Source organism: Arthrobacter sp. ISL-30, assembly GCF_018613855.1.
Classification (GTDB): Bacteria; Actinomycetota; Actinomycetes; order Actinomycetales; family Micrococcaceae; genus Arthrobacter.
Window position 1 is genome coordinate 115,344 of the sequence record NZ_JAGGPK010000003.1, and the last position, 57,213, is coordinate 172,556.

Consider the following 57,213-nt stretch of genomic DNA (forward strand, 5'->3'; position numbering starts at 1 on the left):
TTGGCGGAGTGCGTACTGCACCGATCCGGACTGCTGCCCCATGCCGGGCAGGCCTGCGGCCGAGATCAGCGACAGTCGCCTGAACGCCGAGATGGTTTATCGCGGTAGCAGCATTGGAGAATCTCCCGGCCTGCCTGGCGCATTTACGGCAGTCAACCGGCCCGTGAACTCCTGCCTGGTTCTCGAGGCCGAGGAAAAGTACTTGGAGCAACTGCTGCCGTGGTGGCGGAACGGGGGCTGTTTCGACATGGTCCTGAAGGCGTGGCAGGAAATTCTCGCGTCGTCGGGCTCCCTGTCCATCCCCCCGGAGGCCCAGGGATTCCTGCGGGCCACGCTACGCATCCCTTCCTGGCGGGATGCGGTAGTGGTCATGGCTGCTGCGGGTATTGGAACGGCACGAGCCGGAGCGGATTCATGTGGCCTCCTCGCCGACGGCGGACAGTGTCCCCTGCGCCCGCCTGCCGCCCTGATGTCGTCCGACCCCCTGCGTGGAGAGGGAGGGACTGATGTGGAACAACAAGGTGGGTCGGACGGGCAGGTTCAGGGTTACGGAGAAGTCCTGCTGGGCCTTGAGCCACCGCTGCCCGACTGGTCCGCTATGGAAGCCCTGGAAAATGCGCTGACAGTGCTCTGCAACTCCGGCGGCGGGGAAGCGGGGGCAGCCTCGCTGACTGTCAGGGGATGGATCGAGTGGTGCCGTGGCAGGGGATCTTTCGCCGGTGCCCTGTATCGGGAAGCCCAGTCCGTGCATCCCGGGTATCGCCTGGCCGAGTTGTTGACGGAGCTGCTTCACAGGGGGACGATCTGCGGCTGGGCGCAACGCCGGGAGGCGGCCTGGCGACGTTTCGGTGAGAGAGCGGCGTAAGGAGTCCGATTCCCGGTGTCATGCACAGGCGTTCAGGACCCCCGCCGGGCAAAAACGTGCGACAATGGATGCCGAGACCCGGTTGGGTCCGTGTAATCATGTGTCAGGAATGCTCCCAGCGGGGAACATTCCGGTGCCGCCGGCAGTTCGATTAATAGACTCTGCAGCGGCGATCGCACGTGATGTTGATCGCGGACTTGACAGGGTCATAGTGGTGTTGCCCGCATGGTGATTCCACAGACCGCCGCTAGAAAGGTTTTCTGTGACCCCGTCTTCCGCTGAGAAGGAACCCGCCGTCCAGGCTGAATTGTCCGCCGAAGAAAAGAAGAAGGCGGCTACGTCTGGCAAGCGCCCGGCCACAAGCGCAGCCAAGGCGGCAGGCGATACTGCCGCAGGCAGCGGCCCGGCACCCAAGCGCCGTGGGCCTAAGCCCGGCGCCAAAGCAGCCGCGGAGGCTGCTGGCAAGAGCAACGCCGACGACGACGTCGACGAGGCTGAAGTAGAAGAGGACGAAGACTTCGATGCTGCCGTCCCTGATGAAGCTGAGCTGACCGAGGACGTTGAAGAGCCGGAAGAGTCGGACACCAAGGCTGCCCCCGCGGCCACCGGCTCCGGATTCGTATACTCCGACGCCGACGATGATGACGCTCCCGTGCAGCAGGTTATGTCTGCCGGCGCCACGGCCGATCCCGTCAAGGACTACTTGAAGCAGATCGGTAAGGTCGCCCTGCTGAATGCCGAGCAGGAAGTGGACCTTGCGCTCCGGATTGAAGCAGGGCTGTTCGCCGAAGAGAAGATCGCCGCTGACGACGGTTCGATGGATCCGAAGCTCAAGCGTGAACTCGAATTCATCATTCACGACGGCAAGCGTGCCAAGAACCACCTGCTTGAGGCGAACCTCCGCCTGGTCGTGTCCCTCGCCAAGCGCTACACCGGCCGCGGCATGCTGTTCCTGGACCTCATCCAGGAAGGCAACCTGGGGCTCATCCGTGCAGTCGAGAAGTTCGACTACACCAAGGGCTTCAAGTTCTCGACCTACGCCACGTGGTGGATCCGCCAGGCCATTACCCGCGCCATGGCCGACCAGGCCCGTACGATCCGCATTCCGGTGCACATGGTGGAAGTCATCAACAAGCTCGCCCGGGTACAGCGCCAGATGCTGCAGGACCTTGGTCGCGAGCCCACCCCCGAGGAGCTGGCGCTCGAGCTGGACATGACCCCCGAGAAGGTCGTGGAAGTGCAGAAGTACGGCCGCGAGCCGATCTCGCTGCACACCCCGCTCGGTGAAGACGGTGACTCCGAGTTCGGTGACCTCATTGAGGACTCCGAAGCCGTTGTTCCTGCGGATGCCGTGAGCTTCACGCTCCTCCAGGAACAGCTCCACTCCGTCCTGGACACGCTGTCCGAACGCGAGGCTGGAGTTGTGGCCATGCGTTTTGGCCTGACCGACGGCCAGCCGAAGACTTTAGACGAAATCGGCAAGGTCTACGGTGTCACGCGCGAGCGTATCCGCCAGATCGAATCCAAGACCATGTCCAAGCTTCGCCACCCGTCCCGCTCGCAGGTTCTGCGGGACTACCTGGACTAGCACTGGACCGGGTCCGTCCTGGACCAGCACGGGCGTCCTAGCGTCCGGACTGGTGCAGGACGGCACGAAAGAGCGGGGCCCCTTCCTTCCGGAAGGGGCCCCGCTCTTTAGGTCATGTTCAGTTTTGGGCACTGTTCAGTTGTTCTCTTCAGTCGACCTGAAGACTAGTCGACGGGAACGGGCGCAGTCTCGCGCAGCCGGTCCGTCTCATCATGCCATGCCGACGTAAGCGGCTTGAGCGTTGCTTCAACTGCACGGGCGTGATGGGCGCAGAAGAGCAGTTCCCCACCGGAGGATTCCAGTACAACGCGGACATATGCCTGTGCCCCGCAACGATCGCACCGGTCAATTGAGGTGAGTGTGCGGTCTGCCACTGCTGTTGTCATGTCAGCCTCCTTTGTAGATCTGTATGTCCATATAACCAGCATTGGTATCAAAACCATCGCAAGGATGGGGCAAGTTCGCTGTCCGCGTATCCGCAAGAATGGATCAAGATCTGCCGTGCGTGTCACGGAACCATAACGAGTGGCCTCGCCCACAGCTGTTGCAAAGTGTGGCAGGCAGGCTTCCGATGCCGTGCCGACTAGGCTAGGAAGAGCGCAAACCAGCGCCAGCAGTCCCCGTCACTGAAGGAGTTCGCAACCCGTGGCACCCAGTTCTGAATACACCGCCCGGCACCTCTCTGTCCTGGAGGGTCTCGAGGCGGTCCGGAAACGCCCGGGTATGTACATCGGCTCCACGGACTCGCGCGGCCTCATGCACTGCCTCTGGGAGATCATCGACAACTCCGTGGATGAGGCGCTGGCCGGTTTCGGGCACGACATCAAGATCATCCTGCACGCCGACAATTCCGTGGAAATCCACGACGACGGCCGCGGCATCCCTGTCGACGTTGAACCGAAGACGGGCCTTACCGGCGTCGAGGTTGTCTTCACCAAGCTGCATGCCGGCGGCAAATTCGGCGGAGGCTCCTACACTGCTTCCGGCGGCCTTCACGGCGTCGGTGCGTCAGTCGTCAACGCCCTTTCTGCGCGCCTTGACGTCCAGGTGGACCGCGGCGGCAAGACGTACCAGATGTCCTTCCGTCGCGGTGAGCCGGGACGCTTCAAGGATTCAGGATCGAAACCGTCTCCGACGGCCACCTTTGAACCGTTCATTGAAGATTCAGTACTGGACGTCGTCGGCAAGGCCAAGCGCGGAGTGACGGGGACCCGGATCCGCTACTGGGCGGACCGGCAGATCTTCACCCCGGACGCCCGATTCTCCTATGACGAACTAGCCTCCCGCGCACGACAGACATCATTCCTGGTTCCCGGACTACGCATCACAGTCCGGGACGAACGAAAGCTGGCTGGTACTCCCGGCGAGCACGGACCGCATGAGGAAGTCTTCCACCACGACGGCGGGATCTCCGAGTTCGTGGAGTTCCTTGGCGCCGACCCCGCGGTTACCGACGTTTGGCGACTGCATGGATCCGGGAAGTTCAAGGAGACAGTGCCTGTCCTTGACGAGAACGGCCACAGCAAAATTGCCGACGTCGAGCGGGACTGCGAAGTGGACGTGGCCCTGCGCTGGGGCATCGGCTATGAGACGACCATGCGCAGCTTCGTCAACATCATCGCTACGCCGAAGGGCGGTACCCATCAGGCCGGGTTTGAGCAGGCCTTGGTGAAGACGTTCCGCAAGGCGGTCGAGACGAACGCCCGCAAGCTCAAGGCAGGCAACGACAAAATTGATAAGGATGACATCCTTGCGGGCCTCACGGCAGTCCTGACGGTTCGGCTCGCCGAGCCGCAGTTTGAGGGCCAGACCAAGGAAATCCTGGGCACCTCGGCCGTCCGTGCCATCGTGGCCCGGGTGGTGGAGAAGGAGATCACAGCCCGCCTGAACTCCTCCAACCGCAATGACAAGGCACAATCGGCGCTGCTGCTGGAGAAGATCGTCAACGAGATGAAATCACGCATCTCGGCGAGGGTCCATAAGGAGACGCAGCGGCGCAAGAATGCCCTGGAAACCTCATCCATGCCGTCCAAGCTGGCGGACTGCCGCACGGACGAGGTCGGCCGCTCCGAGTTGTTCATTGTTGAAGGGGACTCCGCGTTGGGGACGGCTAAGCTGGCCCGTTCGTCGGACTTCCAGGCGCTGCTGCCAATCCGGGGCAAGATCCTCAATGTCCAGAAGGCCTCGGTGGGCGACATGCTTTCCAACGCCGAATGCGCCGCCCTGATCCAGGTGGTGGGTGCGGGGTCGGGCCGCAGCTTCGCGGTGGACGCGGCTCGCTACGGCAAGGTGATCCTCATGACCGACGCCGACGTCGACGGTGCCCACATCCGTACCCTGCTCCTGACGCTGTTCTTCCGCTACATGCGCCCCATGGTGGAAGAGGGCCGCGTTTTCGCTGCCGTCCCGCCACTGCACCGGGTCGAAGTCATCAATCCGGGCCAGAAGGCCAACGAGATGATTTACACCTACTCCGAATCCGAACTGCATGTCCTGCTCGCGAAGCTGGCCCGGGAGGGCAGGCGGTACAAGGAGCCGATCCAACGCTATAAGGGACTTGGCGAGATGGACGCGCAGCAGTTGGCGGAGACAACCATGGACCCACGGCATCGGACCCTTCGCCGCGTGACGATTGAGAGTGCCCAGCGCGCCGAAGAAATCTTCGATTTGCTTATGGGCTCCGATGTCGCACCCCGGAAGGACTTCATCATCGCCGGGGCCTCCACGCTGGACCGCGAACGCATCGACGCCTGAGTCCTAGCCCAGCAGTCCTGACCCGGGAATCCTAGCCCAAAAGCCCAGGCACGATCAGCAGGGCGGTCGGAACCGCCAGCAGCAACCCGGAGAGGATAAGAACCAGGGCACGCAGGGGCCGGGGGAGCGGTGGCTTTGGCGACAGGAGTCGGCTGACGCGCGACGCCGTCGTTCGTGCCGAAGCTGCACCTGCAGCCCCTCCGAACGCCGCATTATCTTCGTCCGGCGCCGCCTGCAACGCACCCGCGAGCTCGCCCGCCTGTCCAGGGGCACGGGATTGTTCCGGCACGGCAGCAGCCGGGGAGCCGCTGGCCACGATGGCAATCGCCTTGATCAGGGTTCCCCTGCTTTCGCTGCGCAGGGCAACGTCGTCGGCCAGCATCTCGATGAGGGAGTTCACGGCAACCTGGGCAAGTCGCGTGGTGGGAAACCACGGCAGCGCCTGCCGCCAGGCAGCGAAGGCCCAGAGAAGGAGGTCGTGGCGCTGGGTGAGGTGGGCATTTTCGTGGATGAGCACGGCCCGCAGCTCATCCGGTTCGAGCGCCGCCATCAGGCCGTCGGACAGCACTGTTACGGACCTGGCTCCGCCGGGGAGGCAATAGGCCACCGGGGAATCATGGTTGATGACAAGCGTTCCAGGACGTCCGGAGGAGGGGGAAGCCAGGAGCGACAGGAGCTCGCGGTGGCGCCGGCGCTGCCGTTCGATCTTGACGTAGGTCAGCAGCAGGGTAAAAACCAGGTGGGCCGTCAGGAGCGCCGCGGCCGAAAGGGCGAACAGGTGCCAGAAGCCCAGCGCAGTGGTGGGTGCGTTGTACAGAACCATGTCCGCCAGCCCGCGCAAGCCCGCAATGAGGTTGTCCCCGAGGGGTTCAAGCCCGTAGACCAGCATGGCACCGATCATGGAAAGCCCACCTGCCAGGGCGATCGCCTGCCACAGCACCATGGCTGTAAAAGGGGCGCGTGCCGGCCATTCCGCCCTTGAGAGGAGGATGGGGACCGGCCACGCCAGCACCAATGCCAGGACCGCCAGCAGGTAAGAGGTCCAGAACATGGTGGCTTAGTTTTGGCCGAGCAGTTTGCGCAGTGTTGCGGCTTCGCTTTCGGTGACGGACCCAATGAAGCGTGCCAGGACGGCTTCCCGGTCGGGGGCGGATACCAGGACCTCGTGCATGAGTTCAGCGGTGTGGTCGGCGCGGCTGGAGACTGCCTGGTAACGGTGCGGTCGTGTTCCGCGCTCCCGTTCGACCAGGCCCTTCTTCTCCAAGCGCGACAAAACAGTCAAAACGGTCGTGACAGCGAGGTCCTTGCCTTGATGCCCGGGTTCGCCGTCTCCCGATGCGGAGTCCTGCGCCAGAAGGTCGCGGAGGGTGTTGGCTGTTGCGGCTTCCCGGCCCGCCCACAGCAGGTCCATAACCGCCCGTTCCAGTTCCCCAAGACTTGCCATGTACTCGTCCCTACCTTCTTACTGCCATCGGCCGTTACGGCCGGGAATGCGATGATCCAACGTTCCACCATCAATCTACCGCTTTTAGCCGTTGCATTCTACGTCAGGTAGAACATGTGTCGTGAACCACCCTTTCCCGCGCCCTGCCAGCACTGGAAGAGTGGGACTTGGCATTGCGGGAGATTGTTCTACGGTTTGTAGAAGAAAAGATTTCTACGTATCGTAGAAGTTGACGCCGCACCGCGGGCAGCCGGACAAAGGACAGCCATGGACGCCTTGGAAATCGCACGTTGGCAATTCGGAATTACCACCGTGTACCACTTCATGATGGTGCCCCTCACCATCGGCCTGGGCCTGGTGGTGGCCGTGATCCAGACGCTCTGGTACCGGACGGGCAAGGCCGAGTACCTGCGGATGACCAAGTTCTGGGGAAAGCTCTTCCTCATCAACTTCATCATGGGCGTGGCTACCGGTATCGTCCAGGAATTCCAGTTCGGCATGGCCTGGAGCGAATACAGCCGCTTCGTTGGAGACGTCTTCGGTGCTCCGCTGGCCCTCGAAGCGCTCCTTGCGTTCTTCGTTGAGTCAACGTTCCTGGGACTGTGGATCTTCGGCTGGAAGCAGCTCAAGGCCGGTATCCACCTTGCCTGCCTCTGGGTGGCCGTGATCGGCTCGGTATTCTCCGCCTACTTCATCATTGTTGCCAACAGCTGGATGCAGCACCCGGTGGGCGTTGAGATGGTCAATGGCCGGCCTGTCATGACGGATGCCTGGGCGGTCTTTACGAACAACACTGCCCTCGTGGCCGTGCCGCACACCCTCTTCGGCGCCCTGGGTGTGGCCGGGGCCTTCCTGCTCGGCATTGCTTGGTACCACCTCTGGCGGCGGCGCCACGACGGCATCGACACCGTGACGGGAGCGGGCCGTTTGATTCCCGGCGAGGCTCCGGACGTTCCCGGCCGGGACCGGGGCGACTATACGGTCTGGATCCGTTCCCTGCGCATCGGCGCCGTGGTGGCCATGATTTCCTTCGCCGGTACGGCCCTCACAGGCGACCTTCAGGGGAAGCTCATGTTCGAGCAGCAGCCCATGAAGATGGCGGCGGCCGAGGCAGCCTGCCACGACGGCACCGGCTTCTCTGTCCTCAGCGTCGGAAACCTTGGCTCCACGAGCTGCGACGATATCGTCGCCGTGATCGAAGTCCCCGGCATCCTGTCCTTCCTCGCCAAGGGCGACTTCACCACTGAAGTCAAAGGCGTCAATAGCCTGCTTGGCGAGTACAAGGAAAAATACGGCACGAACCTGCCGGACAACCCGCTCTACGGTGAGCGCGCCGGGCAGGAAATCCAGTATGTGCCGGTCATGGAAGTCACATACTGGGGCTTCCGAATGATGATCGGCTTCGGCGGAATCGCCGCTTTCGCAGCACTGCTGGCCCTCTGGGTCACCCGTAAGGGCGCTGTTCCACAGTCGCCGTGGCTCATGCGCCTGGCCGTCTTCGGCATCCTGGCACCTTTCGGCGCCAATGCCGCCGGCTGGATCTTCACCGAAATGGGCCGACAGCCCTTCGTAGTTGCTCCCAACCCGGATCCCTCCGGAATCGACCAGGTCTTCATGTTCACCGCGGCCGCAGTATCACCCGGAGTATCGGCTGCCGAGCTGATGTCGTCCCTGGTGGTGCTCACGGCGATCTACGCCGTCCTGCTGGTGGTGGAAGTTCGCCTCCTGGTGAAGTACGTGCGCGGAGGCGTTGCTTCAGCAATGCCCGAGCTGGCCCACACTGCGAAGAAATCCGATACCGACGACACCCAGGGCCCGGGCAAGTCCGGCGATGACGTCCTGGCATTCGCCTACTAGGAAGAGCAAGGAAAATCCTCATGGAACTGTTGCCCACCATATGGTTCGTGGCCATCGCAGTGCTTTGGACAGGCTACCTCTTCCTCGAAGGCTTCGATCTCGGCATCGGCATGCTGATGAAGCTCTTTGCCCGAAACGACACAGACCGGCGCGTCCTGCTGAACACCATCGGCCCCGTCTGGGACGGCAACGAAGTCTGGCTGCTTACCGCCGCAGGCGCCACCTTCGCCGCGTTCCCGCTCTGGTACGCGTCCCTTTTCTCCGCCCTCTACCTGCCGCTGCTGGTGGTGCTGGTCGCACTGATTTTCCGGGCCGTTGCCTTCGAGTACCGCGGGAAAGTGGACTCCGAGCGCTGGCGCACATCGTGGGACTGGGCCATCGCCATCGGTTCGTTCACAGCTGCCTTCGGGATCGGGGCCGCCCTCGCCCTCACGACTACCGGCCTTCCGCTGGACTCAAACGGTGACCGCACTGGAGGTGCATTCGCCTGGTTCAACGGCTACGCCGTCCTCGGCGGGCTGGCTGTTGTGGCCTTCGCCTTCGTACAAGCCCTGGCGTTTCTCGCGTTGAAGACCGACGGCGAAATCCGTCACCGGGCCCGGGCCTGGTTCCTCGTGGCCGCGCCGGTCGCGCTGCTGCCCCTGATTGCCTGGTCCGTCGCAGTACAGTTGCTCCACGGCGAGACCTGGACCTGGCTGCTGGTCGCTGTTGGAGCGGTTGCCGTCGTCCTCGCCCTGCGGTTCGGGCGGGCTGGTGCCGAGGGCAGGTCCTTCGCCTTCCTTGGCGTCTTCCTGGTGGCGATGACAGGCTCGATCTTTGGCGCTGCCTTCCCCGTGGTCATTCCTTCTACCGTGGACCCTGCCTTCAACCTGACCATTTCGAATGCCTCCTCCTCCGACTACACACTTGGGTTGATGAGCATCGTTGCCGCAGTCGGCCTGCCCCTGGTGATTGCCTACCAGGCCTGGACCTACTGGGTCTTCCGCCGCAGGGTCAGTGCCTCGCACATTCCTCCCGTGCACAGCTTCCTTCCGGCCTTCGTTTCAAAGACCCCCGCATCCAACGAGCCTGTATCCAACGAGCCTGTATCCAACGAGCCTGTATCCAACCAAACCGCACCCGGCAGCTAAGCGATGAAACCTGAGTTCCCCGCGGGACCGGCCACACGGTCCGCGCTCTACCTGCTGGGCCTGCTGGCCGCACTAAAGGCACTCGCGCTGGTGCTCATGGGGCAGGCGGTCGCCAGTTTGTTGGTGGGACTGGTTGCCGGGAATCCCTTGCAGGAGGCAGGGCTTCTTTGGGGTGTCGCCGGAGCCCTGCTGCGCTCCGGTGCAGTCTGGGGCCAGGGGGTCGCCTCCCGCCGCGCGGCACTTGGCGTGAAAGAGGAATTGCGTGCCCGGATCCTTGAGCGGTCCCTCTCATCAGGTAACGCCGCGGCGTCCGGACGCGCTGACGGCACCGGCGATCCACACCAGGCCGGGCGCCTAAGCGACGGCGGCCTCGCGGTCCTGGCGACGCGTGGCCTGGATTCACTGGACAACTACTACACCCAATTCCTTCCTGCCCTGGTCAACTGCGCAGCCATTCCACTGCTGGTAGGTGTCCGGATCCTGTTCGCGGACTGGGTCAGTGCCGCCGTCGTGGTCCTCACCGTCCCCCTTGTTCCGCTGTTTATGGTGCTTATCGGCCGCTACACAGAGGATCGTGTCCGGGAGGCCCAGTCGGCGCTTGCCCGTTTGTCGGGGCACATCCTCGAACTCGCCAAGGGCCTGCCGGTGTTGGTGGGCCTGGGCCGGGCCAGCGCCCAGCGGCGGGCGCTGGAAGACATTTCCGAAGAGTACCGCCTGCGGACGATGGGAACCCTGCGCACCGCCTTCATGTCGGCACTGGCGCTGGAGCTAATCGCGACCATCTCCGTGGCAGTGGTTGCCGTTTTTATCGGCGTTCGGCTTGTAGCGGGCGAGATGCCGTTGGAGGCCGGCCTTCTCGCGCTTATCCTCGCCCCTGAGTGCTACCTTCCACTGCGCGAGCTCGGCACGGCCCATCATGCCAGCGACGACGGACGCGTGGCCCTTGCCGCCGCAAACGAAGTCGTCGAGTCGCCTGCCGGAAACCCCCTTGCCCCGGACACGGCAAGCGGTTCCCTCACTGTGACAAACCTGACGGTCCGTTACCAGGGCCGATCCCGGAACGCCGTAGGCCCCCTGACTTTCCAGGCGCGTACGGGCGCAGTCACCGCCCTTGACGGACCGAGTGGAACGGGTAAGAGCACGGTTCTCGCGGTGCTGGCCGGCAACCTGGCGGACGACTGCGGGGCGGACGACGGCGGCACGGTCGTCCGCGGGACCGTGTCCGGGTTCCATCGGGAGGATATCGCTTGGGTGCCGCAGCACCCTGTCATCCTTGAGCAAACTGTCCGGGCCGAAATCCGGTTGTACCTTGGGCGGGCAGGGTCCGCCGTCGACTCCGCCGATACCGAGGCACTCGTGTCGAAGTGCCTCCAGGATGCGGCTGCAGCGCATCTCGCCGACAGGCACCCTGCCGAGCTTAGCCCGGGGGAGCTACGGCGGGTGGCCCTCGCGCGGGGCCTGGCAAGGGTCGCCTCCGGGGCGAGTATCCTGCTGCTGGATGAGCCTACTGCCCACTTGGATCGGGAAGCGGCCGAGGCCGTGCATCGCGCCATCAGCGGACTAAGGGGCCGTGCGACGATCCTCCTCGTCGCCCATGACCGGCAAACCCGGGAACTGGCCGACGTGGTCGTTGACCTGTCATCCGGACGGTCCCATCCACCGACTGCCAGTCCAGGAAGCGTCAGTCCAGGAAGCGCGATTATGCCGATTGCGCTGGGAACAGCAGAGTCGGGTAGGCCTGCATCGGGAACCGTTGCATCGGCGGAAGCACAAGCCGTGCCATCCGCGCGTCGCTCCTTCCGCGGCCTTCCAGGCCTGCTGGGGCGGCTCCTGGCCCCGACGGCCGGCCGCTTCGCGGCGGCAGGACTCGTCGGGACACTGGCGGCAGCCTTTGCCGTCGCCCTTGCAGGACTGTCCGGCTGGCTCATCATTCGTGCCAGCGAGCAGCCGCCGATCCTGTACCTCCTCGGCGCGATCGTCGGCGTCAGGTTCTTCGGCATCGGCCGTGCCGTCCTGCGCTACTGCGAGCGGCTCCTGCTGCACGACGCCGTGTTTGCAGCCCTCACGAAGCTGCGCGGTTCGCTGTGGGAGGCCTTGAGCCGCCGGGCGCTGTCCCTCAGGCGGCTCCTTCAGGGCGGCAACGTGCTCGGCTCCGTGATCGACGACGTCGACACTGTTCGCGACCTGCTGCCGAGGGTGGTCCTGCCACCGGTGACCGCAGTTCTGCTTGCGGCAGCTGCGACGGGAACCGTAGCGATGGTCCTTCCGGCGGCAGTTCCCGCCACAGCTGCAGCCGCGGTCCTCTCCCTCGTAGCTGCTCCCGCCGCGGCACTCCTGGCGGACAAGATGTCCGCCAGGAGTGAGCAGCGACTGCGTTCCGTAGTCCTGAGCCAAGTGGCCGCAGCCCTTGATGCCAGGGATGACCTCCGCGCCAATTCCGTCACGGATCCCGTCCTTGCCGCCATCCGTGACGCGGACAGGGCAGCCACAGCAGCGTCACAGCGTTCCGCCTGGGCAGAAGGCCTCGGCCAGGCCATAGTCGTGCTGGCCTGCAGCGCCGCAGCCCTGTTGAGCGGATGGCTCGCAGCGCCCGTCGTCCTGGACGGCACGACGGCGCCCGCCGCGGCCGCCGTCGTCGTCCTGCTCCAACTGGCCCTCGTCGAAAGCTATGCCGCAGTGGTTTCGGCTGTCCGCCTCCTTCCGTCGCTGCGGGATGTGCTGCGCCGGATTGGCGATTCGGGAGTCTGGGACAGCCGGGATGACGTCACGGCGCCGTCCGGCCTGCACAACGTACCGTCACGCCACAACGAAGAGCCCGGAGTAGCCCTTGAGTCCTTGGCTGCAGAATGGCCGGGCGGGCGCAAGGTCTTCGGCAAGGTGTCAGCAACGGCCGCGCCCGGGCGATGGCTTGTTGTTACCGGCCCCTCCGGCTCGGGGAAGTCTACGCTCATGGCTGTACTGCTGGGCTTCCTTCCGCCGGCCGCGGGCAGTGTGCGGGCCACGGGCAAGGTGGCTTGGTGCCCGCAGGAGGCGCACCTGTTCGATTCGACCATCCGCGGCAACCTGATGCTTGGCCTTGGAGGCTTTCGCCGCTCCGACCAGGATGATGCACCTGTATGGATGGAGGAGACGCGGATGCAGGATGCGCTCAAGGCTGTGGGGCTTGCAGCCCTGGTGGAAGGCTTCGAGGAGGGCATTGACACCAGGATCGGCCCTGGCGGAGCCTTCCTCAGCGGCGGCGAGAGGCAAAGGCTTGCCGTTGCCCGAACCCTGATGACCGGCGCAGAGGTCATCCTGCTTGACGAGCCCACTGCCCACCTTGACGCCGAGTCGGGCAGCAGGATGCTGGCGGAGTTGCGGGCAGGCCTTGCCGATCGGACCGTCATCCTGGTGACGCACAACCCCGCGGATATCAACGACGCCGACGTCCGCCTTGTCCTGGGCGGCAACGCGACAAGTCACGCGCCGCTGGAGACGCCGCCGTTGGAGACGGCGCCGCTAGCGCCAGCTGCCCGATAACTTGCCCGATACGTGCCAGGGCCTAGCCGTCGACGTCGTGCAGGTGATGGACGACGTCGTGCAGGTGATGGACGACGTCGTGCAGGAAATACTGTGAGAACGTTAGGACGGTGAACACTGAGCCGTTGCTGCGTTTGCCGGTACGCTGCCACTGGTCCTCAGTGACGCCGGCGAACGACGCGGAGATCTGGCGGCCCTCGGCTTCCAGTTCTGCAGACACTTCCTGGGGGTCGGCCTTCGCGTAGTCCCCGTCAATCGCGGCCTGGTTCTGGTCCCAGTTGGCGAAGTGCGCATCATCGTCGTTCAGCATGAGGTTCAGCCGCTGGTCGAAGAGGCTGAAGACATCCCTGACGTGGCACGCGTACTCCAGCGGGGACCAAGTGTGGTCGTTGGGCCGTTCTGCCGCGTCCTGCCTGCGCAGCACGGCCTGCCACCGAGGCAGCATATGGGACACGGTCTCCGCCACAGTAGAGGGCGTGACCCCAGCCGCGTTGAAGCCGCATTCCTGGCAGGGCTGCTCCAGGACCCAGGTCCAGTCTTTGTCATCCGGAATGATTACCATGCCTGTAGTCTAGGGTGCTATTTTGCTGGCGCCGTGAGGGCCCGAAACCGCTGCACCTATCCGCTTCCGTTAGAAAGGAAGAGGAGTAGAGTTCCCACTGGGGGTGGGCCTGGGAGGAGAAAAGCCATGCTCAAGGATCAGCCGGTGGCCACGGTTCTGCCGGCACACGACATCGCTCGCGCACGGGAGTTCTACCGTGACAAGCTCGGCCTCGAGCCCGATAACGCGGAGGCGGAGGACTATCTGGAATACAAGTGCGGTAACGGAACCGAGTTCCTGCTGTACCAGACCGAGAATGCAGGCTCGGCAAAGAATACGCAGATGGGATGGATGGTCAAGGACCTGAAATCCGAGGTCGCCGAACTCCGGTCCCGGGGCGTGGTCTTCGAGGACTACGACTTCCCTGGCCTAAAGACCGAGAACGGCATTGCCACGATGCCAGACGGAAAGCTAGCCGCCTGGTTCCTCGATAGCGAGGGAAACATCCTCAGCGTCGGTCAGTACGATTAAGTCCAGGGACGCCTAGGATTCCAGCGTCCCTTTAGCGCTGTTTCCGCCGACTTCGCTATTGGCGCCGTCTTCGCCATTGGCCCAGGCCATGCTTGGGCCAATGGCGTCTATGGGCTGCGACAGTGGGATGCCGGAGCCATCCCTCCGGGCATGCTCCTGGGGCAGCGCCCGGGCAATGCCACCGGAAGACGATGCCTTGGCGGGTCCATGACCTGCCCAGGCCAGCAGCAGCACATCCTCTCCCTTAAGGAAGCGATGCGCACGTACGCCCGCCGTGGCGCGGCCCTTCGCGGGGTATTCGCTGAAGGCGGTCACTTTTGCCGTGCCCGGTGCGGTACCCGGCAGCGCACCGTTGCTGCCGGCGATGGTCACGACGACGGCGGCGGGATCGTCTGCCCGCACCGCACCAAAATGGATCACACGGTCGCCCGGAGCCAGCTTAATGCCAGCCATCCCGCCCGCTGTCCGGCCCTGCGGCCGCACGCTTGACGCGCTGAACCGGAGCAACTGGGCCTGCTGCGTGAGGAAGACGAGGTCGTCGTCGTCGGCGGAGGGCTCGACCCCCACTACCTCGTCCTTGTCCTTAAGGGTGATGATTTCCCAGTCTTCGCGGTTCAACGGATAATCCGGTTGGACCCGCTTAACCGTTCCCTGGGCAGTTCCCACAGCCAGGACAGCATCCAATGGCACGAAGGCGACGAGGGTTTCCCCCTTGAGCAACGTGATGAATTCCCTCGCGGGAACGCCGCCGGCAAGGTTCGGCAGCCCGGAGACCGTGGGCAGGACAGGCATGTCCATTACCTGGAGCCGGAGCATGCGGCCCTGGGACGTCACGGCACCCACCTCGCCCCGTGCGGTGGTCTTGACGACGGAACGGTAGACGTCGTGCTTTGACCGGGGCCCGGCTTCGGCCAGCGGCTCCTGATGGGCTGTCCGGGCTATCTGTCCGGAGGCGCTCAGCACGGCCCAGCACGGATCGTCCGGGATTTCCAGCGGCAGGGCGGCCGCTGCTTTGCCCTTGGCGCCCGGGGCTGCGGCGAGGGCGGCTGCGGCAGTGGGGGAGACGGCCTCGGACTCAAGCAGTACAGTGCGGCGAGGAGTACCGTATTTTTCGGCGATCTCAGCCAGTTCCCCGGAAACCACGTCCCGGAGCAGGCTGTCGGAGGCCAGGATAGCTTCCAGCTCCGCGATTTCGCGGCGCAGCTGCTCCTGCTCCTTCTCCAGCTCAATCCGGGAGTACTTGGTCAGCTGCCGCAACCGCAGTTCCAGGATGTAGTTGGCTTGGATCTCGGTGAGGTCGTAAATGGACATCAGCCGGTCCCGGGCCGCGGCCGCCTCATCGGAGGAGCGGATGATCTGGATGACCTCGTCGATGTCCACGATCGCGATCAAGAGGCCTTCCACAAGGTGCAGGCGGTCCTTTTTCTTGCCCAGCCGGAAGGACGTGCGCCGGCGTACTACGGACAGGCGGTGGTCTACGTAGACGCGCAGCAGCTCCAACAGGCCGAGCGTCTGTGGCTGCCCGTCCACCAAAGTGACGTTGTTGATGCCGAAGGAGTCCTCCATCGGCGAGAACCGGTACAGCTGCTGGAGGACCGCATTGGGGTTGAAACCGTTCTTGAGCTCGATGACCAGGCGAAGCCCGTGGTTGCGGTCCGTGAGGTCCATGATGTCGCTGATGCCGGTCAGCTTCTTCGCGTTGACCGCATCCTTGATCTTCTCGATCACCTTCTCCGGACCCACCATGTACGGCAGCTCCGTGACAACAAGGCCCGTCCTGCGCGCCGACAGTTGCTCCACTTCCACCTTGGCTCGCGTCTTGAAGGAACCGCGGCCCGTGGCGTAGGCGTCACGGATGCCGTCCAGGCCAACAATGCGACCGCCTGTTGGCAGGTCCGGTCCGGGGATGAACTTCATGACGTCGCCGAGGGTGGCCTCGGGGTTGGCAATCAGATGCCGGGCCGCCGAAATCACTTCGACAAGGTTGTGCGGGGGCATGTTTGTGGCCATGCCGACGGCGATACCGGTGGTGCCGTTGACCAGCAGGTTCGGGAACGCGGCCGGGAGGACTTCGGGCTGGGTCAGCTGGTTGTCGTAGTTCGGAACGAAGTCGACGACGTCCTCGTCCAGGTGGTCTGTCAGCGTCAACGCCGGGGCTGCGAGCCGGGCTTCGGTGTAGCGGGGGGCTGCCGGACCGTCGTCGAGCGAACCGAAGTTGCCGTGCCCGTCGATCAGCGGCAGCCGCAGCGCGAAGTCCTGGGCCATGCGGACCATGGCGTCGTAGATGGCGGCATCGCCGTGCGGGTGGAGCTTGCCCATGACTTCGCCGACGACGCGCGCGCTCTTAACGTGGCCTCGGTCCGGGCGCAGGCCCATGTCCGTCATCATGTACAGAATTCGGCGCTGCACCGGCTTGAGGCCGTCCCTGGCGTCCGGGAGCGCGCGGGAATAGATCACGGAATACGCGTACTCCAGGAACGAACCCTCCATTTCGGAGGTGACGTCAATATCTACGATGTTCTCTGTGTAGTCCCCGTTTTCTTCGCCGGAACGGGCGGGGCTTTGGCGGCGTGCCATGGAGTCGGTGGATCCTTAAGGGTGTACTGCGGAAGTCTTAGCTAGGCTAAGCCTATGGTGGATCGGGCCGACGTCGGCGTATATCCGGAATATTGGGAGGCCGATGTCGTCCTGCGCGACGGCGGAACGGCCCACCTTAGGCCCATCTCACCGGACGATGCCGATGCCGTCCAGGAGTTCCACACCGGCCAGTCACAGAACTCAATTTACCTGCGTTTTTTCTCCTTCAAGTCCAGGCTGACCAGCAAAGAGCTTCGCCGCTTCACAGAAGTGGACCATAAGGACCGTGTTGCGTTTGTGATCACGATCGGCGGACGCATCGTCGGCATCGGGCGTTACGACCGGCTCGACGATCCGTCCGAGGCGGAGGTTGCCTTCAACATCGCCGATTCCCAGCAGGGCCGCGGAATCGGTTCCATCCTCCTTGAACACCTGGCAGCAGCCGCGCGCGAGAACGGCATTCGCCGTTTTACCGCCGAGGTCCTGCCGGAGAACGGCAAGATGCTCATGGTCTTCGCCGACGCCGGCTACGAGGTGAACAGGCATTTCGACGACGGGATCGTCAGCGTAGGGTTCAACATCGACCCCACGGAAAAATCCCGGGCCGTCATGGAGGCACGGGAACACCGTGCCGAGGCTCGCAGCGTCCGGGATCTCCTCGCGCCGTCGTCGGTCGCCGTGATCGGAGCCAGCCGCAAATGGGGCACGGTGGGTCACCAGCTGCTTGAGCACGTCATCGAGGGCGGATTCACCGGGACCGTTTATGCCGTCAATCCCGAGGCTTTCGAGCTTGCGGGGATGCTTTCCTACAGCCGCCTGGGCGACGTCCCCGAACCTGTCCAGCTTGCCGTCATCGCCGTCCCCTACGACGAGGTCCCAAAGGTAGCGCTCGAGTGTGCCCGGGCAGGAGTCAAGGGCATTGTGGTGGCCACGGCAGGCTTTGCCGACGACGGAATCCGGGGCCCGGAACGCCAGCGGGCACTCGTGCGCCAGGCACGCGAATACGGAATGCGCGTCATCGGTCCGGAGTCCCTCGGCATCATCAACACGAACCCGGACGTGTCCTTGAACGCCTCCATGGCTCCGGCCATGCCGCGACGCGGGGGACTGGGCCTCTTCAGCCAGTCGGCCGCGATCGGCGTTTCGCTTTATGCCGCCGCAAGCCGCCGCCGCCTCGGAATGTCCTCCTTTCTTTCGGCCGGCAACCGGGCCGACGTCTCGGGCAATGACATGATGCAGTACTGGGAGGACGACGCCGACACCGCCGCCGTCGGGCTCTACCTGGAATCCGTAGGAAACCCCCGAAAATTTTCCCGGCTGGCCCGGCGCCTTTCCCGCAGCAAGCCGGTCATTGTGGCGAAGTCCGACGTTATGGGGCTGCGCCTGCCGCCGGGGCATGTGGTGCGTACAACGCAGGCGCCTCCGGGAGCGCTGGACGCGATGCTGCGACAGGCCGGGGTGATCCGGGTGGAAACCATTGAGCAACTCATGGACGTGGGACAGGTTGTGGCCAGCCAGCCGCTGCCTAAAGGCCCGGGGGTTGCCGTGTTCAGCAATTCCCTTGCGATGGGCAAAGTCTTAGCCGACGCCGCGGCCTCCAACGGTCTTGACGTCCCCGCCCTGGTCACAGACGTGGATCTCGACGCCGGAATGTCCGTCGCGCTGCCTGCCCTGCGCCGCAGCCTTGCCGGAATTCTGGCCCGGGACGACGTTCACGGGGTGATCGCGGCCCTGCTTCCGGCACGTGGGCTGACGGTGGAAAAAATTGCCGGTGTGCTGGCCGAATGCGCTACGGCTGCAGGCAAGCCCGTTGTGGCGGCGTTCACCGGGATCCTGGATCCCTCAATTTATGTTGAAGGGATGGTCACAGACAGCGCCGCAGCCGATGCCGCCACCCCTGCCGTGCCCTGCTACTCGAACCCGGGAGCTGCCGTGTCTGCGCTCGCAGCCGTGGTTCGCTATGCCCAATGGCTGGACAGGGACCAGGGCGTTTTCGTGCAACCTTCCGGCTGTGATCCGGAAGCGGCCAGGCTGTTGCTGGAGGAACGGCTGCGGGGCGTGCAGGGCGAGCAGCTTGTCCGGCTGAATGCAGGGGAGGCCTCCAGGCTGCTCGGCTGCTACTCCATTGGGGTCCTTCCATCCGTGTCCTTCAGCACGGACGACCAGGCAGTGGCGGCAGCCTCTGAACTGGGCTGGCCCGTGGCGCTCAAGACCACCGATCCTGCCTTGAAGCACAGGCTCGACCTCGGAGGCGTGCGGCTGGACATCCCGGACGCGGACACGCTTCGCCAGAACATTGCCCAAATGCGCCGTGCGCTGGAGTCGTACGAATCTGCGGCCGACGGCTCGCATGCCATGGAGGTCCAGGCCATGGCCCCGGTCGGCCAGGCCTGTATTTTCCGGGCAATCGAGGATCCCCTGCTGGGTCCGGTCGTGTCGTTTGGCCTGGCAGGCGACGCCGTCAACCTCCTGGATGACTGGGCGCATCGGGTTCCTCCGCTGTCATCGGCAGACGTCCGCGAGTTCATCAGGTCGCCTCGGGCGTCGAGGAAGCTCTTTGGCTATGAGGGGGTTCCCGCGGTGGACGTCGCCGCTATCGAAGACCTGGCGGGGCGGCTGGCCCTGCTCAAGGACGAACATCCCGAAATCGCGCTGGTGGAGTTCAATCCGGTCCTGGCGGGGCGTGAGGGTGCCCGCATCCTTGCCGCCGAAGTGTGGATAGGCAACGCCGCCAGACGCACCGACAGTGCACGCAGGGCTATGCGCAGCTAATCCACAAGGGCAGTACGCGGTTATGAAGTCAACAGCCTATCTGTGAAAATGGGGGAATGACCTCACAGTCGACCCCTCAGTCCCATGCCTCCGGTTCAGGCCACCACATCGTGCACAACCACAGCTCGCAGGGACAGAGCCTCGACCAGGCCCTGCAACAGGCAGGCTTCTATCCCCGGCTCGTGGCGGACGTCGTAGACGACGCCCTGGACGGCCGGGACTGCCTTGCCCATCTGGTTCACCTCGAAACGCACTTTGACCGCGCGGAAGTTCGCCGTCACATTACGGTGCTGGTCCTGACCGAGGACATGCTGGTGATCACCCATGTGGACGACCAGCAACTGGACGACGCCGGTGAACAGATCGTGGCGCAGATCTCCACCGAGTCGGTACCGGTTGCCCAGATCCGCTCCGTGGTCCTGAGCTACATGTACGCCCAGCCGCAGAACTACAAGCCAACGGATCCGGTGCGGGAACTGACGCTATCCATCGCCTGGTCAGGTGGCCAGCGCCTGGACGTCGGTCCGGCAAGCTGTGGCGACCCGCAGTGCGAGGCCGACCACGGATACAGCGGAACGATCAGCCAGGAAGACATCGTCCTGCGCATCAGCGCTGAGGCGGATGGTCTTCAAGCGGTCCAGGATGCGAAAATCTTCGCGCGTGCCCTCAGGGCTGTGAACACCGCCAGCAGTACCCCGGTCTCGCACTCGGGATCGATTCCCGCTCCCCGTCCCCGTTCGGGGGTCTTTGGGAACAGGCTGAGCCGCGGGCATCAGCGCTGAGATGGCGCCCGGACAACAACAACCGCTTACCCGGGCTGCGACAGCTCCTACGTCGGCCGCACCGGAACTCCCTCAGCCTCCGCTTTACGGCAGCAAATCGATCGCAGAGGTGTTGACCAGCGCGGCAGCCAGCATTGGAGTGCCGGGCTTCGTCAATCAGCTCGCCCTTCCCGCAGCAGATAATGTCTGTGTTGTCCTCGCGGATGGCCTTGGCAGGAGCCTGCTGAAGCAGAAGTCTGCACACACGCCCTTCCTGCGAACCGTCATGAATGCGGGCCAGGGAGCGGTTCCGGCGTGGCTTGATGCGGCATTCCCGTCCACTACCGCGTCCTCACTTTCCAGCATGGGCACCGGCCGGACTCCCGGCGGGCATGGCATGGTGGGCTATGACGTCCTGGACCCGGCCCAGGACAAAGTGGTCAATATGCTGGGCAACTGGGACGCGAAGGTCGACCCCCTTCAGTGGCAACCGCACCCGACCGTCTTTGAACAGGCGGAGGACCACGTCGACGTCGTCACGGTGAGCCTGGCGCAATTCGGCAATTCACCCATGACGCGCGCAGCATTACGCGGCGGACGCTTCGTTGGCGGCCGAACATTGCATGCCCGGACCGCGGCGGCCGCCGAGGCCATGGCGGGCGGCAAGCGCACGCTCATGTACTTCTACCTCAACGAACTGGATAAGGCCGGCCACCGCTACGGGTGCCAGTCCGGCGAGTGGGAGTACCAGCTCGAGGAGCTTGATTCGACGGTGAAACGGCTGGCTTCGACCCTGCCGGCAGGTACCACGATCCTGCTGACGGGAGACCACGGGATGCTGGACGTCCCGGAGTCCCAGCGGATCGACTACTCGGCTGACCCCGAGCTCGTGGCGGGGGTGCGCCACACCGCCGGCGAACCGCGTATGGTTCACCTGTACCTCGAGCCCGACGCCGATGAGGGCCACCGGGAGGCACTGCTTGCTGCGTGGCGGTCCCGCTTCGGGGAGACGATCTGGGCGTTCACACGGGAGCAGGCAGTTGCGGCTGGATTCTTCGGCCCCTTGGACGACGGCATCGCCCCGCGCATCGGGGACGTGATGATTGCGGCTCGTGACCCCCTGGCGCTTTATGACACGCGGCGTGTGCGTCCGACCGCCCTGGAAGTAGTGGGCCAGCACGGATCACTGACGAAGGCCGAGAGGGAAGTTCCGCTGCTCTGTTTCCCTGCCGCGGGCAGGAAGGGCCGCCGTGGCTGAACTGGTCTTCTTCTCAGGCACAATGGATTGCGGAAAATCCACCCTTGCGCTGCAGATGGATTACAACCATCGTGCACGCGGACGCGGCGGGATCCGCTTCAGCTGCAACGACCGGGCAGGGGAGTCCACCATCTCAAGCCGCCTGGGACTGCGTGCTGATGCGGTGGAGGTAGAGGCCGAGACCGATTTTTGGGACGAAGTGGTGCTCCGTCGGACCAAGGGACTCCAGGTTGACTACCTGATCTGCGACGAGGCCCAGTTTTACACACCGCTCCAAGTGGAACAGCTGGCCAGGGTTGTGGATGAGATGGACGTGGACGTCTTCGCCTTCGGGATCTCGGCGGATTTCCGTACGCAATTGTTCCCCGGCTCGCAGCGGCTCATTGAACTTGCCGATCGTGTACAGGTCCTGCAGGTGGAGGCCCTCTGCTGGTGCGGACGCAGGGCCATCCATAACGCGCGCACCATCAATGGGGTCATGGTTGTCGAAGGCGCCCAGGTGGTGGTTGGCGATGTAACCATGATCATTGCCGGGGAGGACGGCGCTGGTGGCGCAGGCAACAATGAGGCCTCAACCACGGACGAGACTGTCGAGTACGAAACATTGTGCCGCAGGCACTACATGCGAAGGGTCACAGCCCACGGTGCGAACCTCATGGCGCAGAATGACCAATTGCTTCCGTTCGAAGTCGATGCCTGCCTGTGGCAGGGTGCCCGCCAGCAGACTCGAGCCCGCCAACAGACTTCAACCAGCCAGCAGGGAACTGCTCCGACGAGCCCTCGGCCCGGCGACTGTCCTTAGTCTCCGCGCGCGCCGAAGACGATTTCGTCCCAGCTCGGCACGCTGGACCTTTTCGCTCGCCCGGGCTGCCGCTCAGCCTCTGGAGTCTCTTTCCTCGGCGTGCCGTTTCCGGATTCCACCTCGGTGTTGCGGCGCCCGGACACGTTTGTCGCAACAGGCAGGGAGGCAGGCCCAGTAGGCGCCAAAGCGGACCTGGCTCCTCCTAGCAGTTCATCGAGGCCGGCACGTTGCGTTTCCGGTTTGCGGGTGGACCGGGCGGAGTGGTGCTGCCCCTCCGCTTCCCCTGGCAGCACGTCTGCCTCTTCATCGTCCGAATTGGGGGCATGAGGGGCTTCCGGGGGTTTGTCTGCCTCTGCCGGCCGTCCGGACGTCCCGTGATGCAGGGCTGTGATAGGCCTCAACGGGCCGGGAATCATGGTGATCTCCCGGGTATCCGTGCTGACGCCCCCATGAAGCCGTAATGGATCGTTCTGAATGGATTCGGGGCGAGGCGCAAGGCTAATACGTGAAAGGATCGTGGGCCGTCCGTCCCGGCGCCTCAGGCCTCGCCCGTCTATGCCCCCGTCTTCAACGGTCCGGTCTTCCGCCGTTCGCCCTTCTTGCTCTTGTCCGGCTGCCCTGGGCCCTTCATCGTCCCGCCGCTCGTCCCGTAGCAGGGCAAGAGCGGTGGGTTCCAGGGCTTCGGATTCGACGGGTTCTGCTTCCGTGGGCTCAATGCCCGGGACCTCTGCGGGCCGAGGGTGGGCAGCCGGTACGCCGCTGGTCAGGAGGGCCGCGAGGGCGTCGTCACCGTCTTCGTCCACACCGAGGCGCTGGCCCCGCCTGGAGCGCAACATATCCAGCAGGCCGTCGGCATCCTTGGCTGGCGCCACGGGCGGTGGCACGCTTGCGGCTTCGCTGTCCGCCTCGAAATCGAAGGGTCGGTCTGCCACAGCGGAAAGACGCCGTGTGGGGACGGGGCCGTCCAGCGGCTCCAGTTCGCTGAGCTGCTGGGCCCAGCGGTTGGCATTCTGCAGGGACTTCCGGGCCGGGCTGAAGGTCCACATGGCGGGAGGTTCCTCGCCGATTGTTGTCGGAGCGGCAGGATTGGCTTCGAAGCGTGCCACGACTGTCCAGGAGCCATCCGTCCTGCGCCACGAATCCCATTCCACGCTGGAGGAATCGATGCCGTGCGCGGTCAGGCGATAGGCCACCATCTGGTCAAGGGTTGCCGGGTTGTCACCAAAGGCAGAACGGTAGATGTCATGGCCTGGAGCGGGCGAGGCGACTTCCACCTTGCGCGCCTGCTGTGCGACGTAGTCGCGCTCAGCGAGGACGGGACCCTCATAGCGCTGGATATTCGCAAGGGGAAGCCCGGAGATTTCTGCGATCTGGGCGGCAGAGGCGCCGCTTCGGATACGGGACTGAATGTCGCGGGGAGACATGGCGACAGGGGCGGCAGTTGACCTCGCTGCAACTTGTGCCGGGGTCCGGCTGGCAGCAACACGCAGCGCCTCGTCAATCGGAAGCCGGAACATTTCGCCGCCGGTGCCGCTCAACAGGAGATGCCCGCCGTCGTCGTGGACGCCTACTAGCCGTAGATCCTGCATAAAATCCTCCACCATGGCATTACTGACAATCGAAACTCTGCCACCCGCCCAGGGCAATTCCTACTAGGCCAAAGGGCGTGCCGCGATATTCCGGCAAATTCCGGGATCTTCAAGCCTGCTGGACATTGCGGCAGGGGAGGAGGACAATCTGGCCGATATCGGGCACAAAAAGCTGCTCGCCGGCGTTTACATCGGTGAACCGGCTAGCGGTTCAGGAGCAGCGGGAGCAGGGCGACACCAGCCCGCTGCCGAACACTAAGAAGGGAACATGGCTACAGACTACGATGCCCCTCGGAAAACTGAAGAAGACGCCAGCGAGGACTCAATTGAGGAATTGAAAACCCGCCGGACCGAGAAGCAGTCTCCGTCTGTCGATCTGGACGAAGCCGAGCTCGCGGAAGGCTATGAGCTGCCAGGGGCGGATCTGTCCGGGGAGGAACTTCTTGTGCGCGTCCTGCCCCCGCAGGCCGACGAGTTCACCTGTTCCAACTGCTTCCTCGTCAAGCACCGCTCACAGATAGCTCTCGAGAGGGACGGAAAGTTCTTCTGCACGGAGTGCGAAGGGTAGCGGTCCGAAGGGTAACAGCCCGGGGCTACTGGCCCCGGTGGGTTGACGTCATGCTGGCGGCGTCCCGAGGGCGGCAGCCAGCTCCTCAGGCCTCCGCGTGGATGCCAGCCAATAAGGGGTCGGGTCTGCGGGGTCGGTGATTTCGATTCGTACGACCGGGTCGATCCAACCGCGGATGCAGAGGAAGGCCGTGGCGTTCAGACGCGTGCCGCGTTCCGCCGTCGCCTCCTCGCCCCGGAAGGTCCGCACCGTCCCGACGAAGCGGCGCTCGATGCTGGCCCGGCCCACCTGCAGGGTCTCCGGGGTGACGGAAATGCGAGGCGTGGACAGCGCGAGCATCGTGGCGATGATCGCGAAAATCACAGCCGCAGCAATGATTCCCGCGGTGATGCTAATCGGGGCGAACACGAGGATGCCGGCGCCCGACAGGCCCACGGAAACCAGCCAGATCCACCATGCCGGCCACAGCTTTTCAGAAAAAACGGGCTGGGTTTCTCCTGAGGGGGCGTTAGGGGCAGGGGAAGGCGGGGTTACGTCGGGCATGAGCCCAGCTTTCCACCTTTCACTGGTCTTTTCATCTTTGCTTCCCGCGCTCCGCCGCCTCTGCTCCCTTGGCCCCATCTTGGGCCCGGCACCAGCCCGGCACTAGAGTGAATGACTGTGAGCGATGAAACTGCCGTGATGAACCAGCCCGACGCCAGCCCCCGGGAGTATGGTGCGCCGACCCTTCAGGTCCAGCTGAAAATGCTCGACGACGGTTTGGAAGCTCCGTCCTACGCGCACCCGGGTGATGCGGGCGCCGACTTGAGGGCGCGCGAGGACGTGTTCCTTGAACCCGGTGAACGCAAGCTGGTCCCCACTGGGGTGTCCATTGCCCTGCCCAACGGTTTTGTCGCCCTGATCCACCCGCGTTCGGGTCTTGCCACCAAGCACGGACTGACGATCGTCAACGCCCCTGGCACCGTCGATGCCGGCTACCGTGGGGAGATTGCGGTGACGCTGCTCAATACGGACCGCCAGTACCCCATTGAGCTCAAGCGCGGCGATAGAATTGCCCAAATGGTTATTCAGCGCGTCGAGTACGCCCAGTTCGTGCCAGTCGAGGAACTTTCCGGCTCCGTGCGCGGATCAGGCGGATTTGGATCGACCGGAGGCTTCTCCGCGCCACTGGCGTAGCGATGCCGGCCGGACGCGGCCACTGATCGGCCATGCCATCCAGCTACCCCGCATTACGGTGCGTGCTGGATCAGGGCCACTACTAAGGAGACAATCCAATGCTTTTTGGACGCGGCAAGAAGTCCAAGGCGGGCCATGCGGAAACACCTGGCGAGCGGAAGGCCAGGGCAGCCACTGACGCTGCCACTGAAGTGCCGGTGGAGGAAGGCGGCGCGACCGCCGCCAAGGGTGACCTCCGTTTGGCGAAGGGTCCCTTTGATATCAGCGAGATCGACAGCCGGGATGGCTACGTCGACCTCGGTGCGCTCCTCATCGCGCCCCAGGAAGGACTGCAGCTCCGCCTGGAAGTCGAGGAAGCCAGCCAGCGCGTGGTTGCCGTCACCATGGACCTGAATGGCTCCAGCCTGCAGCTCCAGGCCTTCGCGGCCCCGCGCTCCGAAGGTCTCTGGGACGAAATCCGTGAACAGATCGGACAGTCTGTCGCGAGCCAGGGCGGCGAAGTCGAGGAGATCGACGGCACATTCGGCAAGGAGCTGGTAGCAAAACTGCCGGCCCAGGCCGCGGACGGCAGTAGTGGCTACCGTGCTGCCCGCTTTATGGGCGTCGACGGTCCCCGCTGGTTCCTTCGTGGCGTCCTTGGTGGCGAAGCGGCGTTGAGTCGCGAAGCCGCCGCCGGGCTGGAAGGACTCTTCCGCCAGGTAGTCGTGATTCGGGGCGACAACCCGATGCCTCCCCGTGACCTCCTGCAGCTCCGCCTTCCGAAAGACGCTGCAGCTCCCGGACAGCATGGAGCACCCCAGGGAGCTCCGGCGTTCGAGAAACCGGAGCGGGGCCCGGAGATCACGCAGATTGGCTGACGGCGTCCATATGGCCACGCCGGCTGAGTACGTCGAGATTAATACCCTTCGCGATCTTCCTCAGCGGGGACGGATCGCCTGCAGCGGCTTCATCGAATCAGTGACCTTTGAACCCGCCAGTGAGAAGGCATCCTTTTCTGCGATGGTCACTGACACTGTGGAAGAGTGGAAGCGTTCGCCCGTCCATGAACGCCTTCGGGTCGTGTGGCTGGGCCGGCGACGCGTTCCCGGCATCGAAGCCGGAGTGCGACTGCGCCTTGAAGGCATGGTGACCATGCGCGACGGCCTGCACACAATGTTCAACCCCCGCTACGAGATACTGTCCCGCCAGGAGAATCCATGACCGTCGCCAACGGCTCAGAACCGCAGAAACCGCCGACGTCAGGCCCGTCCCCTGAGGATGTCTCGCCTGAGCCTGTCTCACCCGGGCAGGTCCCAGCCGAACGGGTCTCCGAGCGTCAAGCCCAGGATCCAACGCCGACGATTGCCGGCGTCGCTGCGGGCTACGCGGAGAAGGCGGGCCTTCACCGCCGGAGCGACGGCAACATCGACGTTTTGAAATCTGCCGGAGGCGTCCAGGGGATCGCCGAAAGCATCCTGCCAGGACTCGTGTTCCTTGTCTGCTTCACCGTGACCCGGGAGTTGGGGATTTCCCTGGTGGCAGCCCTTGCTGCCGCAGCCGCCTTCACCGTGGTCAGGCTGGTGCAGCGGCGTCCGCTGACCCAGGCACTGGCCGGGATCGTTGGCGTCGGAATTTCCGCCTGGCTCGCCAACACCACAGGCAAGGCCGAGGACTTCTACGTCCTGGGTTTCTTCACCAACATCGGCTACATCCTGGCGATGGTGATATCGATCGCCCTCAAATGGCCGATAGCGGGGCTCCTTTTCGGGTTCATTCGCAGCGAGGGACTTGAGTGGCGCAAGGACCCCCGACGGGTGAAGGTGTATGCCTTGGGTACTTGGGTAATCGTCACGGTCCTGGCGCTTCGGCTAGTGGTGCAGGTTCCGCTTTACTTCCTGGGTGAGGAAGGGCTCGCAGCGCTGGCAACCACTCGCCTGCTGATGGGCGCTCCACTGTACATCCTTGGACTGTGGGTCGCCTGGCTGCTCACTCGGCCCGTACCCGCGACGCCTCAGCCGTCGAAGCCGTCGTCGTCGGGCGCCTGATCCGCGGCTTCCCCGCTGGTGACGACTGAGGGAGTCTCGGTCGCGGCCCCGCTGGGGGACAAGAGCGACCTGAGGCCGTCCTCAGCCGCGATGGTAGTGACGAAGAACAGTTCGTCGCCGCCGTCGATCACGTCGTCCCGGCTGGGAGTGATGGGAGCGTGGTCCCGCAGGATCGCCACGAGGGTAGTATCCTCTGGCCAGTCGATGGCTCCCACGGTGCTGCCGATAACATGCGAATCATGCGGAACGGTGAACTCCACGAGCGATGAAACTCCGGTCTGAAGCGTCAGGAGCCTCACAAGGTCCCCTATCTCCACGGCCTCCTCAACCAGGGCAGTCATCAGCTGCGGCGTGTTCACCGCAACATCAACTCCCCAGGAGTCGTTGAACATCCAGTCGTTCTTGGGATTGTTGACCCGCCCCACCGTCCTGCCCACACCAAATTCGGTTTTTGCCAGCAGGGAAACCACCAGGTTGACCTTGTCATCACCGCTGGCCGAAACAACGACGTCGGCATCTTCCAGCCTGGCGTCCTGAAGCGTGCTCAGTTCACAGGCATCGCCTACAAGCCAATGGGCTCCACGCAGGCCGCTCTTGCCGATGACTTCGGGCTTGAGGTCGATCAGGAGGATTTCGTGCTTGTGCGCGAGAAGTTCCCTCGCGATGGAGGAGCCAACACTGCCGGCACCTACAATGACAACCTTCACTACGACTCCTTGACGGGGGCTTTGGCGAGGATGCGGGCCACTTCTGAGCTGCGCTCCAACGCGAGCATGGCGTGGACTGTGTCACCTTCCTGGTAGGCAGTGCCGGGCCCGGCGAGCAGGCCCTCGCCAAACCGGGTGACATAAGCCACGCGGATTCCTGCGGCCTTGTCGATTTCGGCAAGGGAGTGCCCGATCCATCCGGCGTTCAGGTCCACTTCAGCGAGGACAAGGCGGCCGGAGGGCTCGCGGAAATCTCCGGCCATGTGCTGCTCTGGAAGGATCCTGCGGAGGACCTGGTCGGCGCTCCAGCGGACCGCTGCGACTGTGGGGATGCCCAGGCGCTGGTAGATTTCGGCCCGCCCGGGATCGTAGATCCGGGCGACTACGTGCGAGACGTGGAAGGTTTCGCGGGCCACGCGGGTGGCAAGGATGTTGGAGTTATCACCGCTGGATACTGCGGCGAAGGCATAGGCCTCTTCGACGCCGGCCTGCTTCAGCGTGTCACGGTCAAAGCCGACGCCGGTAACCTTCCGTCCCGTGAAGCCGCTGCGGAGCCGCCGGAAGGCGCGTTCGTCCTGGTCGATGATGGCAACGGAATGGCCGGCATCTTCAAGGGTGTGGGCGAGAGTTGCTCCAACACGTCCACAGCCCATGATCACGAAGTGGGCCAACTATGCCTCCTGACTTGCCGGTTCGGCGCATTCCAGTGCGCGCAGGCGGATTAACCCCCCTGCTGCTACGACTCTACCGGGGCGCGGAGCCGTCATGACATCAAGCGGGAATCAGACTAGCTTTGTGGAGTGCTGACAATTCTGAAGCGTGTCCTCGTGGGCCGGCCGTTCCGGAACGAGCGGATGGTCCATACCCTCCTCCCCAAGAGGATCGCGCTGCCTGTTTACGCTTCGGATGCCCTGTCCTCCGTGGCGTACGCCCCGGACGAAATCCTCCTCACCCTTGCCCTCGCAGGCGTCAGCGCTGTGGCCCTGTCCCCGTGGGTCGGTCTCGCGGTCATGGTTGTCCTGCTGACCGTCGTCGCGTCCTACCGCCAGAATGTACATGCCTACCCGTCCGGCGGCGGAGACTACGAGATCGCCAACGTGAACCTTGGCAAGCAGGCCGGGCTCACCGTTGCGAGCGCACTCCTGGTCGATTACGTCCTGACAGTCGCGGTGTCGATGTCCTCGGCAGCCACCTACCTTTCTACCGCAGTTCCGGCGCTCCACGGAGAAGAGGCCCTCATCGCGACCATCGGCGTCGTGATCCTGGCGCTGGCCAACCTGCGGGGCATCAAGGAAGCGGGCCGGGTCTTCGCCGTTCCGACCTACATCTTCATGGCGTCCATCCTCGGCATGACCGCGATCGGCATCTTCCAGGCGATGACCGGGCAGCTTGGCCTGGCACCCTCCGCGGCCTTCGAAATTGTTCCGGCGCCCGGTTTTGACGAAGGCCTCGTGGGCCTCGCCGGCGCATTCCTTCTACTTCGGGCCTTCTCGTCGGGCGCCGCTGCGTTGACCGGCGTTGAAGCCATCAGCAACGGGGTGCCCAATTTCAAGCAGCCCAAGAGCAAAAACGCGGCTACAACGTTGCTGCTGCTGGGCGTGATCGCCTCCGCCATGCTCGCCGGCATCATCTACCTGGCCAACGCCACAAAGGTCCATATCGTGCTGGATCCGGCGACAGAATTCCTGCTCGACGGCAGGCCCCTCCCGGAGGGGTACATCCAGAACCCCGCCATCAGCCAGATCGCGCAGACCATCTTTGGTCCCGGCTCCATTCCGTTCTACATTGTGGTCGCGGCTACCGGAGTTATCCTCGTCTTCGCCTCCAACACAGCCTTCAACGGCTTCCCGGTCCTGGGTTCCATCCTTGCCCAGGACGGCTACCTGCCACGGCAGCTGAGGACAAGGGGGGACCGGCTCGCCTTCAGCAACGGCGTGCTGGCCCTCGCCGCAGGCGCTCTCGTGTTGATCCTCGCCTTCAACGCCGACGTCACAAAACTTATCCAGCTATACATCGTGGGCGTCTTCATCTCCTTCACGGCCAGCCAACTGGGAATGGTGCGGCACTGGGGCCGGGAACTGAAGCTCGCACGGGAAAGGGCTGCACGCCTCAGGATCATCAAGTCCCGGACTATCAACATGGTGGGTTTCGGGATGACGGCGCTGGTCCTGACCATCGTGCTGGTCACCAAATTCGAACAGGGCGCCTGGATCGCGCTGCTTGCCATGTTCGTGCTGTACCTGATCATGTGGAGCATCCGGGCGCACTACGACAACGTGGCCAAAGAGCTGGCCATTGACGAGGATTCCTCCCCGCGGGCATTGCCAACACGCGTTCATGCCGTAATCCTGGTCTCCCATGTCCGTAAGCCCGTGCTCCGGGCCCTCGCCTACGCCCGGGCATCGAGGCCTTCAAGGCTGGATGCCATCATCGTAGACATTGATCCGACGGAAACCCAGCAGACCATCCGAGACTGGGAGAAGCTTGAGATTCCGGTGCCCCTCACTGTCCTCGCGAGTCCGTTCCGTGAAACCGTCACTCCGATCATGGAATACATCAAGAACATGCGGAGGGAATCACCGCGCGACCTCATCGTTGTCTACATCCCCGAGTACGTGGTCGGCAAATGGTGGGAACAGCTGGTCCATAACCAGACGGCCCTCCGAATCAAGACAAGGCTTCACTTCGAGCCTGGTGTCATGGTGGCAAGCGTCCCTTGGCAGCTGAAATCCTCTGAAGAAGCCAAGAGCCTCCAGGACCTGACATGACCCCCCACACTAATTCGCCCGACACTTCCGGTTACACCTCTGCTGCCCTGCCAACCACCTCGGCAGGAACGGAAATGGTGGTTGAAATCGGCCCCATTGCGCACGGCGGCCATTTCGTTGCCCGGCATGAAGGCAGGGTGATCTTCGTCCGCCATGGCATCCCCGGTGAGAGGGTGCGCATACGCCTGACCGACGCCGGAGAGGCGTCGCGCTTCTGGCGAGCCGACGTCGTCGAGGTCCTTGAACCATCACCGGACCGAGTGCCCCACGTCTGGGACCTGGCAGATTCGGTTGCTGCCTGGCAGGCCGGCGGTCCTCCCGTGGGCGGTGCGGAACTGGGGCACATTTCCCTCCAGAGGCAGCGTGCCCTGAAGGCCGAGGTGCTCGCCGAACAGCTAAAGCGGCTCGCCGGAATCGAACTCCTGACCGAGGTCGAGGCGGTGGGAGCTGCAGCAGGAAGCAGTGCCGACAACGGACTCGGCTGGCGTACCCGGGCAAGTTTCGCCGTCACGCCGGGCGGCCATCTGGGCATGCACCCCCACCGCTCCGACGTCGTTATCCCTGTCAGGGACATGCCTCTGGCGAGTTCCGGAATCAATGACCTCAGGCTCTGGGAAGCCGAGCTGAATGGAATAGGCCGCGTGGAAGTGGCCGCCCCGGCTAACGGCTCGCGGCCCCTGGTGTTGCTGGCCCCGTCGGAGGGGATGCGCCCAAAGAGACTCAATGCCCTGCTGGCCCGCCTTCCCCAGGACATATCCGTGGCTACCTTCGATCCCGAAAAGGGTGAAGTGCTGCAGCTCCGCGGGCGTACCTGGGTGCAGGAAAGTGCCGCGGGGCACGAATACCGGGTCACCGGCGAGGGCTTCTGGCAGATCCACAAGGATGCTCCCGAGACGCTGGTGGGAGCGGTAAGGGACTTCCTGCACGACGGCGGGTATCTCGCCTCGGGAGCCGTCGTTGCCGATCTGTACGCGGGAGCAGGATTGTTTACGGCACCCCTTGCCGATGCAGTAGGGGTCACCGGATCCGTGCTCTCGGTGGAGGGGTCTCCCGGCACCAGCCGTGATGCCCGCAAGAACCTGCATGGCCAGCCGCAGGTGGAAATCGTCCAGGGTCGCGTCGAACGGATCCTCCGCCAGCGCGCCCGAAGCTTCGATTCCCTCATCCTGGACCCGCCCCGCGCCGGGGCAGGCAAGAACGTGGTGAACCAGCTGATTGCCACCGGACCGCGCGCGGTGGCCTATGTGTCGTGTGATCCGGCTTCTTTTGCGCGTGATCTCGGTTACTTCCAGCAGGGCGGGTGGCGGTTGGAGCGTCTGCGCGCCTTCGATCTTTATCCGCACACCCACCATCTGGAAACTGTTGCCCTGTTGGTGCCCGAATCCTAAGGCCCCCTGTGCGGGAACTATGGATGGGCGGGCGCCGTGGGGCCGCCGTGAGGACATGCGCCGGGGGTGCCGCAGGCCCTGCCCCAAAAGCCTTGTTGGCACTACGATGGGGCTGATAGCCGGGGCTGATGGTCCCGGGTCGCGCCAGTGTATTCGGCTGCCCCTGTGCCCCGCCTCAAAGTAAGGCACGCCTAACTAGCAAGCGGTCAACCGCGCGACAAAGATGAAACTGTTGCGAGAGGAGTCCTGCCATGAGCACTGTGGACAGCTTCGGTTCCAAAGGCGTACTGAATGTAGCCGGCACCGATTATGAAATTTTCCGGTTGAACTCCATAGAAGGCGCCCAAAGCCTTCCGTTCAGCCTTAAGGTATTGCTTGAAAACCTCCTGCGGACCGAGGATGGCGCCAATATTACGGCTGACCACGTCCGCGCCCTGGCCGGCTGGGATCCCAATGCCGAGCCCGACACCGAGATCCAGTTCACCCCGGCCCGCGTCATCATGCAGGACTTCACTGGCGTCCCCTGCGTCGTTGACCTGGCCACCATGCGCGAAGCCGTCAAGGACCTCGGCGGCGACCCCAAGCGGGTCAATCCGCTGGCACCCGCGGAAATGGTCATCGACCACTCGGTGCAGATCGACGCTTTCGGAAACTCCGGCGCACTGGAGCGCAACATGGAGATCGAATACCAGCGCAACGGTGAGCGCTACCAGTTCCTGCGCTGGGGCCAGACCGCGTTCGACGACTTCAAAGTTGTCCCGCCGGGAACCGGCATCGTCCACCAGGTCAACATCGAATACCTGGCACGCACCATCATGACCCGTGAAGTGGACGGCGTCGTGCGCGCCTACCCGGACACCTGCGTGGGCACCGACTCGCACACCACCATGGTCAACGGCCTGGGTGTCCTTGGCTGGGGCGTTGGCGGCATTGAAGCCGAAGCTGCCATGCTCGGCCAGCCGGTCTCGATGCTGATCCCGCGCGTCGTTGGCTTCAAGCTCAGCGGCAGCATCCCCGCCGGCGCCACTGCTACGGACGTCGTGCTGACTATCACCGAAATGCTGCGCAAGCACGGCGTCGTTGGCAAGTTCGTGGAGTTCTACGGTGAAGGCGTGGCCGCCGTGCCGCTGGCCAACCGCGCCACGATCGGTAACATGAGCCCGGAATTCGGTTCCACGGCAGCCATGTTCCCCATCGACGACGTCACCCTCGACTACCTTCGCCTGACTGGCCGCTCCGAGGAAAACGTAGCCCTCGTCGAGGCCTACACCAAGGAACAGGGCCTCTGGCACGATCCCTCCCGCGAACTGCGCTTCTCGGAGTTCATCGAACTGGACCTGTCCACTGTGGTCCCGTCCATCTCCGGCCCGAAGCGTCCCCAGGACCGCATCGAGCTCAGCGATGCCAAGGAGCAGTTCCGCAAGGACATCCACAACTATGTCGCCATTGAAGACGGCAGCGTGGATGAGTCACTCGAGGAGTCCTTCCCGGCATCCGACGCTCCGTCCTTCACCCATGCAGACGCGCACGCCACGGAGACGTCGCGGGTTGAGTCGGCAGCCGAAGGTGCCGAGGGCCGCCCGTCCTCGCCGGCGCACGTGGTAACTGCGGACGGCCGCGAATTCGAGCTGGACCACGGGGCAGTTTCGATCGCCTCGATCACCTCCTGCACCAACACCTCGAACCCCTCGGTGATGCTGGCCGCCGCGTTGCTGGCGCGCAACGCCGTCGACAAGGGCCTCACCGCCAAGCCATGGGTCAAGACCTCGGTTGCCCCGGGCTCCAAGGTTGTCACCGACTACTACGAGAAGTCAGGCCTGACCCCCTACCTGGAGAAGCTTGGCTTCTACATCGTCGGCTATGGCTGCGCCACCTGCATCGGCAACTCCGGTCCGCTGGAGCCCGAGATCTCCGAGGCCATCCAGGCCAACGACCTCTCCGTGACCGCGGTGCTCTCCGGAAACCGCAACTTCGAAGGCCGCATCAACCCGGACGTCAAGATGAACTACCTGGCTTCTCCGCCGCTGGTCATCGCCTATGCCCTTGCCGGCACCATGGACTTCGACTTCGACACCGATGCCCTGGGCAAGGACGAAGCCGGAAACGACGTCTTCCTCAAGGACATCTGGCCGAACCCGGTTGAGGTCCAGCAGGTCATCGACTCCTCCATCGACGAAGGCATGTTTGCCAAGGGCTACGAGGGCGTCTTCGACGGCGACGAGCGCTGGAAGGCCCTCGACACCCCGGCCGGCGACACCTTCGCCTGGGATCCGAACTCCACCTATGTCCGGAAGCCTCCGTACTTCGAAGGCATGAAGGCCCAGCCGGACCCGGTCAGCGACATTACCGGTGCCCGAGTCCTGCTGAAGCTTGGGGACTCCGTGACCACGGACCACATTTCCCCGGCCGGCTCCTTCAAGTCGGACACCCCTGCGGGACAGTACCTCCTCGCCAACGGCGTAGAGCGCAAGGACTTCAACTCCTACGGCTCCCGCCGTGGCAACCACGAGGTCATGATCCGCGGAACGTTCGCGAACATCCGTATCAAGAACCAGCTCCTGGACGGCGTCGAGGGTGGCTTCACCCGGGACTTCACCCAGGACGGCGGCCCGCAGGCTTACGTCTACGACGCCGCGCAGAACTACCAGGCAGCCGGTACCCCGCTGGTGGTCCTGGCCGGCAAGGAATACGGCTCCGGCTCGTCCCGCGACTGGGCAGCCAAGGGAACCGCACTCCTCGGTGTCAAGGCGGTCGTCGCCGAAAGCTATGAGCGCATCCACCGCTCCAACCTGATCGGCATGGGCGTCCTGCCCCTGCAGTACCCGGCCGGTGAATCCGCCGCGACGCTGGGCCTGACCGGAACCGAGACCTTCGCGGTCGAGGGCGTCACGGCGCTGAACAACGGCACTACCCCGAAGACGCTCAAGGTCATCGCGACGGCCGAGGACGGCACCACCAAGTCCTTCGACGCGGTCCTGCGCATCGACACCCCGGGCGAGGCTGACTACTACCGCAACGGCGGTATCCTGCAGTACGTGCTGCGCCAAATTTCGGCATAAGGGAATCCTCGACGACGTCGAACCAGCAGCCCCGGCAGGTCACGAACCAGCCGGGGCTGCTGGCTTTCCGGGGTTGGGGGTACAGCCCGAGGCGTTAGAGTTAAAAGGCATGTCTATCACCCTAAGGAGGGGCCGTTGGGAATCTTGGAGACAATCCGGAGTCCGCAGGACCTGAGCAAACTGTCCCAGGCGCAGCTGGACCAGCTTGCCGGCGAAATCAGGGAGTTCCTGATTTCCAACGTGTCACAGACTGGCGGGCACCTGGGTCCCAACCTGGGTGTCGTCGAGCTCACGCTTGCGGTCCACAGAATCTTTGATTCCCCGCGGGACAGCGTCGTTTTTGACACGGGCCATCAGTCCTACGTCCACAAGCTCCTGACCGGTCGGCAGGATTTCAGCACCCTGCGCCAACAGGGCGGCCTCTCCGGCTACCCTGACCGTGGCGAGTCGGAGCACGACATCGTGGAGAGCTCCCACGCCTCCTCCTCACTGTCATGGGCCGACGGCATCTCGCGCGCCCGGATGCTCACGGGCGACGGCGACCGCTACGTGATTGCCGTCGTCGGCGATGGCGCCCTGACCGGCGGAATGGCCTGGGAGGCCATCAATAACATCGCCGCGGACAAGCGCCGCAGGGTGGTGATTGTTGTCAACGACAACGGCCGCTCCTACGCACCCACGGTGGGAGGCTTTGCCGACTACCTGGCCTCGCTGCGTCCCACCATCGACTCCTTGCGCACAGCTCCTGCCTACGAAGTGGCCCTGGACTGGTGGAAGAAGAGGCTCCAGAGCGGCGGCCCGCTGGGGCAGTTCACCTACAAGAGCCTGCATGCCATGAAGAAGGGCATCAAGGACTGGTGGGCTCCCCAGGGTATGTTCGAGGACCTCGGCATGAAGTACATCGGTCCTGTGGACGGCCACAACCTCCAGGCCATGGAGAACGCCCTGACCACCGCGCGCAACTACGGCGGCCCCGTCATCGTGCATGCGATGACGGAGAAGGGCCACGGCTACGCCCCCGCACGCGCGCACGAAGACGACCAGTTCCACGCTGTAGGCGTCATCGATCCCGAAACGGGGGAGCCCACCGGCTCTCCGGGCGCCGAGTCATGGACATCGGTTTTTGCCGATGAAATAGCCGAGATCGCCGACGAGCGTGAGGACATCGTCGGCATCACCGGTGCCATGCTCATTCCGGTCGGCCTTCACAAGTTCGCCCAACGCCACCCGTCGCGGGTCTTCGACGTCGGAATCGCCGAACAGCACGCCCTGACCTCTGCGGCGGGAATGGCCTTCGGCGGGCTGCATCCCGTCGTCGCCGTCTACGCTACGTTCCTCAACAGGGCCTTTGACCAGCTCCTCATGGATGTGGCGCTCCACAAAGCCGGCGTCACTGTGGTCCTGGACCGTGCAGGGGTCACTGGCCCCGACGGCGCCAGTCATCACGGCATGTGGGATATGGCCATGGTCCAGATCGTCCCCGGGCTCCACCTGGCCGCCCCTAGGGACGCCACCAGGCTCCGTGAAGAGCTTCGTGAAGCTGTGGCCGTCAACGATGCACCCACGGTGGTCCGATTCTCGAAGGGCAGCGTTGGCAGCGAGGTCGAAGCCCTGCAACGCCTCCATGATGGCGTCGACATCCTTGCCCGCCGCCCGGAAGGTTCCACCGAGAACGATGTGCTGATTGTCAGCGTGGGGGCAATGTCCGAACTCTCCCTTGACGTCGCATCCCGCCTGGGAGCCCAAGGCATCAGCTCCACAGTGGTGGACCCTCGCTGGGTACTGCCGGTCCGCAAATCGATCATCGCCCTCGCCGCCCGGCACCGCCTCGTGATCTGCATCGAGGACGGCGTACGCGCCGGAGGCGTAGGTTCCAGGATCCGCCAGGAGATGCGCGCAGCGGGCGTGGATACTGCCCTGAACGAAGTCGGGCTGCCGGTCGAGTTCCTGGACCACGGCACCCGCAAGCAGATCCTGGAACGGGTGGGGCTGACCGCACAGCAAATCACGCACGACGTCGTGGCCCAAGTCCTTGGCACCAAGGTGCCTTTCGCCCGGCCGCTCCCGGGGCAGGAACACCCCACCACGGGAAGCCTGCCCAAACTATGAGGATCACATGAGCGGCATCATCCGTGTATATAAGCGCGACGACGACGGCACCCTTCGCTTCAGGGAAGCATGGGTCGACGAGGAATTCGGCCAATTCGTGGTAAATCACGGGGCTGTCGGGCACCAGAGCGAAACGGATGCCACCGACGTCGACGGCGAAGATGCGGGGAACGGCCTTATGGAGGCGTTTGCAGCGCAGTGCCAGGAAGACGGCTTTTCGGAGATCCCGCAGGAAGAACAGCACTGGGTGGTTGCCCAGTTCGCGCTCAAATCCAAGGACGGCACTGAGCGGGACAAGTACCTCGAACGCAAGGCCACGGCAGCCCTCACCGGTCATCTGGCATGGCGTGGACTTGGTACCGTGGAACGCTCTGAGATCGCAGACTCGCGGCTCAACATTTTCTGCCTCTGCCCGGACGTCAACAAGGCCGTGAACGCCATCAAGGTCTGCATCCGCGGGGAGGACCTGGACTTTACCAAGCTCAGCATCGGCGCCGCACCCTTCGGGGACACGTCGACTTTCAAGGCCAAGCACTCGCCCAAAGCAGGCGCTGGCTTTACCCTCTAAGAAACACCCGGCGATACCAGGAGGGCACATTCATGGCTAGACGAAGCAATTGGCCCGGACACACCCCCCTGCCCAAAGGCCTGTCGGCGCCCGCGCGAAGGGCCCTTGCGCATGAGGGGATTGAAACCCTCGAGCAGCTGGTGGACTACGGCGAGAAGGAGACTGCCGCACTGCATGGCATCGGCCCCACCGCCATGGCCCAGCTTCAGGAGGCCATGGATGACCAGGGGTTGTCCTTCAATCCTTCCTGACCGGCCAATCCTTCCTGACCGGCCCCGAACCACACCCGGCCCCCAAACAACATCAGTACCCCGGTATAGGGTGAATCCATGATTCATTACCGCCGCCTTGGACGTTCCGGACTTGCCGTCTCCGTTGTGGGACTCGGTTGCAATAACCTCGGACGCGCCAACACCGCCACCCAGTCCCAAGAGGGGACCGACGCAGTAGTCTCTGCAGCCCTCGACGCCGGAATCACTCTCTTCGACGTCGCTGACAGCTACGGCCGCGAACCCGGGCTCAGTGAAGTCATGCTCGGCAGGGCTCTGGCCGGCCGACGGAATGACGCCATTATCGCCACCAAATTCGGCCTGGACATGCGCGGCACCAACGGCAGGGATTTTGGAGCCCGAGGGTCGAGGCGCTACATCATCCAGGCAGTCGAGGCCTCGTTGCGCAGGCTGGATACCGACTGGATCGACCTCTACCAGTTCCATAGCCCGGATCCCCAGACGCCCATCGAGGAAACCCTTGCTGCCCTCGATGACCTGGTGACAAGCGGGAAGGTCCGTTACATCGGCCACTCCAATTTCGCGGGCTGGCAGATCGCCGAGGCCGAGTTCGTGGCGCGGAACCTGGGTACTGCACGATTCATTTCCGCACAGAACCACTACAACCTGCTGGATCGGCGGGCGGAGCTGGAGGTGCTGCCCGCCGCCAGGGCTTATGGCCTGGGCGTCCTTCCCTACTTCCCGCTGGCCAATGGACTGCTGACCGGAAAGTACTCGCAGGGAAACGCCCCTGCCGGTTCACGGCTCAGCCACACCCGAACCCACCTGGTGCACGACGCCGACTGGGAACAGCTGGATCGCTTCAGCCAGTTCGCGAAGGAGCGCGGCCTGAGCGAAGTCCAGCTGGCCTTCTCCTGGCTGGCCGCCCAGTCCGCCGTCGGAAGCGTTATTGCCGGGGCCACGCGCCCGGAGCAGGTCCGCGAGAATGCCGAGGCTGTTTGCTGGGTGCCGACAGACAGCGAGCGGGCGGAGCTGGACGAGATCTTCCCCCGCAGCCCGAAAGTGGCATTGTTCTGATGGAGCGGGAGCAGCTGCGGATCCTGTTGGACGCGGACACGGGCATCGACGACGCCGTGGCGCTGGTCTACCTGCTCTCCAGGCCGGAAGTCCATCTCCAGGCCATTACGTGCACGGGGGGGAACGTCGATGCCCGGCAAGTGGCGAAGAACAACCTCGCCCTGCTGGAACTGTGCGGCCGGTCCGACGTCGAGGTAGCCTTGGGAGCCGAGCAGCCCCTTGAACTGAAGCTGCGAACCACCGAGGAGACACACGGACCTCAGGGGCTTGGCTACGCAACGCTGCCGGCACCGGCAAGGCAGCTGTCGGAGCGGCACGCCGTCGAAATCTGGGTGGACGAGGTCCGCGCCCATCCCGGGGAGATCACAGGCCTGGTGACGGGTCCGCTCACGAACTTTGCCCTTGCCTTACGGGAAGAGCCGGACCTCCCGCTGCTCCTCAAGGGGCTGGTTCTCATGGGCGGATGCTTCAACTATCCCGGCAATACGACGCCCACGGCCGAATGGAATGTTTCCGTCGACCCGCACGCTGCAAAGGAAGTCTTCGCCGCGTATCGTGGCCTGCCCGAAGAGAAGCTGCCGGTGGTCTGTGCCCTCGAAACAACCGAACGCATCGAATTGCGGCCCGAGCATGTGCGGCTCCTCGGAGAAAAGGCAGGCTCCATGCCGCCGGAAGTGATGCATCCGGACCAGCGAGAAGGGGATCGAAGCTCTTCTGATAACCCCTTGGTAGCTTGCCTGTCCGATGCGCTGCGGTTCTACCTGGAATTCCACCGACGCCATGGACAGGGCTATGTGGCCCACGTCCATGACGCCTTCGCGGCAGCAGTCGCGATCGGTAGGGCGGAGTTCGTAGCGGAGTCGGCCACCGTGGAAGTGGAGACAGAATCTCCATTGTTGAGGGGGACCACGGTGGCCGACTTTGGTCGGCATTGGGACGGGAAGCCGAACGCGAGGATTGTTATGCGGAACAATCCGGAACAGTGCTTCGAGGAACTCCTGGGTTCAATCGGCGCTTTCGCGCGGACCTTACGTCTCGGAGCAACATCGGACAGCAGGCCTCCTGAGCAACCGTAGTCGAGGAGCCTAGGCGGCTGACGCTACTCCCGGCGGCAGGAACCGTCGGCCGTTGACCCGCTCGGAAGCGCCTGTCCGATCCAGGTAGGGGGTAATTCCCCCCAGGAACATGGGCCAGCCCGCGCCCAGGATCACGCACAGGTCGATGTCCTCGGGTCCGGCCACGACTCCTTCTGACAGCATGAGGCCGATTTCCTCTGCCAGCGCGTCCTGAGTGCGGCGAAGGACTTCATCGCTGCCGGAGGGCCTGTTGTCGAAGGACATTAGCGACAGTGTCTCGGCCGGAATGACGGGCGTCCTGTCGGGGCCGGGAACCCAGAGGCTCTTCACGCCGTTATCGATGAGCTTCTGCAGGTTCTGGGAGACCGGAAAGCGATCGCCGAATGCCGCGTGCAGTGATTCCTGGACATGCTGGGCTACCGGAAGGCCGACCATGGCTGCCAGGGTGAAGGGTGTCATGGGCAGGCCCATGGGGCGGAGCGCGGTGTCCGCCACTTCGGCAGGAGTTCCTTCGTCGAAGGCGGAGATGACTTCGCCCATAAGACGCAGCAGGATGCGGTTCACCACAAACGCGGGCGCGTCCTTGACCAGGACCCCCGTCTTCTTGAGACCCTTCGACAGCTCAAAGGCGGTAGCCAGTACCGAGTCGGCCGTCTTTGGTGCCCGGACGATCTCTACAAGCGGCATGACAGCCACTGGGTTGAAGAAGTGGAAGCCGACCAGCCGTTCCGGATGCTGCAGGTCGGCCGCCATTTCCGTGACCGACAGGCTGGACGTGTTGGTGGCGAGGATGCATTCCGCTGAAACAATGGCTTCAACCTCCGCAAAAACCTGCTTCTTGACCTGCAGCTCTTCGAACACCGCTTCAATCACGAAGTCGGCGTCCGCAAACGCCTCCTTGGAGACTGAACCGGTCACGAGGGCCTTGAGGCGGTTTGCCGCATCGGCAGAGATCTTCCGTTTTGCCAGGAGCTTGTCTGCCTCCGCATGGACAAAGCCCACGCCCTTGTCCACCCTCTCCTGGTCCACATCGGTCAGGACCACGGGAACCTTGAGCTGCCGGGCAAAGAGAAGCGCCAGTTGGCTTGCCATCAGCCCGGCGCCAACGACGCCGATCTTGGTGACGGGACGTGCAAGCCTGGCGTCGGGGGCGCCTGCCGGCCGCTTGGACCTCTTCTGGACGAGGTCAAGGAAGGCATAGACGGTGGCCCGGAACTCGTCAGTCTGCATCAGGTCCGCGAGTGTTGCACATTCGAGGTCAGCGGACTCCGCTTGGGTCGTGGTCCTGTTGGCCTCCATGATGTCAAGGACCTTGCCGGGCGCGGGGGCCGCGTTTGAAGTTTTCGCCTCGACAAAGGCACGACCGGATTCCACGGCAGCAGCCCAGCGCGCCGCCACTGCGGCGTCCGCTGCATCCACTGCATTGGCCCGTTCAGGAGTGACCTCCCCGGAAATGACCCGAGCAGCCCACTCCAGGGATCGTTCAAGGAAGTCCGCGGGCTCGAACATCGCATCGGCGATGCCCAGTTGGTAGGCCTCCGGACCAGAAACGGTGCGGTTGTTGCTGAGGGGATTTTCGATCATCACCTTCACGGCGTTCTCGGGGCCGATGAGCCTGGGCAGCAGGTAGACGCCTCCCCAGCCAGGCACCAGGCCTATGAACGCCTCGGGCAGCGCCAGGGCGCCAGCTCCGGAGGACACGGTCCGATAGTTCGACTGGAGCGCGATTTCCAGCCCGCCGCCCAGGGCCACGCCGTTGATGAAGGCAAAGCTGGGCACGCCCAGGTTGGACAGGGTGGCGTAAACCTCGTGGCCCAGCCTGGCCATCCAGAGCCCATGTTCCCGCTCCTTCAGCCTCTTCACAGCTGAGAGGTCGGCCCCGGCAACGAGGTAGTAGGGCTTTCCTGTAACGCCGACGCCGGAAATCTCGCCACGTGCGGCGCGCTCCTTCAGGCCTTCCAGCACCGTACCGAGTTCCACGAGGGTGTTGGGCCCCAGAGTAGTCGGCTTGGAATGATCGAGGCCGTTATCCAGTGTGATCAGGGCGAAGGTTCCGGTACTCGGCTTGTCAGCTACGGAGGGAAGCTCGATGTCCTGGACGTACGAATGCGTGACGGTCTCATCCGGGAAGAGTGCTGCGAGTTGGCGGAAATCGGCGGCGCTCATACGGCGGCTCCTTCTGTTGCGGTGGCGGTTGCAGTGACGGTATCGGCGGTGGTCTCTGCTGTGGAGTGGGGATTCAGCGCGTATTCGGCGTGGTGGGGATTCTCCCAGATTACGGTGGCTCCCATGCCCAGGCCTATGCACATGGTCGTCATGCCATAACGGACTGACGGATCTTCTTCGAACTGGCGCGCCAGCTGGTTCATGAGGCGTACCCCGGAGGATGCGAGGGGATGGCCCACTGCGATCGCGCCGCCGTAGCGGTTGACCCGGGGGTCGTTGTCGGCAATGCCGAAGTGGTCGAGGAAGCTGAGCACCTGAACGGCGAAGGCTTCGTTGATTTCAAACAGTCCGATGTCCGAGATGTGCAGTCCCGCGTTCCGCAGCGCCTTCTCGGTGGCGGGCACGGGACCGATTCCCATAACTTCGGGTTCGACGCCTGCGAAGGCGTAGGACACCAGGCGCATTTTGACGGGGAGGCCGAGTTCCTCGGCGGCGTCGGCAGATGCCAGCACGCAGGCGCTGGCGCCGTCGTTCAAGCCGGCAGCGTTTCCTGCGGTGACCCTGCCGTGGGCGCGGAAAGGCGTCCGCAGCGAGGCCAGGTCGTCAAGGGAGGTGCCCGGGCGGGGCGGTTCGTCGACGCTGTTCACGGTCCAGCCCTGCCCGGCCTTCCTTGTCGCTACCGGGACCAGGTCGGGTTGGATCCGGCCCTGTCCATAGGCGGCAGCAAGTTTGGACTGGGACGCGACCGCATAGGCGTCGGCCCGGTCCTTGGTGATCCGGGGGAAGCGGTCGTGCAGGTTTTCCGCCGTGTTGCCCATGTTCAGGGCCGCGGGGTCTACGAGCCGCTCGGACATAAAGCGTGGATTGGGGTCTGCTCCCGCGCCCATCGGATGGTTGCCCATGTGCTCCACGCCTCCGGCGATGACGACGTCGTACGCGCCAAAGCCGATGCCGCTGGCCGTCGTCGTCACTGCGGTCATTGCTCCCGCACACATCCGGTCTATGGCGAAGCCCGGCACGGTGCGGGGGAGCCCGGCCAGCAGGGCGGCAGTCCTGCCGATTGTCAGGCCCTGGTCACCGGTCTGGGTAGTTGCCGCGATCGCGACCTCGTCCACCCGCTCGGCCGGCAGAAACGGGTTCCGCCGCATAAGTTCCCGAATGCACTTAACGACGAGGTCGTCGGCACGGGTTCCGGCGTAGATGCCCTTCTCCCCGGCCTTTCCGAAGGGCGTACGGACGCCGTCCACAAACACGACGTCGCGGATACTTCTCTGGGGCGAGCTGCTCCGGGTCTGGCTCACGTTTACTCCTCATTGAGACATTGATGATGAAGACTCTGGATCCGCGTCCCGCACTTTTGGGACGCAATCAACCCTTTCGATGTTACTCGCCAGTAACTTAGCACGCAAGGAAAAGCCCCCTGCGGTGCTATTTGCGTGCAGGGGGCTTGGCCGCATCTGTGGCTGGTCCTGTTGGCTAGCTGTGCAGCTTGATAGTGTTGGCGGCTGCGTTCGTAGTTCCGTTTGCGGTGGCTTCCTTGGGCTGCTTCGGAGGAAGCGGCTGCGGGTTCAGGAAGGCCTCCGTGAGGATCGGGGCAGCGAGGGTGACTTGCCATTCACGGGCACCGAGTGCTCGCAACTCAGCAGCAACGGTGGCCCCGTCAATGGTCGACGGCGGACGCCAAGCGATGCGGCGCAGGAAGTCGGGCGTGAGGATGTTCTCGACGGGAATGTTCAGTTCGTCCGCAGCAGCCTGCAGCCTGGGGCGGGCGGTGGAAAGCCGCTGCGCAGCATCGGGGTCCCGGTCCGACCAAACCCGGGGCGGAGGCGGCGCGTTTGTCGGCAAATGAAGCGGCGGCAGCTCCTCGAGGTTCCTGGCGATGGCAATGCACCGGAGCCAGCGCGGGGCTTCCCGTTGTGCCGAGCGGCCGTGGAATCCCTTGGTGGAGAGGAGCTGGGGAACCGTGGCGGGAAGCGCCTTCGCCGCGGCAACCAGGGCGGAATCCGGGATGAGTCGGCCGGGAGCCACATCACGCTTCCGTGCCAGCTGATCCCGTTCCTGCCAGAGTTCCCGCACGGCGGCCAGCTGCCGACGGTCGCGAATCTGGTGCAGGCCCGAAGTCTTGCGCCAGGGATCGATGCGCGGGGGAGCCTGGCCTGCGGCCAGGATGCCCGCGAACTCCTGCAGCGCGAACTCCAGCTTGCCGTCTTTCTCCAGGAGCTCGATGAGTTCCTCGCGCAGTTCGGCGAGGACTTCGACGTCGAGGGCCGCATACCGCAGCCAGGGTTCGGGCAGGGGACGGGTGGACCAGTCGGCGGCGGAGTGTTCCTTGGCGAGGCCGAACCCCAGGAGCTGTTCAATGACGGCGGCCAGGCCGACCCGGGGGAGGCCTGCCAGCCGGGCTGCGAGTTCGGTGTCGAACAACTTGTCCGGCCACATGCCCAGTTCGGACAGGCAGGGAAGGTCCTGGCTCGCAGCGTGCAGGATCCACTCGACGCCGCGCAGGGCTTCATTGATGATTTGGAGGTCGGCGAAGGGTTCGGGGTCGATCAGCCAAGTTCCGGCTCCTTCGCGCCGGATCTGGACCAGGAAGGCCCGCTGTCCGTAGCGGAAGCCGGATGCGCGCTCGGCATCCACGCCGGCGGGGCCGGTGCCGGCCGCGATGGCAGCGGCGCAGCGTTCGAGGCCGGCGACAGTGTCAATGACGAGGGGCACCCCTTCGCGAGGGGTATCGAGATCGATGACGACGGGGATTCGGCTATCAAAGCCTTCCACCGTTATATGAGGGGCGGGTTCAGCAACCGGGTCGCCGGTTGTGTTGTTTTCCGGTTTTTGCGGGGTCATGGTGTCTTCAGTTTACCCACTGTCAATTCATACGCCCCGAACACTGTGGCCCCGGTCTCAGGTGAGCCTTCTCTTGGGAAGGGGAGTGACGCCGTCGGGCAGGGGCGGCAGGCCGGCGAAGGTACAAACCATGTCCGACCACGCCTCCAGGTGGGCCTGGACATCTGAAGACGCAGGAGTCCAGGACGCCCGGAGTTCGATGTCGATTGTGTCGGGCCGTCCCGCAAGGGTTCCGAAGCTTTCGGAGAGCACACGGGTCGCGGTACCGCCGGCCGCACGGTAGGCGGCCGCATGATTTTCCAGCGCTTCCACCAGCCAGGTCCAGGCCACCGATCCGAGCATGGAATCATTGCCCATCTCGGCGTCCAGCTGGGCTCGAATGTAGGTGACGATCCTGAATTCCCCGTCCCAGACGGCCGAGCCCTCGGGGTCATGGAGGAGGATAAAGCGGCCCGTGGCGAGTTCGATCTCGTCCTCCGCCGATCGGGTACTCGCGGCGGCCATCGCTGCAGGACCGTGGAGCGGCGTCCGCGGCGCCCCTGCAGCAGAGCTGACAACCTCAGCGCCAAGCGCCACGGCATAGGGGGCCAGGCGCGCCGGCGCCGGAATTTCATCCAGCTTCAGCTCACTGCGGCACCGTGCTTTTCGAAGCGTTCCCAACGCGTGAAGAAACTCGGCGGGAACCTGTGCAAGTGCGTTCACAATCGCAGATTATGCGCCCGGGGCGGCGATTCCGTGAAGGCACGCCGCCCCGGACTCTCCTTAACCGATAGCAAGTTCCCGCCTGATGGCGGCAACGAAGGCGTCGACGTCCGCCTCGCTGGTATCGAAAGAGCACATCCAGCGGACTTCGCGCGCGGCCTCGTTCCAGTCATAGAAGCGGAAGGAGGAGCGGAGGCGATCGGCCACGCCCTCCGGGAGGATGGCGAAGACGCCGTTGGACTGGGTTTCCTGCGTTGGGTCCACCCCGTCGATTTCCTCGACGGCGTCGCGCAGTTTCCGTGCCATGGCGTTGGCGTGGGCTGCCGAACGAAGCCAGAGGCCCCCCTCGAGCAAGGCAATGAACTGGGCGGAAAGGAACCGCATTTTCGAGGCCAGCTGCATGTTCATCTTGCGCAGGTATTTCAGGCCGTGGGCAGCTTCGGGATTCAGTGCAACCACTACCTCCCCGAAGAGCAGGCCGTTCTTAGTCCCGCCGAACGTGAGGATATCCACGCCGGCATCCCGGGTGAATTCCCGGAAAGGCACGTCAAGGTGCGCCGCAGCGTTCGCCAGGCGCGCCCCGTCCATGTGCAGCTTCATGCTCTTGGCATGGACATGGTCCGCGATGGCCCGGACTTCGTCGGGCGTGTAGCAGGTGCCCAGCTCCGTGGTCTGCGTGATGGACACGGCGAGCGGCTGCGCCCGGTGCTCGTCGCCCCAGCCCCACGCCTCCTGGTCGATCAGTTCAGGCGTCAGCTTTCCGTCGGGGGTGAGAACCTGCAGGAGCTTGATGCCGCCGATCCGTTCGGGTGCCCCGTTCTCATCCATATTGATGTGCGCCGTAGCTGCGCAAATGACTGCTCCCCAGCGCGGCAGCAACGATTGCAGGGACAGGACATTGGCGCCCGTGCCGTTGAAGACGGGGAAGATCTCAATGCCGGTGCCGAAGTGGGATTCGAAAACCTGCTGCAGCCGTTCCGTATACTCGTCCTCCCCATAGGAGACCTGGTGTCCGCCGTTTGCCGCGGCGAGGGCGGTGAGGATTTCCGGGTGCACTCCGGAGTAATTGTCTGAGGCGAAACCACGTACGGAAGGGTCATGGAGGCGTCCGGGTGCATCCTCGCTTCCTGCCGCCGAGGACGTTTCTACAATGCTGGTCACTGGTTCGATCACGCTTTCAGTCTAGGGATCCAAGGCTGGAGTCCTGCCGTGCAGGTTCTTCTGGCCTGCTGGTAGTTGCTCTGCGGGTGCTATTCGTCTGCCAGGATGATGCGGCGCCCGTTGACCTCTTCGGCTGGCCGGTCAAAGAGGCCGACGGCGGCGGCCGCCAGTTCTTCGACGTCGGTATACCCGGCAAACGTCCGCTGCGGATTCTTCCCGCGCATCCCTTCGTCAACGAGGGCGCGGACAACGAAGATCGTGGCGGCGCTCTTCAGCTCGACTCGCGTCGTCTCGCCCTGGGTGGCAAGGCCGTCGGCGACAGCCAGTGTCCAGGCTTCTGCGGCGGCCTTGGCTGCAGCGTAATTCGCGCCAGCGGCCTTCGGAGCCGCAACCGCCGTCGATGACACCATCGCAAACCGCCCAATTGGCGATGAGGCAAGATCATCGAAAAACACCCGGGTGACATTCCTGAGCGTGGTGATCCCGCTTTCCTCCAGAAACCTCCAGTCCTCATCCGACTGGTCCTGGATCCCGTTGGCTCCCCGCCACCCTCCGACCAGGTGCATGACTCCGTCCACACCGCCGGACTGCCTTCGGATTGAATCGGCCAGTTCCCGCACCGCCTCCAGGTCGGCAAGGTCGCAGGCAATGGGGATGACGTGCGGCCCAGCTTGCGATGCGGCCATTTTGATGCGGGCCTCGTTGGAGCCGACGGTGAACACTCGGAAGCCTGCTTCGCTGAAGGCCCGGGCCATGGCCACACCGGAGGCACCGCTGCCTCCGGTGATGACGACGTTCTTGGTCCTGCCTGGCATCAGGCACCTGCCAGGGTCGCGGCAGTGATGCCTGCCGTTGATTCGATCACTGGACGCATTTTCTTCTCCAGGGCCTCGTAGAACATTGAGAGCGGGAACTCGTCGTCGAGCACCTGGTCCGTCAGGCCCCGCGGCGGTCCATCAAGTGGCAGTGCCTGGGGTCCCCTGGACCAGACGGAGGCGGGGTTCGGCGTCAGGGTTCCCGAGATCAGCTCGTAAGCAGCAAGCCAGTGTGCGGTCTTGGGTCGATCGATGGAGCGCCAGTAAAGCTCTTCGATCCGCGAGCCGAGTTCCATGACCACTCCGGGAACCTCGTCCCAGTCAATCCTGAGTTTGCTGTCCGTCCAGTGCAGCACACGGTGCTGGTGCATCCAGGCGAAGAGCAGTTGGCCGCCGAGTCCGTCGTAGTTTCGCACCCGGTTTCCCGTGATGGCGAAGCGGAAGATGCGGTCGAAGAGCACAGCGTACTGAACGAGTTTTGCATGCCGGCGGGCGTCCTCGGGCGCGGACTCGTCCTTCTCAATCCTGACCGATTCGCGGAAGGCGGTCAGGTCGCAGCGCAGCTCCTCCAGCGAATACAGGAAGTAGGGCATGCGCTGCTTGATCATGAAGGGGTCGAAGGGGAGGTCTCCGCGCATGTGCGTGCGGTCATGGATCAGGTCCCACATCACGAACGTGCGTTGTGCGAGGTCCTGGTCTTCCAGGAGTGCCGCTGCCCCGGCCGGAAGCTCCAGGGACGTGGTCTCCGCCGCTGCCCTGGTGACATGTCGGAAGCGCGCGGCTTCCCGATCGGCGAAGATGGCGCCCCACGTGAAGGTGGGAGTCGCCCTCACTGCTACCGACTCAGGGAAGAGAACCGCCGAGTTGGTGTCGTACCCTGCCGTGAAGTCCAGGAAGCGGATGGGGACGAAGAGCCGATTGGAGTAGTCTCCGGCCTCCAGACCGGCAATGAACTCGGGCCAGATGACCTTGATCAGCACGGCTTCAACGAGGCGGCTGGTGCTTCCGTTCTGCGTGTACATGGGAAAAACCACAAGGTGCTGCAGGCCGTCGATGCGGTGCTGCTGGGGCTGGAACGCGAGCAGGGAGTCGAGGAAATCCGGAACGGCGAACCCGCCGTCGGCCCACCGAAGGAAATCCTGCTGAAGGAGCTCCAGGTACTGCGCATCATGCGGGAAATGGGGGGCGAGGCGGGACACCGAATCCACAATGGCAGCGACGAGGTCCCCGGCCACTGCATGGTCCGTCGCAGAGGGGACGGAGCCGTCCTGGGCCTGCAAGTTTCGCAGCGTGGATGCAGCGGCCTTGAGGGCGATCCAGTCCGGGTTTTCTGCGGTGATCCGGGCGGGGGCCGCGATAGCGGTTGTGGTCATTGTCGACGTACCTTCCTTCGAATTTGTGGAACTGAGGCGAGCGTAGCAAGCAAACAGTTCCACTAATCCAAGAATGGTTTAAGCATAAGCAGGTCTTTGGCTAAAGCCTTCGCCGACGATCTCCAGCTGAAGGCGGGCAATAGCTCGTACTGCTTTAGGTCACGGCGCCGCCGGCTCTTCACTGCTGTCGGACTTGATCAGCCTGAGCGAGATTGAGTTGATGCAGTATCTCTGGTCTGTGGGGGTGTCGTAGCCCTCGCCCTCAAACACATGGCCCATGTGCGAATCACAATTTGCGCAGCGAACCTCAATGCGATCCATGCCAAGGGTCTTGTCGTGGATGTAACGTACTTTCCCCTCGGCAAGGGGTGCCCAGAACGACGGCCAGCCACAGTGCGAATCGAATTTCTCGCGGCTGGTGAATAGCTCGGCGCCACACGCGCGGCACTGGTAGACACCTTCTGTGTGGGTGTCCCAGTACTCTCCGGTGTAGGCGCGCTCCGTGCCGGCCTGCCTCAACACCCGGTACTCCTCAGGCGTCAGCTCACGGCGCCAGTCGGCGTCGCTCTTTCCCTGCGGGGCGTTTCCCTGCGGGGCAGTTTCTGATGTGCTCATGTCAGGAACAACGCTCAGGAGTCGCCGATAAATCCCGAACCCGCGTACAAGTGCAGTACTGGCAGTCCCAACTGATCCTGGGCCTTGTTGGCCCAGTCCGTATGGAAAGTGTCCGCGATGGCATGGGGGCGTGTGATAACCACAGCCTGGCCCGCGCCAAGCTCCTTGACCTTGGACACCAGGCTAGCTACGGCGTCGCCTTCGACAACCTCGCCGGTCACGCCGCCGCCCAGCCCTTCCAAAGCCGCCAGGGAGGTGGACAGGGCCTCTGCCGCTTCGGCGCGCTTCACCGCCGGGTCAGGTGCAGAGGAAGTCAACTCCCGGAAGGCCTTCGCTACCTCCAGCATGGAGAGATTCTCCAGGAAGTCGACCAGCAGGTGGCGTTCGGTGTTTCCCGGCACCAGTACCACGAGGGGCGCATCTCCGGCGTCGACAAGCCTGGAGATATTGACGCGGTCGTCCGAGCCTAGCGGTTCTTCGGTCAGAATCACGATGGGGTCGCTCATGGGAACAGCGTAGTCCCGAGCGGCATGCGTCTGTATCGTTTGGGCCGGCAATTCTCTCTCCAGGACCCGGGACAGAGAGAATGAAGTCATGGCTTCACGCATTCGAGTTCATCCTGCCCCGCCCGACACAGGCTTCGATCACCTGAAAATGTCCACGCGCGCCACGTGGACTATTGCGGGCATCGCTGCGGGAGCGACGATTGCCGGAATGCTGGCGGCAGGGTCCTCGGCGCTCGCCGCCTACTTCGCGCGCCGGATCATTACGCCCAGAAAGGCCAAGGTGGAAGACCAGGAGGTCCTGGCCGTCATTCGTGCCGGCAGGGGCCAGGAGGTCATCCTTGCCGCCACGCCGGATACCACGATTGACGGCGTCTTCAGCCTGTACTGGAACGGTGACCGGGGTCATGCCCGCATTGGCAGGATCGTGTCCTATTCGCCTGCCGAGCGTACTGTCCAGCGGGAGGTGGAGGAGGTGTACAGCGGAGACCTGTCCAAAGCCCGGCGTGCCCGGTGGAGCGGCGCTGTCTATCCCTCGCCCTATGCCATCGGGCTTGCTGCTGAGGATGTGAAGATCGACGTCGACGGCGGCCAGGCACCAGCCTGGCTTGTCTCATCGGGCGCCGATACCCCCTCCTCGATCTGCGCGATCATGGTCCATGGGCGGGGTGCTACCCGGGTCGAGGGCCTGCGGGCCGTCCGCACGGCCCGGGAACTTGGGATGGACAGCCTGCTGATCTCCTACCGGAACGACGGACTCGCCCCCTCGGCAACGGACGGACGCTACGGCCTGGGTTCCACCGAGTGGAGGGACGTGGATGCCGCAATCGACTTTGCACTGGCCCGAGGCGCCAGCGAGATAGTCCTGTTCGGCTGGTCCATGGGCGGAGCAGTCTGCCTCCAGGCGGCCGACCTTTCCCCGCACCGCCACATCATCCGTGCCATGGTCCTGGATGCCCCGGTGGTCAACTGGGTGGACGTGCTGGCCCATCACGCCGAAATCAACCGGATCCCCTACATGGTGGGACGCTACGGCCAGTTCATGCTTGGACATTCGCTCGGCAGGAGGTTGACCGGCCTGGCCGCACCCCTGGACCTCAAGGTCATGGACTGGGAGGCCCGTGCAGTGGAACTCCGCACTCCCACGCTGGTGATCCACAGCGTGGATGACGATTACGTTCCCTACGGTCCCTCGGCCAGCATGGCCAGCAGGAATCCCGAAATGGTGACGTTCGAGCCGTTCGAGCGGGCGCGGCACACCAAGGAGTGGAATGTCGACCCGCAGAAATGGGAGCGGCTGGTACGGTCCTGGCTCCTGCGTCAACTGGCTCCCCAGAATCACCCGGGACAGAATGCTTCGGTTTAGTTCCTGGCCGTGCTGATGGCGGCCGTGCGCGCTCCCGTGAGCCTGATGAGGTCGCCGGGCGCGAGCTCAACGTCCAAACCGCGTCGTCCCCCGGAGACCAGGATCGTGTCGAAGCCGAGGGCGGAGAGGTCAAGGACGGTGGGGGAGTGCTGGCGCTGGCCCAGCGGTGAAATGCCTCCCAGGACGTAGCCCGTGCGGCGCTCTGCCGCCTTGGGATCCGCCATGACTGCCTTTTTCGCCCCCAGGGCGGCTGCAACGGCTTTGAGGTCCAGGTTCCCGCTCACCGGCACTATGCCGACGGCGAGGCTTCCCTCAACTTCGACCATCAGCGTCTTGAAAACCCTGGCCGGTTCGATGCCTAGCGCCTCAGCAGCTTCGAGCCCGTAGCTGGGTGCGCTCGGATCGTGCGAATAGGGGTGGGAGACAAAGGAAACGCTGGCGGCAGCCAGGGCGGCTGTAGCCGGCGTTCCAGTAGAAGCCTGTTTTCGGGCCATGCCTGCTGCCCGTCAGTTTCGGGATCGGAGGCGGTCTGCGGCTGCGACCTTGCGTTTGATACGGCCAAGCATGGCGGTCATGCCGCGCATCCGCAAAGGCGTGATAGCCCTTGTCAAGCCCAGCAGTTCGGGCATGTCATCCGGGACGGCAAGGATTTCAGCGGCGGTGAGCCCGTCCAATCCTTCATACAGCACCCCGGCGAAGCCACGCGTCGTGGGCGCTTCGGGCGGGGCCTTGAAGAATAGGCGGTAGGCATCGGGGGAGCCATCATCGCCCTGCTGGGCTTCGATAGTCAGGAACAGCGGAGACTGGCACTCCACTACTTGCTCCAGGAGTTCCGGGTGGTCGGTGAGGCGCTCGGGCAGTTCAGGGAGGCCTCGGGAGAACTCCAGCAGCAGCTGCAAGCGCTCGGGCTCCGAGAGTGCCTGGAAGTCATCAACAATTTCCGCCAGGGCGGCGGGCAGGGTGTTCGTACTCATCTATTCCAGCTTACGCATTTAAGCCAGGAATCCGCTCCTTGCGGCGAAAGACTACGGGCAAGGCAGTCCAGGTGCGTGGCAGGGAGCGGATCCAGGTTGATCAGGCTTGTCGGCTAGCGGGCAGTCTGGCCGGCGGCTTGGCTATGGAGTGGCTGCTAGCGAGTAGCTGCTAGCGAGCAGCCAGGGCGGGAACCGAGCCCCGTTCCGCACCCTTGGCGATGGGTACGCGCACGGCGTTGCCCCATTCAGTCCAGGATCCGTCGTAGTTGCGAACGTTGTCGAAACCAAGCAGGTACTTCAGGGCGAACCAGGTGTGGCTTGAGCGTTCACCGATGCGGCAGTAGGCAACAACGTCGTCCCCGGGCTTGAGGCCGGCTTCTCCGAGGTAGAGCGCTTCGAGCTCAGCGCGGTCCTTGTATGTTCCGTCTTCGGCGGCAGCACGAGCCCACGGAATGGAGGCGGCCGTGGGGATGTGCCCGCCGCGCAGGGCGCCCTCTTCGGGGTAGGCCGGCATGTGCGTGCGCTGTCCCGTGTACTCCTCGGGGGAACGGACGTCGATCAACGGCTTCCCGAGGTGGGCGAGGACGTCTTCCTTGAACGCACGGACAGGCGAATCGTTGCGTTCCACAACCGGGTAGTCGCCTGGCTTTGGCTGGGGGACATCAGTGGTGAGTTCACGGCCCTCCGCGATCCACTTGTCGCGGCCGCCGTCGAGCAGGCGAACATCCTCGTGGCCGAACAGCGTAAACACCCACAGGGCGTAGGCCGCCCACCAGTTGGACTTGTCGCCGTAGATGACAACGGTGGTCTCGCGGGAAATGCCCTTCGAGGCGGCCAGGGCGGCGAAGGCTTCGCCATTGACGTAGTCACGAGTGACTTCATCGTTCAGGTCGGTATGCCAGTCGATCTTGACCGCGCCAGGAATGTGGCCGGTTTCGTACAGGAGGACGTCTTCGTCGGATTCCACGACCACAAGCTTGCCATCGGCGATTGCGCCGTCCTTGAGGGCGGCGGCGAGCCACTCGGTGGACACCAGGCGTTCGGGATGGGCGTACGCGGCGAACTTCTCGTTCTCTTCAACGGGGTAGGACATAGTCATGGCCTTTCACAGACAACGGAGGATGCCGGACCATCAGGCGAACATGAGAATGCCCGGCGTGCCTCCAACAATATCCACGCCCTCATCCGAAAGCTTCACCCCGTTCATAAAGTGAAATATGGCCTTGATCACGGGGTCGGTATTGAGCCTTGTATTGCCGGTATTCTTGCTGAGGACCAAATATCGGCAGAACGGACCACCTTGGTACAGATCGAACAGCTCGTCGCCCGCACGCCGGCAGTTTCCGTGCACGAGCTCCTTGATGGCTTTCACCCGTCGCAGCGGTTCGCCGACGTGTCCTTCTCCAGCTACCGTCCCGATCCCGCGCAGCCCAGCCAGTCCGCCGCCGTCAAGGCCCTGGAAACCTTCGCCGACGGTGTTGGCGCCGACGGCGGAGGCGGACTGTTCAAGAAATTCTTCTCCAAGAAACCCGACACGAGGGCGGGAATCTACCTCGACGGCGGCTTCGGCGTCGGAAAGACCCACCTCCTGGCTTCCCTGTGGCATGCTTCGCCCGGTCCGAAGGCCTTTGGCACCTTCGTTGAATACACCAACCTTGTGGGTGCGCTGTCGTTCCGCAAGACAGTGGAAGCGCTCAGCCACTACAAGCTTGTCTGCATCGACGAGTTCGAACTGGATGATCCGGGCGACACAGTCCTGATGTCGCGGCTGATGCGCGAACTGGCCGACGCCGGCGTCAAGCTTGCGGCCACCTCAAACACCCTGCCTGGTTCCTTGGGCGAGGGGCGCTTTGCCGCCGTCGACTTCCAGCGTGAGATCCAAGTCCTGGCGGACCAGTTCGACGTCGTCCGGATCGATGGCGAGGACTACCGGCACCGTGGCCTGCCGGCCGCGCCCGCCCCGCTCAGGACCGAGGACCTAAAGCGGCAGATGATCGCCGAATTCGACGGCCAGACTGTGGCGGTTGACGAGTTCTCGACCCTTGTCCATCACCTTGCCGGCGTCCACCCCAGCCGTTACCGCCAGCTGATCGGCGGAATCGACGCCGTCGTATGGCGGAATGTGCAGCCCATCACCGAGCAGGCAGTTGCCCTCAGGTTCGTGGTCCTCGCTGACAGGCTCTACGACAAGGACGTTCCGATCCTGGCCAGCGGTGTGCCGTTCGACCAGCTTTTCACCGACGACATGATGACGGGCGGGTACATGAAGAAGTACTTCCGTGCGGTGTCGAGGTTGACGGCACTGGCCCGCGAAGGCCAAAACCACGAACCCTCCTGATGTAGGGGACCGTCCTGACGCAGGGAACCGTCCTGATGCAGGGGACCGTCCTAGCCGGCTCTCCGCTTTTGTAGGGCTGCCCGCGTCAACAGGCCTGCGACGAGCGCCCAGAACGGGGCGCCGATCCCGGCGAAGGTAAGGCCCGAGGCCGCCACCAGGAACGTCACGCAGGCGCCCACCCTTTCCCCTGCCTCCTCCAAGGCTGACGCGATCGCCGTCGCAAGGGTTCCCAGAAGGGCGAGCCCGGCTACTGCCTCAAGGAGGCCCGGGGGAGCGGCCGCAACGATGGTTGTCAGCGCGGCCGAGAACGCGGCCAGCACCAGATACCCCAGTCCCGATGAGAAGCCCGCGAACCATCGCCTCCTCCTGTCCGGGCCGGCTTCTTCACCTGCCGCCAGGGCTGCGCTCAATGCCGCAAGGTTGATGGCGTGCCCGCCAAAGGGCGCTCCCGCCAGCGTCCCCGCCCCTGTCAGCAGCATTGACGACCGCCAAGGGGCGGTAAAGCCGAAGGACTTGAGGACCGCCACGCCGGGAATGTTCTGGGAGGCCATCGTGACGATGAACAGGGGTATCGCGAGGCCGGTGACGGCCTCCAGGGTAAGCGAGGGCGTTGTCCAGTGCAGCGCGGGAAGCATCCCCTGCATAGAGAGGCTCGTTCCATTGATCGCCAGGTCAACGCCGATGACGGCGAGGGCCATCGCGAGGGCGGCGGGGACTGACCAGCGCGGTGCGAACCTCATCATGAGCAGCCAGCAGAGCATGACGGGCGCAACGAGAAGCGGGGTGCTGCCCAGGGACTTGAACGGTGCCAGGCAGAGGGTGAACAGCACGCCGGCCAGCATGGCCTGCGCAATGGCCGTGGGGATCATGCCCAGGAGGCGCCCCAGGGCTGGCAGCAGCCCGGTCAATGCGACCAGGACGCCCGTAACGAGGAAGGCGCCGACGGCGGCCGGCCACCCGCCGTCGGGCATCACCGCGCCGGCGAGGAGGGCGGCGCCTGGAGTGGACCATGCCAAGGTGATGGGAAGCCGGGAACGCCAGGAGAGCCAGAGGGCGCCCACACCGACGGCAAGGGTAAGCGCCAGGAGTCCGCTGGAGGCCTGTGCCGGCGTCGCCCCCATCGCCCGAAGTCCTGCCAGGACCACGGCGAACGACGACGCAAAGCCCACCAGCGCGGTGACGATTCCGGCGATTGCCGGGCGTGCCAAACCCTCCTTTGCAGAAACGGGGGACTCGGACGCTGTGCGAGGCGAGAAGGCGGGCATGTGGCTCAACGTTACCGGAGCTCGTCGCACGCCTATCACGTTTGGTTCCTGCGATTGAAGGCCTGCGATTGAATGCCCTCCGTTTAAACGGCCCTCCGCTTAAACGCCGAGGGCGCCGGTGCCGCCTCTCGGCGGGACCGACGCCCCGTTGACGCAACTGTTAAGGAGCCCAAACCGGCTGCTGCCGGCTACGGAGCCTCATTCTTGGCGGGTGCGGAATCGGCGGGAGCTGCTTCTTCGGCAGCCGGGGCCTTTTCGGCTTGCCCGCTGCGGCCAACGAAATCGGAAGCGGCATTCTGGACTTTATCCACATGACCTGCGTACTTGCCGCCGGTCTTTTGGTCGATGAAATC

Annotated in this window: 49 protein-coding genes (2 of these 49 running past the window's edge); 26 read left to right on the top strand and 23 right to left on the bottom strand. The window is 64.1% G+C overall.

All coding sequences use genetic code 11. The features are described from left to right. Positions 1-865 carry the 3' portion of a DUF4192 domain-containing protein gene (locus J7E82_RS00825; RefSeq protein ID WP_214859421.1) on the top strand. The gene continues 374 nt to the left of window position 1, outside the view, so only the last 865 of its 1,239 coding nucleotides appear in the window; the start codon falls outside the window, past its left edge; the stop codon is at positions 863-865. A gap of 262 nt (positions 866-1,127) precedes the next feature. Beyond that, the gene (locus J7E82_RS00830) at positions 1,128-2,453 is read left to right on the top strand and encodes an RNA polymerase sigma factor (protein WP_214859428.1); all 1,326 of its coding nucleotides are present in this window, start codon (positions 1,128-1,130) and stop codon (positions 2,451-2,453) included. 164 nt (positions 2,454-2,617) lie between these two features. On the opposite strand, the gene J7E82_RS00835 is transcribed toward J7E82_RS00830, so the two are convergent. Continuing rightward, entirely contained in the window at positions 2,618-2,839 is a 222-nt protein-coding gene (locus J7E82_RS00835; RefSeq protein ID WP_214859430.1) for a hypothetical protein, read from the bottom strand. A 259-nt stretch (positions 2,840-3,098) separates the two neighbouring features. Between J7E82_RS00835 and J7E82_RS00840 the strand changes: the two genes are divergently transcribed. Beyond that, positions 3,099-5,207: a type IIA DNA topoisomerase subunit B gene (locus tag J7E82_RS00840; RefSeq protein WP_214859432.1), complete on the top strand. Its 2,109-nt coding sequence runs from the start codon at positions 3,099-3,101 to the stop codon at positions 5,205-5,207. 31 nt (positions 5,208-5,238) lie between these two features. Here the strand turns inward: J7E82_RS00840 and J7E82_RS00845 are convergent, their stop codons facing one another. Beyond that, complete coding sequence (locus J7E82_RS00845) at positions 5,239-6,258, bottom strand: M56 family metallopeptidase (protein WP_214859434.1); 1,020 nt, start codon at positions 6,256-6,258, stop codon at positions 5,239-5,241. Between the two features lie 6 nt (positions 6,259-6,264). Then, complete coding sequence (locus J7E82_RS00850) at positions 6,265-6,651, bottom strand: BlaI/MecI/CopY family transcriptional regulator (protein WP_214859435.1); 387 nt, start codon at positions 6,649-6,651, stop codon at positions 6,265-6,267. Between the two features lie 267 nt (positions 6,652-6,918). Between J7E82_RS00850 and J7E82_RS00855 the strand changes: the two genes are divergently transcribed. Genes J7E82_RS00855 through cydD form a run of 3 tightly spaced genes read left to right on the top strand, consistent with a single transcriptional unit; the run spans position 6,919 to position 13,157 of the window. Then, positions 6,919-8,508, top strand: coding sequence for a cytochrome ubiquinol oxidase subunit I (locus J7E82_RS00855; RefSeq protein WP_214859437.1), 1,590 nt, complete (start codon positions 6,919-6,921; stop codon positions 8,506-8,508). A gap of 20 nt (positions 8,509-8,528) precedes the next feature. Continuing rightward, positions 8,529-9,638: a cytochrome d ubiquinol oxidase subunit II gene (gene cydB, locus J7E82_RS00860; protein WP_214859439.1), complete on the top strand. Its 1,110-nt coding sequence runs from the start codon at positions 8,529-8,531 to the stop codon at positions 9,636-9,638. A gap of 3 nt (positions 9,639-9,641) precedes the next feature. Further along, positions 9,642-13,157, top strand: coding sequence for a thiol reductant ABC exporter subunit CydD (gene cydD / locus J7E82_RS00865; protein WP_214859441.1), 3,516 nt, complete (start codon positions 9,642-9,644; stop codon positions 13,155-13,157). 22 nt (positions 13,158-13,179) lie between these two features. Here cydD and J7E82_RS00870 read toward each other — a convergent pair whose 3' ends face one another. Beyond that, on the bottom strand, positions 13,180-13,719 hold the full coding sequence (locus J7E82_RS00870; RefSeq protein WP_214859443.1) for a DinB family protein: 540 nt from the start codon (positions 13,717-13,719) through the stop codon (positions 13,180-13,182). Positions 13,720-13,845: 126 nt separating this feature from the next. On the opposite strand from J7E82_RS00870, the gene J7E82_RS00875 reads away from it, so the two are divergent. Next, positions 13,846-14,229, top strand: a complete 384-nt coding sequence (locus tag J7E82_RS00875; RefSeq protein WP_214859445.1) for a VOC family protein — start codon at positions 13,846-13,848, stop codon at positions 14,227-14,229. Between the two features lie 12 nt (positions 14,230-14,241). On the opposite strand, the gene J7E82_RS00880 is transcribed toward J7E82_RS00875, so the two are convergent. Beyond that, positions 14,242-16,806, bottom strand: a complete 2,565-nt coding sequence (locus tag J7E82_RS00880) for a DNA topoisomerase (ATP-hydrolyzing) subunit A (protein ID WP_214859447.1) — start codon at positions 16,804-16,806, stop codon at positions 14,242-14,244. Positions 16,807-16,860: 54 nt separating this feature from the next. On the opposite strand from J7E82_RS00880, the gene J7E82_RS00885 reads away from it, so the two are divergent. Genes J7E82_RS00885 through J7E82_RS00900 form a run of 4 tightly spaced genes read left to right on the top strand, consistent with a single transcriptional unit; the run spans position 16,861 to position 22,399 of the window. Next, on the top strand, positions 16,861-19,578 hold the full coding sequence (locus J7E82_RS00885; RefSeq protein WP_214859449.1) for a bifunctional GNAT family N-acetyltransferase/acetate--CoA ligase family protein: 2,718 nt from the start codon (positions 16,861-16,863) through the stop codon (positions 19,576-19,578). A 56-nt stretch (positions 19,579-19,634) separates the two neighbouring features. Next, a complete protein-coding gene (locus J7E82_RS00890; protein ID WP_214859451.1) occupies positions 19,635-20,360 on the top strand; it encodes a DUF5998 family protein in 726 nt (241 codons plus the stop codon). Position 20,361: 1 nt separating this feature from the next. Next, positions 20,362-21,597 (top strand): alkaline phosphatase family protein, encoded by a 1,236-nt coding sequence (locus J7E82_RS00895; RefSeq protein WP_214859453.1) that lies wholly within the window; start codon positions 20,362-20,364, stop codon positions 21,595-21,597. Further along, a complete protein-coding gene (locus J7E82_RS00900) occupies positions 21,590-22,399 on the top strand; it encodes a thymidine kinase (RefSeq protein WP_214859455.1) in 810 nt (269 codons plus the stop codon). Before J7E82_RS00895 ends, J7E82_RS00900 begins: the two co-directional genes overlap by 8 nt. On the opposite strand, the gene sepH is transcribed toward J7E82_RS00900, so the two are convergent. Further along, a complete protein-coding gene (sepH, locus tag J7E82_RS00905; RefSeq protein ID WP_214859456.1) occupies positions 22,396-23,988 on the bottom strand; it encodes a septation protein SepH in 1,593 nt (530 codons plus the stop codon). The genes J7E82_RS00900 and sepH overlap by 4 nt on opposite strands. A gap of 268 nt (positions 23,989-24,256) precedes the next feature. On the opposite strand from sepH, the gene J7E82_RS00910 reads away from it, so the two are divergent. Continuing rightward, a complete protein-coding gene (locus J7E82_RS00910; RefSeq protein WP_214859458.1) occupies positions 24,257-24,556 on the top strand; it encodes a DUF4193 domain-containing protein in 300 nt (99 codons plus the stop codon). A gap of 48 nt (positions 24,557-24,604) precedes the next feature. Here J7E82_RS00910 and J7E82_RS00915 read toward each other — a convergent pair whose 3' ends face one another. Then, positions 24,605-25,099: a DUF3093 domain-containing protein gene (locus J7E82_RS00915; RefSeq protein ID WP_214859459.1), complete on the bottom strand. Its 495-nt coding sequence runs from the start codon at positions 25,097-25,099 to the stop codon at positions 24,605-24,607. Between the two features lie 111 nt (positions 25,100-25,210). Between J7E82_RS00915 and dut the strand changes: the two genes are divergently transcribed. From dut to J7E82_RS00935, 4 genes are all read left to right on the top strand, one after another. Beyond that, positions 25,211-25,732 carry a dUTP diphosphatase gene (gene dut / locus J7E82_RS00920; RefSeq protein ID WP_374223571.1) on the top strand — a complete coding sequence of 174 codons (522 nt, stop codon included), beginning with the start codon at positions 25,211-25,213 and terminating at the stop codon, positions 25,730-25,732. Between the two features lie 98 nt (positions 25,733-25,830). Next, positions 25,831-26,589, top strand: coding sequence for a DUF3710 domain-containing protein (locus tag J7E82_RS00925; RefSeq protein ID WP_214859461.1), 759 nt, complete (start codon positions 25,831-25,833; stop codon positions 26,587-26,589). A 10-nt stretch (positions 26,590-26,599) separates the two neighbouring features. Beyond that, the gene (locus J7E82_RS00930; RefSeq protein WP_214859462.1) at positions 26,600-26,932 is read left to right on the top strand and encodes a hypothetical protein; all 333 of its coding nucleotides are present in this window, start codon (positions 26,600-26,602) and stop codon (positions 26,930-26,932) included. Beyond that, the gene (locus J7E82_RS00935) at positions 26,929-27,756 is read left to right on the top strand and encodes a DUF3159 domain-containing protein (protein WP_214859463.1); all 828 of its coding nucleotides are present in this window, start codon (positions 26,929-26,931) and stop codon (positions 27,754-27,756) included. Before J7E82_RS00930 ends, J7E82_RS00935 begins: the two co-directional genes overlap by 4 nt. Here J7E82_RS00935 and J7E82_RS00940 read toward each other — a convergent pair. Then, positions 27,723-28,463 carry a TrkA family potassium uptake protein gene (locus tag J7E82_RS00940; protein ID WP_214859464.1) on the bottom strand — a complete coding sequence of 247 codons (741 nt, stop codon included), beginning with the start codon at positions 28,461-28,463 and terminating at the stop codon, positions 27,723-27,725. The genes J7E82_RS00935 and J7E82_RS00940 overlap by 34 nt on opposite strands. Beyond that, the gene (locus J7E82_RS00945) at positions 28,463-29,134 is read right to left on the bottom strand and encodes a TrkA family potassium uptake protein (RefSeq protein WP_214859465.1); all 672 of its coding nucleotides are present in this window, start codon (positions 29,132-29,134) and stop codon (positions 28,463-28,465) included. The genes J7E82_RS00940 and J7E82_RS00945 overlap by 1 nt, the downstream gene beginning before the upstream one ends. Before the next feature lie 183 nt (positions 29,135-29,317). Here J7E82_RS00945 and J7E82_RS00950 point away from each other — a divergent pair, with 183 nt between their 5' ends. The 8 genes from J7E82_RS00950 (at position 29,318) to J7E82_RS00985 (ending at position 40,738) form a co-directional block, all read left to right on the top strand. Then, positions 29,318-31,231 (top strand): APC family permease, encoded by a 1,914-nt coding sequence (locus tag J7E82_RS00950; protein ID WP_214859628.1) that lies wholly within the window; start codon positions 29,318-29,320, stop codon positions 31,229-31,231. Then, the gene (locus J7E82_RS00955; protein ID WP_214859466.1) at positions 31,228-32,619 is read left to right on the top strand and encodes a TRAM domain-containing protein; all 1,392 of its coding nucleotides are present in this window, start codon (positions 31,228-31,230) and stop codon (positions 32,617-32,619) included. Before J7E82_RS00950 ends, J7E82_RS00955 begins: the two co-directional genes overlap by 4 nt. A gap of 251 nt (positions 32,620-32,870) precedes the next feature. Continuing rightward, a complete protein-coding gene (gene acnA, locus J7E82_RS00960; protein WP_214859467.1) occupies positions 32,871-35,678 on the top strand; it encodes an aconitate hydratase AcnA in 2,808 nt (935 codons plus the stop codon). A 135-nt stretch (positions 35,679-35,813) separates the two neighbouring features. Beyond that, positions 35,814-37,787: a 1-deoxy-D-xylulose-5-phosphate synthase gene (gene dxs / locus J7E82_RS00965; protein ID WP_214859468.1), complete on the top strand. Its 1,974-nt coding sequence runs from the start codon at positions 35,814-35,816 to the stop codon at positions 37,785-37,787. A gap of 7 nt (positions 37,788-37,794) precedes the next feature. After that, positions 37,795-38,355: a hypothetical protein gene (locus tag J7E82_RS00970; RefSeq protein WP_214859469.1), complete on the top strand. Its 561-nt coding sequence runs from the start codon at positions 37,795-37,797 to the stop codon at positions 38,353-38,355. A 32-nt stretch (positions 38,356-38,387) separates the two neighbouring features. Further along, positions 38,388-38,606, top strand: coding sequence for a hypothetical protein (locus J7E82_RS00975; RefSeq protein ID WP_214859470.1), 219 nt, complete (start codon positions 38,388-38,390; stop codon positions 38,604-38,606). A 78-nt stretch (positions 38,607-38,684) separates the two neighbouring features. Further along, positions 38,685-39,662: an aldo/keto reductase gene (locus J7E82_RS00980; RefSeq protein ID WP_214859471.1), complete on the top strand. Its 978-nt coding sequence runs from the start codon at positions 38,685-38,687 to the stop codon at positions 39,660-39,662. Then, positions 39,662-40,738, top strand: a complete 1,077-nt coding sequence (locus J7E82_RS00985) for a nucleoside hydrolase (RefSeq protein ID WP_214859472.1) — start codon at positions 39,662-39,664, stop codon at positions 40,736-40,738. The genes J7E82_RS00980 and J7E82_RS00985 overlap by 1 nt, the downstream gene beginning before the upstream one ends. A 9-nt stretch (positions 40,739-40,747) precedes the next feature. Here the strand turns inward: J7E82_RS00985 and J7E82_RS00990 are convergent, their stop codons facing one another. From J7E82_RS00990 to J7E82_RS01030, 9 genes are all read right to left on the bottom strand, one after another. Then, positions 40,748-42,904, bottom strand: a complete 2,157-nt coding sequence (locus tag J7E82_RS00990; RefSeq protein WP_214859473.1) for a 3-hydroxyacyl-CoA dehydrogenase NAD-binding domain-containing protein — start codon at positions 42,902-42,904, stop codon at positions 40,748-40,750. Beyond that, positions 42,901-44,205: a thiolase family protein gene (locus tag J7E82_RS00995; protein ID WP_214859474.1), complete on the bottom strand. Its 1,305-nt coding sequence runs from the start codon at positions 44,203-44,205 to the stop codon at positions 42,901-42,903. The genes J7E82_RS00990 and J7E82_RS00995 overlap by 4 nt, the downstream gene beginning before the upstream one ends. A gap of 175 nt (positions 44,206-44,380) precedes the next feature. After that, positions 44,381-45,748 carry an HRDC domain-containing protein gene (locus J7E82_RS01000; protein ID WP_214859481.1) on the bottom strand — a complete coding sequence of 456 codons (1,368 nt, stop codon included), beginning with the start codon at positions 45,746-45,748 and terminating at the stop codon, positions 44,381-44,383. 57 nt (positions 45,749-45,805) lie between these two features. Continuing rightward, entirely contained in the window at positions 45,806-46,453 is a 648-nt protein-coding gene (locus J7E82_RS01005; protein ID WP_214859629.1) for a DUF3000 domain-containing protein, read from the bottom strand. A 57-nt stretch (positions 46,454-46,510) separates the two neighbouring features. Then, positions 46,511-47,611 (bottom strand): low specificity L-threonine aldolase, encoded by a 1,101-nt coding sequence (locus tag J7E82_RS01010; protein ID WP_374223573.1) that lies wholly within the window; start codon positions 47,609-47,611, stop codon positions 46,511-46,513. Between the two features lie 89 nt (positions 47,612-47,700). Next, complete coding sequence (locus J7E82_RS01015) at positions 47,701-48,426, bottom strand: SDR family oxidoreductase (RefSeq protein WP_214859491.1); 726 nt, start codon at positions 48,424-48,426, stop codon at positions 47,701-47,703. Next, positions 48,426-49,799, bottom strand: a complete 1,374-nt coding sequence (locus J7E82_RS01020) for a DUF6421 family protein (protein ID WP_214859493.1) — start codon at positions 49,797-49,799, stop codon at positions 48,426-48,428. Before J7E82_RS01020 ends, J7E82_RS01015 begins: the two co-directional genes overlap by 1 nt. Positions 49,800-49,958: 159 nt before the next feature. Beyond that, positions 49,959-50,414, bottom strand: coding sequence for a peptide-methionine (R)-S-oxide reductase MsrB (msrB, locus tag J7E82_RS01025; protein ID WP_214859499.1), 456 nt, complete (start codon positions 50,412-50,414; stop codon positions 49,959-49,961). Between the two features lie 14 nt (positions 50,415-50,428). Then, positions 50,429-50,920, bottom strand: coding sequence for a hypothetical protein (locus tag J7E82_RS01030; protein WP_214859502.1), 492 nt, complete (start codon positions 50,918-50,920; stop codon positions 50,429-50,431). Positions 50,921-51,008: 88 nt separating this feature from the next. Between J7E82_RS01030 and J7E82_RS01035 the strand changes: the two genes are divergently transcribed. Next, complete coding sequence (locus J7E82_RS01035) at positions 51,009-52,283, top strand: alpha/beta hydrolase family protein (RefSeq protein ID WP_374223572.1); 1,275 nt, start codon at positions 51,009-51,011, stop codon at positions 52,281-52,283. Here J7E82_RS01035 and ybaK read toward each other — a convergent pair. The 3 genes from ybaK to J7E82_RS01050 form a co-directional block, all read right to left on the bottom strand. Next, the gene (gene ybaK / locus J7E82_RS01040) at positions 52,280-52,777 is read right to left on the bottom strand and encodes a Cys-tRNA(Pro) deacylase (protein ID WP_214859503.1); all 498 of its coding nucleotides are present in this window, start codon (positions 52,775-52,777) and stop codon (positions 52,280-52,282) included. The genes J7E82_RS01035 and ybaK overlap by 4 nt on opposite strands. A gap of 12 nt (positions 52,778-52,789) precedes the next feature. Continuing rightward, positions 52,790-53,257: a SufE family protein gene (locus J7E82_RS01045; RefSeq protein ID WP_214859504.1), complete on the bottom strand. Its 468-nt coding sequence runs from the start codon at positions 53,255-53,257 to the stop codon at positions 52,790-52,792. Positions 53,258-53,426: 169 nt separating this feature from the next. Then, the gene (locus J7E82_RS01050; protein ID WP_214859506.1) at positions 53,427-54,350 is read right to left on the bottom strand and encodes a sulfurtransferase; all 924 of its coding nucleotides are present in this window, start codon (positions 54,348-54,350) and stop codon (positions 53,427-53,429) included. Positions 54,351-54,557: 207 nt separating this feature from the next. Here J7E82_RS01050 and zapE point away from each other — a divergent pair, with 207 nt between their 5' ends. Next, positions 54,558-55,595 (top strand): cell division protein ZapE, encoded by a 1,038-nt coding sequence (zapE, locus tag J7E82_RS01055; RefSeq protein ID WP_214859507.1) that lies wholly within the window; start codon positions 54,558-54,560, stop codon positions 55,593-55,595. A gap of 50 nt (positions 55,596-55,645) precedes the next feature. On the opposite strand, the gene J7E82_RS01060 is transcribed toward zapE, so the two are convergent. Both J7E82_RS01060 and J7E82_RS01065 read right to left on the bottom strand, forming a co-directional pair. Beyond that, positions 55,646-56,860, bottom strand: a complete 1,215-nt coding sequence (locus J7E82_RS01060) for a benzoate/H(+) symporter BenE family transporter (protein ID WP_214859509.1) — start codon at positions 56,858-56,860, stop codon at positions 55,646-55,648. Between the two features lie 188 nt (positions 56,861-57,048). Next, positions 57,049-57,213, bottom strand: the 3' portion of a protein-coding gene (locus J7E82_RS01065) for an antitoxin (protein ID WP_214859511.1). Its footprint extends 96 nt past the window's final position; 165 of the gene's 261 nt are visible here — the last part of the coding sequence; its start codon lies beyond the right edge, outside the window; the stop codon is at positions 57,049-57,051.

What these genes read in the sequence shown, in the direction of transcription:
- J7E82_RS01050 (WP_214859506.1), bottom strand. Translation starts at nt 54,350, where the DNA reads ATGTCCTACCCCGTTGAAGAGAACGAGAAGTTCGCCGCGTACGCCCAT.
- J7E82_RS00910 (WP_214859458.1), top strand. Translation starts at nt 24,257, where the DNA reads ATGGCTACAGACTACGATGCCCCTCGGAAAACTGAAGAAGACGCCAGC.
- J7E82_RS01030 (WP_214859502.1), bottom strand. Translation starts at nt 50,920, where the DNA reads ATGAGCGACCCCATCGTGATTCTGACCGAAGAACCGCTAGGCTCGGAC.
- J7E82_RS01020 (WP_214859493.1), bottom strand. Translation starts at nt 49,799, where the DNA reads ATGACCACAACCGCTATCGCGGCCCCCGCCCGGATCACCGCAGAAAAC.
- J7E82_RS00885 (WP_214859449.1), top strand. Translation starts at nt 16,861, where the DNA reads ATGGTGGATCGGGCCGACGTCGGCGTATATCCGGAATATTGGGAGGCC.
- sepH (WP_214859456.1), bottom strand. Translation starts at nt 23,988, where the DNA reads ATGCAGGATCTACGGCTAGTAGGCGTCCACGACGACGGCGGGCATCTC.
- J7E82_RS00875 (WP_214859445.1), top strand. Translation starts at nt 13,846, where the DNA reads ATGCTCAAGGATCAGCCGGTGGCCACGGTTCTGCCGGCACACGACATC.
- J7E82_RS00950 (WP_214859628.1), top strand. Translation starts at nt 29,318, where the DNA reads ATGGTCCATACCCTCCTCCCCAAGAGGATCGCGCTGCCTGTTTACGCT.
- cydB (WP_214859439.1), top strand. Translation starts at nt 8,529, where the DNA reads ATGGAACTGTTGCCCACCATATGGTTCGTGGCCATCGCAGTGCTTTGG.
- J7E82_RS01015 (WP_214859491.1), bottom strand. Translation starts at nt 48,426, where the DNA reads ATGCCAGGCAGGACCAAGAACGTCGTCATCACCGGAGGCAGCGGTGCC.
- J7E82_RS01045 (WP_214859504.1), bottom strand. Translation starts at nt 53,257, where the DNA reads ATGAGTACGAACACCCTGCCCGCCGCCCTGGCGGAAATTGTTGATGAC.
- J7E82_RS00925 (WP_214859461.1), top strand. Translation starts at nt 25,831, where the DNA reads ATGCTTTTTGGACGCGGCAAGAAGTCCAAGGCGGGCCATGCGGAAACA.
- dut (WP_374223571.1), top strand. Translation starts at nt 25,211, where the DNA reads ATGACTGTGAGCGATGAAACTGCCGTGATGAACCAGCCCGACGCCAGC.
- J7E82_RS00850 (WP_214859435.1), bottom strand. Translation starts at nt 6,651, where the DNA reads ATGGCAAGTCTTGGGGAACTGGAACGGGCGGTTATGGACCTGCTGTGG.
- J7E82_RS00915 (WP_214859459.1), bottom strand. Translation starts at nt 25,099, where the DNA reads ATGCCCGACGTAACCCCGCCTTCCCCTGCCCCTAACGCCCCCTCAGGA.
- J7E82_RS00990 (WP_214859473.1), bottom strand. Translation starts at nt 42,904, where the DNA reads ATGAGCGCCGCCGATTTCCGCCAACTCGCAGCACTCTTCCCGGATGAG.
- J7E82_RS00955 (WP_214859466.1), top strand. Translation starts at nt 31,228, where the DNA reads ATGACCCCCCACACTAATTCGCCCGACACTTCCGGTTACACCTCTGCT.
- J7E82_RS00975 (WP_214859470.1), top strand. Translation starts at nt 38,388, where the DNA reads ATGGCTAGACGAAGCAATTGGCCCGGACACACCCCCCTGCCCAAAGGC.
- J7E82_RS01035 (WP_374223572.1), top strand. Translation starts at nt 51,009, where the DNA reads ATGGCTTCACGCATTCGAGTTCATCCTGCCCCGCCCGACACAGGCTTC.
- J7E82_RS01060 (WP_214859509.1), bottom strand. Translation starts at nt 56,860, where the DNA reads ATGCCCGCCTTCTCGCCTCGCACAGCGTCCGAGTCCCCCGTTTCTGCA.
- J7E82_RS00880 (WP_214859447.1), bottom strand. Translation starts at nt 16,806, where the DNA reads ATGGCACGCCGCCAAAGCCCCGCCCGTTCCGGCGAAGAAAACGGGGAC.
- J7E82_RS00890 (WP_214859451.1), top strand. Translation starts at nt 19,635, where the DNA reads ATGACCTCACAGTCGACCCCTCAGTCCCATGCCTCCGGTTCAGGCCAC.
- J7E82_RS00970 (WP_214859469.1), top strand. Translation starts at nt 37,795, where the DNA reads ATGAGCGGCATCATCCGTGTATATAAGCGCGACGACGACGGCACCCTT.
- acnA (WP_214859467.1), top strand. Translation starts at nt 32,871, where the DNA reads ATGAGCACTGTGGACAGCTTCGGTTCCAAAGGCGTACTGAATGTAGCC.
- J7E82_RS00870 (WP_214859443.1), bottom strand. Translation starts at nt 13,719, where the DNA reads ATGGTAATCATTCCGGATGACAAAGACTGGACCTGGGTCCTGGAGCAG.
- J7E82_RS00835 (WP_214859430.1), bottom strand. Translation starts at nt 2,839, where the DNA reads ATGACAACAGCAGTGGCAGACCGCACACTCACCTCAATTGACCGGTGC.
- msrB (WP_214859499.1), bottom strand. Translation starts at nt 50,414, where the DNA reads ATGAGCACATCAGAAACTGCCCCGCAGGGAAACGCCCCGCAGGGAAAG.
- J7E82_RS00980 (WP_214859471.1), top strand. Translation starts at nt 38,685, where the DNA reads ATGATTCATTACCGCCGCCTTGGACGTTCCGGACTTGCCGTCTCCGTT.
- J7E82_RS00985 (WP_214859472.1), top strand. Translation starts at nt 39,662, where the DNA reads ATGGAGCGGGAGCAGCTGCGGATCCTGTTGGACGCGGACACGGGCATC.
- ybaK (WP_214859503.1), bottom strand. Translation starts at nt 52,777, where the DNA reads ATGGCCCGAAAACAGGCTTCTACTGGAACGCCGGCTACAGCCGCCCTG.
- J7E82_RS00895 (WP_214859453.1), top strand. Translation starts at nt 20,362, where the DNA reads ATGGCGCCCGGACAACAACAACCGCTTACCCGGGCTGCGACAGCTCCT.
- J7E82_RS01000 (WP_214859481.1), bottom strand. Translation starts at nt 45,748, where the DNA reads ATGACCCCGCAAAAACCGGAAAACAACACAACCGGCGACCCGGTTGCT.
- J7E82_RS00935 (WP_214859463.1), top strand. Translation starts at nt 26,929, where the DNA reads ATGACCGTCGCCAACGGCTCAGAACCGCAGAAACCGCCGACGTCAGGC.
- J7E82_RS00930 (WP_214859462.1), top strand. Translation starts at nt 26,600, where the DNA reads ATGGCCACGCCGGCTGAGTACGTCGAGATTAATACCCTTCGCGATCTT.
- cydD (WP_214859441.1), top strand. Translation starts at nt 9,642, where the DNA reads ATGAAACCTGAGTTCCCCGCGGGACCGGCCACACGGTCCGCGCTCTAC.
- J7E82_RS00855 (WP_214859437.1), top strand. Translation starts at nt 6,919, where the DNA reads ATGGACGCCTTGGAAATCGCACGTTGGCAATTCGGAATTACCACCGTG.
- J7E82_RS00845 (WP_214859434.1), bottom strand. Translation starts at nt 6,258, where the DNA reads ATGTTCTGGACCTCTTACCTGCTGGCGGTCCTGGCATTGGTGCTGGCG.